Origin of the sequence: Pseudomonas sp. B2M1-30 (genome assembly GCF_025447575.1) — a bacterium.
In the GTDB taxonomy this organism is placed as follows: Bacteria; Pseudomonadota; Gammaproteobacteria; order Pseudomonadales; family Pseudomonadaceae; genus Aquipseudomonas; species Aquipseudomonas botevensis.
The window spans coordinates 1-56,412 of the sequence record NZ_JAOEJT010000020.1; the positions used below are offsets into that span (position 1 = coordinate 1).

Sequence of the window (56,412 nt, forward strand, 5' to 3'; positions counted from 1 at the left end):
CTCAGCCTGCCGAAGGGGCCGGCACGGCAAGATCAAAAGCGGTACTCGAGCTAACGCTCATTGTGTTGAGTGGTGGGGTGGTGGTTGGCTTGGGATTTGTGGTGGGTTTTCCCCTCACCCCAACCCTCTCCCGAAGGAGAGGGAGCTGATTTTGGGGCTTTTCAGCATCGGAGTTCGGCTCGGTATTTCACGTCGGCGCATCTCTCCCAGACACCTCGGTCTGTTCCCTCTCCCTCTGGGAGAGGGCTAGGGTGAGGGCAGCGGTCTTGAATCTGCCTGAAAACTACCTGAACCTACGAAGGTGCCCTGCAAGTCGATCAGCCTCTGCCGGTTGTACACTCACTCTCGTGGGCTTGCCCGCGAAGGCATCAGTGGATGCACCCTTGCCCCATCAGAATCAATCAGTTCAACACCCGAATCGGTTTCCCCTTCGACCAGCCTTGAATATCTTCGATCATCTGCGAAAAGAACTGCTCATAGTTCTGTCGGGTGACGTACCCGACATGCGGCGTGGCGAGTACGTTGTCCAGAGTCCGAAACGGATGCAGTGCCGGCAGCGGTTCAGGGTCGTATACGTCCAGCGCCGCGCCGGCGATCCGGTTCTTTTGCAAGGCCTTGATCAGCGCGGACTCGTCGACGATCGGCCCGCGTGCGGTGTTGACCAGCAGCGCGGTGGGTTTCATCCAGGCCAGTGCCTGGGCGTCGACCAGTCCGCGACTGCGTTCGCTGAGGACCAGATGCACTGACAGCACATCGGCCTGTTCGAACAGTTCCTGTTTGCTGACGTAAGTGACGCCCGCCTGGGCCGCGCGCTCGGCAGTGAGGTTTTCGCTCCAGGCGATCACGCGCATGCCGAACACCTGGCCGAACTGGGCCACCCGCTGGCCGATGCTGCCGAGCCCGAGAATGCCCAGGGTCTTGCCGTGCAAGTCGCCGCCGAGGCCTTGCTGCCACTGGCCAGCGCGCAGGGCGTTGGCTTCGTTCACCAGGTTGCGGGTGGCGGCCATGATGAGTGCCCAGGTCAGTTCGGGGGCTGCGTGTTTGTAGCTGTCGGTGCCGCAGACCTGAATCCCCAGCGTTGCCGCTGCCTGCATGTCCAGCGCCGCGTTGCGCATGCCACCGGTCACCAGCAGCTTCAGGTTCGGCAAGCGCTTGAGCAGGTCTGCGTCGAAACGCGTGCGCTCGCGCATCACGCAAATCACTTCGAACCGGCCCAGGCGCTCGGCCAGGGTGGCGTTGTCCGCCGGGTAGTCATGGACGAAGGTCACCTCGCCCAGGCTGTCGAGGACCGACCAGTCGACCACGTCGCGCGCCACGTCCTGCCAGTCATCGATCACTGCAATCTGCACCGCCATCAGCCTTACCTCATCAACGAACGGGATTGGTTTTGTTCAGCCAGCCGAGCAGTGCCTGATGGAACTGCGCCGGTTCTTCCATTTGCGGGGCGTGGCCCATGCCGGGGAATTCCACCAGGGTCGACTGCGGAATCAGCTTCGCCACCTGCTTGCCGAGGACGTCGTAGTGGCCGATCTTCGCCTTGACCTGCGGCGGCGCGATGTCCTTGCCGATGGCGGTGGTGTCGGCTGTGCCGATCAGCAGCAGGGTCGGCATTTTCAGGTCCTTGAACTCGTAGTACACCGGCTGGGTGAAAATCATGTCGTAGATCAGCGCCGAATTCCAGGCCACCTGGGGCTTGCCCGGTCCCTTGCTCAGGCCGGCGAGCATGTCGACCCAGCGATCGAACTCCGGCTTCCAGCGACCGCTGTAATAGGTGTTGCGTTCGTATTCGCGGATGCCCTCGGCGCTGACCTTGAGTTCGCGCTGATACCACTGGTCCACTGTGCGGTACGGTACGCCGAGGGCTTTCCAGTCTTCCAGGCCGATCGGGTTGACCAGCGCCAGTTGCTCGACCTGATCGGGGTATTGCAGGGCGTAGCGGGTGGCGAGCATGCCGCCGGTGGAGTGGCCGAGCAGGGTGGCTTTCTGGATGCCCAGGGCCTTGAGCAATTGCTGGGTGTTGGCTGCCAGTTGCTGGAAGCTGTACTGGTAATGGTCCGGTTTGCTGGACGTGCAGAAACCGATCTGATCCGGGGCGATCACCCGGTAACCGGCGTCACTCAGGGCCTTGATCGAACTGTCCCAGGTCGCGGCGCAGAAGTTCTTGCCGTGCATCAGCACCACGCTGCGGCCATTGGCCTTGCCGTGGGCAGCGACGTCCATGTAACCCATTTGCAGCGATTTGCCCTGGGACTCAAAGGCGAAGTGCTTGAGCGTGTAGGGGTATTCGAAACCTTGCAGCTCCGGCCCGTAGGACGGGCCTTCGGCGTGGGCGAACAGGGGCAGGGCGGCGGTCAGGGCCAGACCGGGCAGCCAGCGCGAAAGCGACATGAGGCGAACTCCGTGTGAAATCGGCCGATGCTGGAACGGCCGGATTAGGGCGACGTTAAAACACAGGCAATGTCCACGCTCGAACGTTCAACCGGACCAGCCCAGGGTAATCATCGCCAACACCCCGTAACGCGCGCCCTTGGCCAGGGTGACGATCAACAGGAAGCGGCCGAGCGGTTCACGCATGACACCGGCGATCAGGGTCAGCGGATCGCCGATGACCGGCAGCCAACTGAGCAGCAGCGACCAGTGGCCCCAGCGCTGATAGTGGCTGCGTGCCCTGGCCATATGGGCCGGGCTGACCGGAAACCAGCGTCGCTCCTGAAAACGTTCCAGCCCCCGGCCCAGCCACCAGTTGACCAGCGAGCCGAGCACATTGCCCAGCGTTGCGACCGCCAGCAGCCCCCAGAGCCAATAACGGTCGCTGAGCAGCAGTCCGACCAGCAGCGCCTCCGATTGCAACGGCAGCAGGGTCGCGGCGCCGAACGCGGCAACGAACAGCCCCGGGTATGCCGCCGAAATCAATGGGCCGGGTAGTCCGCGACCACCAGATCAGTGCCGTCTTTCTTCAAACCGATCACTTGATAGGCGTCGCTCATGCCGTCCATTTCCATGCCCGGCGAGCCCATCGGCATGCCGGGCGCCGCCACGCCGAGCAGGTCGTTGCGCTTGTTCAGGGCCAGCACCTGTTCCGCCGGCACATGGCCCTCGACGAACTTGCCGTTGATGATTGCGGTATGGCAGGAGGCCAGGCGCGGTGGCACGCCATGCTGTTGCTTGAAACGGCTCATGTCGCTTTCGACGTGATCCTCTACCTTGAAGCCGTTGGCCTCCAGGTGGCTGATCCATTTCTTGCAGCAGCCGCAATTGGCGTCGCGGTGCACTTCGATGGGAATGAGGTCGGCGGCTTGCGCCAGGGACGAGACGAACAGCACGCTCAGGGCGGCCAGACGCAGGTGGTTTCGCATGGGGATTCTCGGCTCGGGTGGCGGTCAAAAAGAACGCATTCTGACCGGTTTTTCCGCCCTGGCATCAACGGAGTGTTTCCAAGTGATACAAAGCGGGCTGCCAGCATGATCGTAGATCACGGCTGACAGCCCGCTGAGTGGAGCATGACAAATCTGTCAGGTTCGCCGCGCAATCACTGCACCTTGAAGCGTCCCATGATCGCGCTCACGCGGCTGTTGGCCTCCAGCAATTGACGGGTGTTCTGTTCGCTGGCGTGACCGCTCTGGACCAGTTCGTCGACCATGTGGCGGATCTGCACCATGCTGCGGTTGATCTCTTCGGTCACAGCGCTCTGTTGCTCGGCGGCGGTGGCAATCTGTGTGCTCAGGCTGTTGATGTGGCTGACGGAACCGGCCATTTCATCCAGTCCGGAGTTGACCCGCGCCGTGGCGTCGGCGGCGGACTGGCAACTGGCCTGGGTGTTTTCCATGGCGCTGACCGACGACGTCACGCCTTGGGTCAGGCGGGTCAACATCTCGTTGATTTCCGAGGTGCTGGCCTGGGTACGGGCGGCGAGGGCGCGCACTTCGTCAGCCACCACCGCGAAGCCGCGACCCTGTTCGCCGGCCCGGGCGGCTTCGATGGCGGCGTTCAGCGCCAGCAGGTTGGTCTGCCCGGCAATCGCGCCGATCACCCCGAGGATTTCGGTGATGCGCTGGGCATCCTGTTGCATGCCTTCGACTTTCTGCGTGGCGCTGGCCACCTCGTCGATCAACGCCACCACGCTGTTCGAGGCTTCGCCGACCACCACCCGCGAACGGTCGGCGTCCTGGTTGGCACGCTGGGTGAACGCAGCGGTTTCGGCGGCGTTTTGCGCGACGCTTTCGGCGGTCGAGCTCATTTCGTTGATGGCGGTGACGGTCTGGTCGGTTTCCGAAGCGTGACGCTCAAGAATCTGGCTGGTGTGCGCCGAGGTGCGTTGCAGGTTGTCGAGGCTGGACGCCATGGCGCCGGTGGCGTGGGTCACTTCGCCGATCATGTTCTGCAAATAGGCGATGAAGGCATTGATCGAATGGCCGATGGCACCGAGTTCGTCTTCGGCGCGGATGGTGATGCGGCGGGTCAGGTCGGCGTCGCCGCTGGACAGCGAATCAATGTTGGCTTTCAGGGCCTTCATGCGCTGGATCAACTGACGGATCGCGTAGACCTGCAACAGCACCAGCAGGATTACCAGCGGAATCTGCAACAGGCTCAGGGTGCTGAGCACGTCATCGCGCTGGGCGGTGATCAGTTTGGTCGGCAGGGCGGTGGCGAGGAACCATGGCGTGCCTTCGATCGGACGCATGAAGAAGGTGCTGGCTTCGCCGTTGTTGTCGAACTCGACGCGTTGCGCCTGATCGCGATTCTGCAGCCCGGCCTTGACCTGGCTGGCGAACGGCGAGCTGGCGGCCAGGTCGCTGATGTTTTTCAACACGATCGGGCCGCTGATGCGCGAGCTGTTGCTGATGATCTTGCCGTCGGCCTCGACGATCAGCATTTCGGCGTTCAGGTCTTTTTCCTTGCGCGCCACCAGGTCATTGAAGAAACCGAGGGTGACGTCGATGGTCGATACGCCCCAGGCGCTGCCGTTCTTCTGGATGGCCATGGCGCAGTTGGTGCGAGGTTCGGCGCTGGCGTCGTCCTTGTAGGCGGCGGCCCAGGCGCATTGGCCACGCGGCGTCTGCATGCCGCCCTTGTACCAGCTCTGGTCGTAATAATTGGGCGCTGCGTCGCTGTTCCAGAAGGTGTTCACCGCCAGTTTTCCCGAGGCATCGCGGTGCCAGAAGGTGCTGAACTTGTTGCGTCCGGCTTCACGCTGTCCCGGCAGCGGCCAGATCCCGCCACCAAACACCTTCAGCTCCCCGTACTGATCCACCAGCCCCGGCAGCACCGTGTCGATGGCTGCGCTGTCGAGCAACGGAATGGTCTGGGTGATGCTGCGCTGCTGGGACTGAACCTTGCTCAGTTCGCCCTGGATCTGCTCGGCGACTTCGGCGATGCGGTTGAGCACCACCTGTTCTTCGGTATGGCGCAGTTTGGGCGCGACCAGTTGGCTGATGCCGACCACGGTCAGCACCGACAGCAACAGAATGAACAGAACCAGAAACAGCGTGTAGCGAGCCTGAATGGTGCGGAATGCGGGCATGGAAACCGGTCCTTGAGCAGGGGATTCTTGTTAGGGGCAGGGAGCAAGGCAGTAGGGGTATCCCTTAGCTATCGTCGTGGCACGGAGAAGCTTTAGGTACTTACGTACTAAAAAAGCGCGAAGACGATGACCGGTGGGTATCAAGACGGATACAGAGGAACTAACCAGCTCGTTCGTTAGAGTAAAAAGTCGATATTTCGCTGATCGGCACAATCGCTCTGGCTCAACAGTTACGCGGCTTTGCTGGATTTGTATCTGAAATGTACAAGAATTGTTAAAAAGCGCAGAAAACAGTTGGTGCCATTAGTTTGCCCGTCGATACTCGCGGCAATTTCACGTCGTTCAACAAGGAATTTTCATGTTTCTCGCGCAAGGAGCCTGTTCATGACTGTCGGCTATACCGGTGCATGGCAAAGCAAGGCGGGTCTGTTGGTTCGGGATCCCGGAACCTCGGGCAAGCCGGTCTCCCAGAGCGTCAAGGTCAAGCAGATGCTGGCCCTGGTGGGTAACGATCCCACCGCGCTGAACACGGTGGAAATGGACAAGCAGCGCCTGCACAAGAACATCAAGGGTTTCGATCCGGAAAACGTGTCGGCCAAGCAATTGGGCAACCTCAGCGAATTCCTGCGCGGTCGGGGCCTTATTTCCGACATCACCGCGATCACCTTGCTCAACGCAGGCGACAAGTTCGATCGCTTCGGCATCCAGAAAGACCCGGACGCCAAGTTCAACGCGCTGGAGTATTTCGCCACGCAACTGGACACGATCAACAACAACAGCCTCAAGGGCAACAAGTACGCCAACACGTTGATCCCGCAGTACAAGAAAGCCATTTATGTGCTGCAGAACCTGAAGGTCTACGGTCAGGGCGGGGAACGCGCCCCGCCGACCGATAAAGGCGTCAACGCCAAGGCATGACCCACACAAGCCCGCTCGGTAACCGAGCGGGCTTGTTGGTTTATGGCGGGTCGAGAAGTGCCGACTCGGCAGGTTGCCGTCGCTGGTCATGCAGGCGCTGCATGTGCGGACACTGCAATTGCAAGCGTCGGCGCGGGTGGCCCCGGTGGAGCAGGGCCATCCAGCCGCTGCCGCGTTCATCGAGCGCCAGTCCGGTGAACAGAAAGCCGATGGCCGACAGTCGTGCCAGTGCTGTTGTGAACCCGCTTGTCAGCCGCAGCCGGAGCGAGATCCGCCAATGCCCCGGCAATTGCCGTAACTGAGCCAGCAGATTGCCGTCAAGCGACCCGATCACCACGTCATAGCGGCCTCGGCAGTGCTCGAAGCGCACCGCCGGGTGCGGCCACTTCGATGGTTTTTCCGTGATGCCAAATATCTGGCTCAAATGGCTCGGCAGTTCGCTGCAACCGGATGGCCAGGCCAGCGCCGGCAGTGGCCGATGGTAGCCGTCGATGGCCTTGTAGCCGATGACAAGCGTCTCTGGGACAGGATCGCCATAGGGCGACGGAACGTAATCCGGCAGCAGTCCGGTGCTTTGAAAACCGAGCGTGGCGGCCATGCGTTGAGTGTACGGATGCCGGGTCACTTGCTTGATCGTCACGCCCCGGCAACCCAGGGCCTGCGCATGCACCAGCAGTTGCTCGCCCAGCTGGGTCGCGATGTGTTGGCCACGGGTCTGTGGATCGACCACCGTCAGCGCCAGTTCGGCGATATGCGAACCTGCGTCGCGGCACAGGCTGGCGTGGCCCAGGACTTTTTTACCTTCCACTGCCACCAGCGAGTGCCAGCGGCGTTCGGCATGGTTCTGGTTGATCATCCACGGCAGGTACACCTGATGGTGCGCATAGTGGTCGCCGTAAATCTTGCGGAACAGCCGGCTGATCGCCGTGGCATCGCCGGGGCGATAGTTGCGCAGGATCACGGCGTCCACCTCTCGGGTTTTAACGGCGAGTCGTCGTAGACGCGCAGATCGACCACCCGCTGGTGCTTGCCCGAGCGCGGGTGGCGCGACAGGTCTTCAGCCAGGCAATGCGTCACCCGCAGCGCCAGCAAGCAATCGCTTTCGAGCTGTTCGATCAGCGGGTAGTGATTGAGCAGCGCGGTTCGCAATTGGCGGTTCTTCGCGGCGAGGTCGCAGGTCTGGGTGTCGGCTTGCCATTTCAGGCTCAGCAAGTCTTTTTCCCCGGTCTGTTCGATCAGCAACTGCCAGTCTTCGCTGTGGGCGATCCGCTGGACGATATCGCCAATCTCGGCAATCAGCAGGGTCAGGATGCCGACCCTGACGCGCTGACTGCCGGCGCTTCGGCCCAGCAGGGCGAACTTGCGATTCGGCGTCTCGGGCGGTTCGCGCCAGCAGGCACGGTCGCCGACCGGATAGCGGATCAGAGGCATCAGGCGTCGGGTCAGATTGGTCACCACCAGCACGCCGGGGCGATCGCTTTGCCGGATGACTTCGCCGGTCTGCTCGTCGATGATTTCCACCACGCTATGGCGCTCCAGCACCCGATGTTCGCCCAGCGCGCAGCCCCGGTCACTGACGCCGATGAAGCCGGCGTCGACGCTGGCATAGCCCATGGAGGCCAGTCGCACGTTGGGAAACACCCGACGCAGCAGGCGCTGTTGTGCGGCGAACAGGCTTTCGCCGCCGTAGAGCAGGGTGTCGACCCCCTCCAGCGTGCGGCCTTCGCGTTCGAGCCAGGCTGCGAACGTCAGCAATTGCGCCGGCACGCCGGCCAGGACATTGATCCGGTGTCGTTGCACCGAATCAGCAAGGTTCATCGAGTCGACCTGGCCGGTGAACGGGAATTCGACCACGCCGCTTGCAACGTGCGCGAGGGCGTCGTGGACGAAAATGAAACTGGCATACAGATCCCCGGCAAAAAACAGATTGGCAACCCGATCCCCCGGCTCGAGATGCGCCGTCAGGCTGTTGCCGAAATCCTTTACCAGCGCCTGCCATTCGTGGCGTTCGAAGACCGACAGTTTGCCGCCGCTGGTGGTGCCGCCGGTCTTGAAGACCAGTGCGTTTTCAATGGAGCGGGTCAACACCGGCCATCGGCTCAAGTGTTGGCAGTCTTGCCAATAAGTCACGCCATCGATAATCGGAAGTTCATCGAGGGAACTGACGGACTCGGCAACTTGTGCGAAATGCTTGCGGTAATACGGAGAGTGTTGGCGAGCATAAGTAACCAACTCGCCGAACTGTGAAGTTGCAATCATGGTGTTCTCTTTATCGGTATTTAATGGGAGCTTGATAATTAACGGCGCGAATCAATCAGCAACGGCGTTTTGCCGCTGTGCTTGTTTCGAGTGAATTGCTGCGGCGCGCAAACTTCAACTTCCACGCGCAACAGACCGGTCTGTACCAGTGTGGTCAGCGTCGGGTAGTTCAGCAGGCGTTGCCGGATCTCCCGGGGTTCGCAGGCGCTGCGAAAACGCAGGCGTTCGAGGCCGTCCGGGGCGTGTTCGAGGATCACTTGAAACGGCGTTTGCAGGTGCTGCGCCAGTTCCGACAGGCAGATGAAATCGGTGCCGATGCGCACCAGTCGACCGTGGCGCTGCAACAACTCGAAGCGTGGCGACTCAAGGCCGCAGGGGCACGGGCCTGCCAGCCAGCGGCCGCTGTCGCCGATGTCATAGCGCAACACGTCCTGACCCTGGCGCGCGGTGGAGGTGAACAACAGGCGCCCGACTTCATTGCCCTGAACCGGCTCGTCACGATCGAAGGCGACAATCTCGAGTTGCTGGATATCGCTCATCAAATGAAACACGCCATCCCTGGTGGCCTTGCAGGCGTGACCCAGGGGCCCGGCATCGACGCTGCCGTAAATAGCCGAACGGATACTGCTCACGCCACAACTCTGCATCAGCTCACGGCTCTGTTCATTCAGATGCTCGCCGCCGAGGAAGACTTTTTCGATGCCGCCATAGTCGCGCAGGGTCTGCTGCTGATCGAGAAACAGGCGGTGCAGGGTGCTCGGCATGCCGATCAGCACAGACACCCGTTGCTCGACGATCAGTTGAGCGATTTCGGCGTAATCGTCGTCGGCGGGAGCGCCCATCGGCAGGTGGGTGACATCCAGCAATTCCAGCACTTTGGAGAAACTGAAAAAGCCGCCATACAACCCGCCGCTGAAGAACAGGTTCATCACCCGATCCCGTTGCGGCTCCAGGCCGGCGGCGAACAAGGCATCGGCCGTCGCGCGCATCTGGCTGCGGAAGTCGTGGTAGCTGAAGCCCGACAGCGCCGGCGTGCCGCTGCTACCGCCGGAGCGGAAGTACAACTGTGCCGCCGGATGGATCGGCCGGGCGGTGAAAGTGTCCTTGCTCATGATCGGCAGATCGCGCGGGACCGGGTTCGACGGTTGCGCATCGAGCGTGGCGTGGGTCGCCAGCACGGTGGCGGGCAGGCTGACCGAAACGCGTCGGCTCAGACGTTGCAAGGCATACACGCCGTCATGGGGTTCGCCGTCGTAGCCATCGTGGATCGCCTCGATCGGCGCAATACGGGTGACCCCGGCGGCGACCAGCGTGCGCGAAAGCCCGGTGATCTCGCGCTCGGCGCAAATCAGCGCGCAGCTTTGCAGGACGTTGCGCCATGGCAGCAACGCGGTGCTGAGTGAGGTGCGGGGCATTGGCTTGAGCAGCAGGCTGCGGAACAGCGGCGAGGGCCCGAGTTGTGGATCATGGCTCCAGATCACCCGCCAGCCCGGCGCGCTCCAGATCTGCCCGTTCTGCGCGCTGAAACTCTGCGCAAGGTGCGCCATCCGGGTGTGGGTGGTGACTTCACAGGCTTCCTGGATCGACGGCGCCAGTGCCGGCCATTGTCCGGCGCGACGGGTAAACGCCTCGGCGAGATTGGCGCCGATCTCACGCAGGACGCCGGGGTCGTCACTGTCCACCAACAACCATTGCGGGCTCGAACAGGCTTGCTGATCCAGCCGGCAAACTTCATCGACCACGGCATCCAGCGACGCTGGCGTGGCGCTGTCCGGCGTCAGGTAAATGAAACTGATGCGATGCCCCCAGTCGATCCAGCGGCAACCGGCCGGGAGCTGCTGGCGGATCGCTCGTAGCGCCGATTCGCCGCCCCAGGCGCTGACCCCGTTGGCCCATTGGCAGAGCTGGCCGATCTGCGCAGTGGTGGTCGGGAGTACCGCGACATGCCCGCGCAGCCGGCCGCCGGGATCGCATTGCACCAGCGCGTGCAGCAGCCGTGCGGTCAGACCCAGGTCGCTGGCACTGGGGCGCAACCAGTTGATGTTGCCGGCCAGCAGACTTTCGATCACCGCGCAGAAGGCCAGCAGCGGTGAGTTGCCGGGGGTGATATGCACCACCAGGCCCAACGGGCTCCAGCGTTCGAAGCGTGCTTGCCGGTAGTCGATACGTCGCAGCGAATCGGCTTGCTGGCCGAGTTCGCGTTCAAGTTTGCGGCGCAGGGCTTCGGGTTCGCAGAAGTCGATCAGCGCTTGCCGTTGCTCGTCATTCAGCGCCGGTTCGCCGCTGCGTAATCGTCTGGCGAAGGCGCTCACGGCGTCGATGACCGTGGCGCTGTCGAGCGCCGTGTTCAGTTGTTCCGGCAATTGCCGGTGCAGCTGTTGCAGGGCGTCGTCGAGGTGGTAATCGGCGTGTAGTTGGCCATTGATGAGGTACATGTCAGTGCCTCCCCAGCAATTCGGCGGCAGCCATGGCGCAGCTTCTGCCCGCGCCGGTGCCGGCGCGGCCGTGCAGTTCGAACCAGTCGCTCGCCAGGCCGCAGCCGCAACTCGAGCCGGGGTGCAGGGTGGCGAGGTCGCTCATGACCACCGCGTGGGCCGGACTGGATGAAATGTACGGCGAGACGAAACCCAGCAAACCGGGTTGCCCGTAAGGCTGGACAGTGAAATCCGCCGGATGGCGCACGAAGACCCTGGCGTACACCGGCACATGAAAATGATGCCGGGCGCATTCGACGTAGGGCACCGCATGTTCGACGGCACCGTAACCATCCCGGCATCTGGAAAGCTCGATGCCCAGTTGCCGGTGGATCTGTGCGTACAGGTGTTGTTTGGGAATTTCATCGGCGGTCCGGGTTTTCCAGCCGCCGCCGAAAAATGCCAGGGATTGCTCGGGCAGGCGCAGATCGGCGACGCCGGTGGCCTGCATGTGTTGCAGCACCTGCCAGAGGAACGCCGGGAAACCGAAGATCCGCACGGGCAGGCCTTCCTCGGCAAACGCCTGCAAGGCCTCGATCACGCCGAACGGGTCGAACTGATGCCCGTCGCCGGTACTGCGCAAGGCGTAGACCACGCGATTGGCCGGCGCGAACCGGCACAGGAACTGGTCGGTGTAGGACGTGCCGAGGCTGATCCGGCCCTGCGGCTCGTAGCTCAGCAGCAGGTAATTGCACGGCGTGTCCGGCGTGTTCCAGCGGTAATGATTGAAGATTTGCCCGACCATGAATTGCGCGGCGCCGAGGCTGCGCTCGTCGTAGCGCATGCGGCTTTTCTGGCCGCTGGTGCCGGAGGAGGTCAGCTCCATGGCGCCTTCGCCGCTGGAGCTGAGCAACAGGTGCTGTTTGAAGAAATTGGCGAATATGGGCGGCAGTTGCGACCAGTCGTCGAGATGTGGCAGCTCCTTGGGGTCGAGGCCGTTGGCGCGCAGCCAGTCAGCGTAGCCAGGCGTCTGGTCGCAGTGAAAGCGGCTGATTTCGGCCATGGCCCGGTCGAACAGACCTGGCGGAACGGCCTCCGGGCAATAAGGGTGCGGCAAGGCGCAGAGCGCGTCGCTGTGGGGTAAAGGGGTCATCCGAAATTCCTTTTCGGTGTGGGTGGAGGGAGGAGCGCTGTTGTGGCGCCGCGCAGGAAACGGTAGAGCGAGGGCAGGGCCAGCAGGCCGGCGAGGGCCGCCCACAGGGCGAAGGATTCAAGCTGCGAGCCACCGCCGATGGCGGCGATTAAAGAGCCACCGGCGCCCATCACCGTGATCGAAATCATGCCGATGGCCGCCGACACCAGGCCCTTGCTGTCATCGCTGGAAAACAGCGCCAGGCGATACAGCGCGGCGTTGCTGATGCCCAGTCCCAGCGCGTACAGCGACAGAGCGCCGATCAGCACGCCGAGGGAGGCGCCCAGCACGGCGGCGCCCATCAGGGTCAGAAGGCCCAGGCAGTAAGGCCAGAGCGCCAGATGGATCAGGCGCGGCAGATCGTGGCTCAGCAAGAGCCGGTCGAGGATCAGGTTGCCGCCGATCACTGCCGAGAACACCGGGATCTGCCACAAGCCGTATTCCAGCGTGGACAGGCCCAGCAGTTGAATCAGCAACAGCGGGGCGACACCGATCCAGGCAATCAGCGGCAGGCTCATCAACCCCAGAGCGAGGCTGGCGCCGAGGAACCTGCGATTGCCCAGAAGCGCCCGATAACGGCGCAGGATATGCCGCCAGGAGAACGCAATCGGCGCCTGCACCTGACCGTCGCGGCGCAGGACACCGACGGTTTCCGGCATGCAGGCGTACAGCGCCAGCCAGACGAGCGCCGCGCTCACGGCCAGGGCCACGAACAGTTGCCGCCAGCTCAGCCATTCCAGCAGCAGGCTGCCCAGTAACGGGCCGAGCAGGGGCGACAGCAGGGCCACGTTGCCGAGCAGCGCCATCAGCCGCACCGCATCGGCCTCGCAGAACACTTCCTGCACGGCCGGATAACTCACCGCCACCACGTAGCCCAGGCCCATGCCCTGCACCAGTCGCAGCAGGTTGAACGCTTCGATACTGGTGCTGGCGGAGGCTGCGGCGCAGGCGATGCCAAACAGCGCACAACCGCTCAACAGCAACGGTCGCCGGCCGAACCGATCCGCCAGCGGGCCGATCAGCCATTGCAGGCAGACGCCGCCGACCAGATACAGACTCAAGGCGTTGGGCACGTGATGCGGATCGGCGTTGAATTCGCCGGTCACCGCGAGCATGGCCGGCATCAATATATCGCTGGCCATGTAAGTCAGAAGTTCGAAACCGGCAATTGCCAGGCAGAAACCGATAACTTGAACGGGTTGTATCGCTATCAATGTTCTGTGCATACACATCCTTGTTTCGTATGGATAAAAGATGCACAGAGACTAATTAAACTCGCCAGACCGCACCAAACGGTTTGCCGCGACATTAAGTGTCAAAGACTTACAGCATATTTAAAGTCTGGTGATATCGCCGATAAGTGAACTTTGCATGAGCTTCGCGAGTTTCGCGTGAGCCAACAAAAATGCCCGCGAGAGGCGGGCATTGTTTCAGTGGGATCGAATCCGTTGTGGCGACTGTTTATTCCATGGGTGAACGGGTGACGTAAAAAGTCATGCTATCGATGATAGTAACCGGGGCCTTCCTGATAGTAGCGATGGTGATCGCCATGCCAGCCGCCGTGGGGGAAGATAATGCAGCCGCTCAGGGTCAGCAGCGCCAGAACAGGAATCAGCCAGGTGATTCGACGTAACATTTCAAAATCCTCAAGGTTAACGCCGCATGGAGCCAAAGCTCTCCAGCGGCTGTAACATGAGACTCCGTTTGCCGCACCGTATCCCCGAGAAAAGGTATGCGCATGGCATGAAAGTCGATACAAACCGGATACATTTCCAACGTTCCAGGAATCTGCAATGACTCAGTCGCAACGCTTGAAATACTCGATTCTGATCGCCCTCGTGGTGCTGGCAATCATGCTCGGTCTGTCCTGGCTGCAAAACCAGGGCATGCTCAGCGAGAAGATGTTCCAGTACATCGCCATCGGTGTGGCGGTGGTCGTGGTGGTGATCAACGGAGTGATGCGCCGCAAGGTCAAGCCCTGACGGCGATCATCGGGGCTTCAGTCGCTGTTGAGGACCGCCGCAGCCTGTGGATGCAGGCTGTAGCTCTTGTCGGCGTTGAAGGTGATCACACCTTCGGCGCACAGACGTTTCAGTACCTCGCGCACACTGAGAAATGACAGCGGGATATCCAGGTCGAGCAACTGGCTGTGGACGCCGCGCACACCGAGGCGGCGGTCGTTTTCAGCGGCGACCAGCAGGGCGTCGATGACTTTCAGGCGGATCAGGCTGGTCCGCAGGCCGAAACTCTTGAGCAGCAGTCGAATGCGTTCGTTGCCGTGACGCTCGACACGTTGTCCGAAATCGCTCACGCGCGAACCCATAGGTGCTCCATTTGGCGTCTGGCTACCGTCCGTTGGTAGTTGCGAGTTGTACATGTGGGGTCTCCTTTCAGAGCCTGCTCGGGAAAAATTTTGGGTGCTCTCTCTGTAAAAGACGAATCAGCCCGACAAATCATGAAGGGCGAAATGTAGAAAATTTGTCGCCAATTCGTCGTTTCTCCGTAATCACGGGGCCAGACCGGTGTCCGGCCGGTTAAATTTTTTTCCTCCGCTTCGTTTCCTGAACAGGCTCATTGCGCGTGGACGCGTGTGTGGGTGTTTCCCCGGAGCGGATTTGTCGCGCCTTTACCGTCCAGGCACGGCGCGACCTCCGCTCTTCGGCATTTCGATCAGGAGCGAGCGTGATTATTTCCAGGCAATTAACCGGACTGGCCCTTGCCGGTATGTTTCTCGGACTGAGTCTGTCCGCCCATGCGTTGAGTCCCGCCGCACAGACCGGCGCCGATATCCGCCGGACCGGTTTTGGCGTGCCGCACATTCGCGCGCAGGACGAACGTGGTCTGGGCTTCGGCATCGGTTACGCCTACGCGCAGGACAATCTGTGCCTGCTGGCCAACGAGATCGTCACGGTCAACGGCGAACGTTCACGCTACTTCGGGCCTGAGCAGTTCACCGTCGAAGAACGCGAGAACCGCGTCAGCGATCTGTTCTTCACCTGGCTCAACACCCCGCAAGCGGTGAGCGAGTTCTGGCAGGCTCAGTCAGTTGAGGTGCGTGAACTGGTGCAGGGTTATGCCGCCGGTTACAACCAGTACCTCGCCGAGCGTCGGCAGCAGGGGCTGCCGCAGCAATGCCAGGGCGAATGGGTGCGCGATATCGCTGCCGAAGACCTGGTGAAGCTGACGCGTCGTCTGCTGGTCGAGGGCGGCGTCGGTCAGTTTGCCGAAGCCTTGGCGGGCGCTACACCGCCGCAGGCGACCGCCCGCATCGACGCCGATGACCGTGCCTATCAACTGGCCTCCACGCGCCTGCAACGCTTCGCCCTGGACCGGGGCAGCAACGCCGTGGCCGTGGGCAGTGAGCGCTCGTTCAACGGGCGCGGCATGCTGCTCGCCAACCCGCATTTTCCGTGGGTCGGCGGCATGCGTTTCTATCAGATGCACCTGACCATCCCCGGCAAACTCGATGTGATGGGCGCCGCATTGCCCGGCCTGCCGATGATCAATATCGGCTTCAACCAGCACCTGGCCTGGACCCACACGGTCGACTCGTCCAAGCACTTCACCCTGTATCGCCTGCAACTCGATCCGAAGGACCCGACGCGCTATCTGCTCGACGGCAAGTCGCTGCCGATGAGCAAGCAAACCGTGACCGTGCAAGTGAAGCAGGCCGACGGGCAAGTGGTGCCGGTGTCCCGTGACATCTACAGCTCGCAGTTCGGCCCGATCGTGCAGTGGCCGGGCAAGCTCGACTGGGATCACCAGTACGCCTTCAGCCTGCGCGACGCCAACCTGGACAACGACCGCGTACTCAAGCAGTGGTACGCGATGAACCGCGCGGCGAATCTTCAAGAGTTGCAGGATTCCGTCCACAAGATCCAGGGCATCCCGTGGGTCAATACCCTGGCGGTGGATGACAAGGGCCAGACGCTGTACATGAACCTGTCGGTGGTGCCGAACGTCAGCGCTGAAAAGCTGGGCCAGTGCAGCGATCCGCGTGCCGGCCTGCAAATGATCGTGCTCGACGGTGCCAACAGCGCCTGCGCCTGGGACATCGACCCGCAAGCGGCGCAGAAGGGCATCTACGCCTCCAGCCAGTTGCCGCAACTGTTGCGCAAGGATTTCGTCCAGCACTCCAACGATTCGGCGTGGCTGGCCAATCCGGCGCAACCGCTGACCGGTTTCTCGCCGCTGATCAGCCAGGACGGCCAACCGCTGGGGCTGCGTGCGCGGTTCGCCCTGAGCCGACTGGCAACGCCGGGCAAGGCCGGCACGCTGGCGGTGAAAGATCTGCAACAGATGGTGATGGACGATCAGGTGTATCTGGCGGGCCAGGTCATGCCGGACCTGTTGAAGTTCTGCGCTGCTGACCTGGGCACCGACGCGACCGCACTCAAACCGGTCTGCGCCAGCCTGAAGGGCTGGGACGGCCGGGCGAATCTGGATTCCGGTGTCGGGCTGGTGCATTTCCAGAACATCATGCAGGCCTTGCAGGAGTCGCCGGACGTGTGGCGCGTGGCGTTCGATCCCAAGGATGCGCAACACACCCCGCGCGGCCTCGCCATCGAACAGGCGGCTGTGGCGAAGGCTGTGCGTGAAGCGATGCTGGCATCGGCGCAGATGACCGCGAAGATGGGCCTGCAACCGGACATGCGCTGGGGCGATGTCCAGGTGGTCAGCAGCGGCGGGCAGCAGACGCCGATTCACGGCGGGCCGGGTACGCTGGGGATCTACAACGCGATCCAGAGCGTGCCGCGTGAAGACGGCAGGCTTGAAGTGGTCAGCGGCACCAGCTATCTGCAAGTGGTGACCTTCGACGACAAGGGACCGCATGCCCAAGGGCTGCTGGCGTTCTCGCTGTCCAGCGATCCGGCGTCGAAGTACTCGCGGGACCAGACCGAAGCGTTCTCGAAGAAGCAGTGGAGCGTGCTGCCGTTCACCGAGCAACAGATCAAGGCGGATCCGCAGTATCAGTTGCAGAGTGTTCGTGAGTCGGCGGAGAAGGTGGGGAAAGTGGCGGCCAAATAAAGTGTTTAGCCTCTGTGCCGCAAAGGCCGGGGGCTGATTTCCGGGAGAGGGGTGACGATTGGACCGTAGCCCCTCTCCCTGGCCGTTTCCCTCCGGGAGCGGGCTGGGCGGGCGGCGTTCCGATGAGTGGGGACGTCTGCGCGGTTTTCAGATCCGCGCAGATTCAATGCCACAGGCTGGCGACTCTCAGTTTTTTGGCGAATGCTGCGGCAGCGGGTTGATGACCGGGTTGCCGTCGCTGTTGCGCGTCAGGTAGATCGGCAAGACCTTGGGCAGTGAGCCGATCAGGCCATTGAGCTGCTTGATGTTGTAGACGCCGCCGATCCGGATCGAGCCGCTGCTGTTGTCGGCGAGCATCAAGGGCTTGTCGAGGTAGCGGTTGATCAGTGGCAGCGCCTCGCTCAGTGGCAGGTCGTTGAGCACCAGTTTGCCGTTGAGCCACGCCAAGGAGGTGTCGTTGGCATAGGTCTGGCTGATCTGCGGCATGTAATCGCCGTGCTTGTAGCGCGCCTGCATCGAGGGGCCAAGGCGCAGGCCGTCGCCGTTCAATGCGGTGTTGCTGGTGACCAGCACCGAGCCTTCGACCAGGTTGACCCGTACCTGATCTTCATACATCCACACGTTGAACCGGGTGCCGGTCACGCGGATCCGGCCTTCGCCTGCGCGCACGATGAACGGATGATTGCTGTCATGGCTGACTTCGAAGAACGCCTCGCCCTTGTTCAGGGTGACCCGGCGCTCGTTCTTGTAGTTGGTGAAGGTCAGGTCGGTGTTCAGGTTCAGTTCGACCTGACTGCCATCGGCCAGGTTGATCTGGCGGACATTGTCCGACGCCGCGAAGTGCTGATAGCTGTTGGGCAGCCAGCCGAGGCTCCAGCCGGTATACGCCGCCAAGGGCAGCGCCAGCGCGCAGACGCCGGCTGCCACGGCGTACTGGCGCCAGGTGCGGGCAGGCTTGAGCGGCACCGGCGTGGCTACCGGTTCGGGGCGCGGCAGATGCTCGGCGACTTCCCAGATTTCCAGCATGGCTTCGTATTCGAATGCGTGCAGCGGATGCGCCGCGTGCCATTGCTCGAACTCACGGCGCTCCTCGGCTGTGCAATCGACGGCATGCAGACGCATGCACCAATGCGCCGCGGCATCGGTGATTGCATCGTATTCGGCTTCCGAAAGGGTTTCTTGGGTCATTGACTCGTCCTGATTTCGCGCATTCTACCCTTGACGGCAAGGTGCCGAGAACATCCGTCATGGCAATTACCCATCAAAGTTGGAACTTATTTTTCACGCAAGCGCCCAAAAACCAGGACGTCCTTTGCACACTATCCACAAATGGAGTGAAAAAATGATCAAAACAACCTTTGCCGCGCTGATTGCTGCTGTCGGTCTGCTGAGTGCCGGTGCCGCGCTGGCCGATCGCCCGGGAGCCGGATGGATCACGATCGAGAAAGCGATCGAAACCGTCAAGACCAAGGCCGGTTACGTCGAGGTCTATGAAATCGAAGCCGACAACAACGGTTACTGGAAGGGCGAAGGGCGCAAGGCCGATGGCGTCGTCTATGAATTCCGCATCGATGGCGCCTCGGGCAATGTGTTGCGGGACCAGAAGGACTGATCCCGCTGTCCGCTCAACGAATAAACAGCGCAGGTCATTGACCTGCGTTTTTTTTTGCGGCGGATTCAGGGAGACGGCACCGGGTCCAGTTGCCTGCCCATGCCGCAGATCAGAAAGGCCAGCGAATCGGCGTTGCGCAAAATCACGTTGATTCGCGCATCGGGACTGTTCTGATCGTAAAACGCCTGACGCGCTTCCTTGAGGGTCGGTTTGCCGGTGAGTTCGAGAATGGTCTTGGCCACACTGGATAACGCGCTGATGTTGTCGACGCTGAGCCAGGTCTTGAGCGGCTCGTTCCAGATGCAGAACAAGGCTTCACGGGGCGTGGCAAGCGACAGGGCCTGGCGTTGATATCGTTGCTGACTCTCCTTCTGGGCCAAACCGTAGCCGGTGACCGTCGAGATGAGATCGGTAAACGGTCGCCGCGCCTCCATCGAGGCAATGTCCAGGGCCTTGCTGAACTGGTGGGCAAACTCATGAATCAGCGTGGCGGCCTGGGCATGGCTGTCGACGTCCAGCGGATCGGTCAGGCCTGACTTGTACCAGTCCAGTTGCTGATCGAAGAACTTCTCGGTGAAGTGCACCTTTTTCTTCGCATCGCCGTCGAGCACGAACGCGATCACGTCGGAGTAGAACTTGTTCGAGCCGACGACGAAACGATCGCTGTTCAGCCAATCCTCCGTCGGGTCGACCAAGGCTTTGCAGATCGGAATGATCGACTTCTTGAGCTTGTCCAGCAGACCGATACCGATCTGCGGAACATCGAAGACGCCCTTGATCAGCGTGTGCAGCCGGGTGCCGGACAGCTCGTGATTGAACACCGCCAGATTGTGCAGGCAGTTGAACGCGTAAAAGCGTGCCAGATCCAGGGCGCGCATCAGCATCCGGGCCTTGTGCGGGTGCTTGTTGCGGATCTCGTCCATGCCCTCGGCTTCGATGTTGAAGATTTCCCGACGCTCGCGTTCGGTGGTGTAGCGGTCGTACATTTTCGAGATGGCCTTGCCGTACTGGACAATGTGTCGAGCCGGATTCAGCACCTGGTTGCCGGCGCTGTTGACCAATATCGGGCCGCGCAGGTCATCGTGCGCCATTTGCCAGTCGGAACCGTTCTTGATCACCTGATAAACCTTGCCGGCGACGGCGGCATAGGTGCGGTTGCTGAACGAGTGGCTGTAAGTGCCGTCCTTGCGCGCCAGCGTCAGATTCTTCAGCGCCACGGCGCTGGTTTCGAACGGCTGCAAGCGGGTGCGCAGCGAGGAGGTCGGGCGAATGCGCGACCAGCCGGGCACCTCGATCTTTTGCGCCGCGCCTTCGAGGATCGGCTCGATGGCCGACACTTCCGGTTCCAGCGGCAGAAACGCGACCTGAACCATCTGCGCGGCGCCGTCGACAAAGCTTTTCAGAGCGCGCATCCAGTGATGGTCTTGCAGGGCTTGGGCCGAGCCCTTGAACTTTTCATAGGCTTGCCAGAGCAGAGGGATATAGGACAGTTTGCCCGGCAATGGTCCGGGCACCTGCCTGATGGCCTTGGCCACCAGGGTTTTCGCCGTTTCCCAGTCGGATTGAGCATTGTGTTGCGCCTGGCAGCCGAGCATGTGCTTGAGCAGGCGGGTGTTGTCCTCGAACAGTTGCTCCAGTGCGTTGCCGTCGATGGGCTGCCCGGACAGGCTGATTTCGCTGACCTGCCCGCGGCTGGACTGGAACAGGTTGCGAAATCCGGCCTGTTCCGTGTCCGGCAGACGCCGCAGCAGCAGATCCTGCAATTCACCCGGGGTGTTGAAGGCGGCGATCAGCGCCGCTTCATTTTCAAATTCCCGAAACAGCGGCCCGCCGTACAGCGTGAGCAGCGTCTGCGCTGCGTTGTGCCCGGCGCATTCGATCAGGTACAGACCCTGAGCGGTGACCGCGCTGGCGCCGGTTGTCTTGACCAGAGAGAGCGGCGAGATCGTCCCGTGGGCACCTTGCACCGTCGCCCGGGCGATGCCGTCCGGCATGTCGAATATTTGCAGGAGGCAGTCGAAAGCGCTGACGGACAGTTGCTGTTGCAAGTGCATGGCGTGGGCGTGTTGCAGCAGTTGCCAGGGTAGCTGGCGGATAAAGCGCTGTTTGCGCGCACGACCCTCGGCATCGTTGGCCGTCAGCGCGTCCGTCACTTTTGCGCTGTAGGTGCTGGCGATCGCCAGGGACGACAGCAATTGGCGAACGGCCGTCTGATCCAGGTTTTCCGGCAAGGCTTTGCCGGTATTGGAGGTCACCTTGAACCCGGTGCCCTGGGCGACGTTGACGTGATCCTGAGCAAATTCGACCAGATTGCGGGCCGGGCCGGCCAGTGCCAGGTTCGGCGTGATTTCTATTTGTCTCGGATCAAGATCGCTCCCCGGGAATCGGCTGTCGAGCAGGGCTTTCAGGGTCTCGGCGACGTAGCTGTCGAGCGGGGTGACGCCGTCCAGATAGTCCTTGCTGTCTGGAATGCTGTGACGCCACTGCTCCAGCAACTCGACATGCAACCGCTGTGCTTCCGGCGACGCCATGCTCAGCCACGCGGGCAGGGTCTGCTGTTGGCTGATGGCCTGGGCATGCGCCTTCGCTCGTTGCAGGTTGCTGATGATTGGCGTTTTGAGCTGCGTGAGCAGGGCCGGACCTTGTCGGGCCGGCTCGGTGATCCGCGTGCGCAGTTGATCGCAGCGATCCATGAAGTAGTCGATCCCCGACTGCGCGCAGTGATACAGCACGTTGTCCAGAATCAGGTTCAACGGCCCGAGCGTATAGCGCTGGTGGAAGTGTTGCCGGGTGGGCGCAAGGTTCTCCACCAGCGTCAGGCGCTGAACGCTGTCGAGCAGCCGCCGGTCCAGCACTTTGCGCAGCGTTGCCACATTGCCGAACAGCTCCAGCCCAAGGGCCGATGTCCACAGGACGGCGCGTCCCGAGTGAGCGGCATCGAGTCCGCCACGCTCGGTGATCAGCACGCAACCGGCCAGCGGCAACAAACGTCTGTCGCCAGGCGCGGTCACGGTGAGCGAGTAGGCATCGGGGCGGAAGCCGTTGAGTGCCAGGCGTTCCTCGCGCGACGGCCGGTCGGCGTCGAACACCGTTTCGACCATGGCCTTCGCCGCTTCCGGCAGGCTGCCATTGAGCGCCCTGAGCCGGGCTTCGCCCCTGATGCCGACAAACAGCGCGTGGGCCAGTTGGCTCTTCATGGCGTCCAGGTGGCGACGCTGTTCGACGGAGGAGGCGAGGGGCTGGACGCTGAAGTCCTGGCTGATCGGCCATTCGATGCTGTTGAACGTCTTCACCGCCGCCATGGCCGTATCCGCGAGGACAATGGATGGTTGCTGGCTCCCGGACAGGGCCGGGCTGGTGCTCCAGCGCCCGCCGACATTCAGGGGCATGAGCCGTTGATGAATCATCGACCGGATGTCCAGCGCCTTGTCGAACAACGCATGCAGTTCGACGGCGCCATCGCTGTGCCGGAACACCTGCAAGGCGTATTCGACGTTCTGCCGCTGCTTGGCGAGAATCGCCTCGAACAGGGTGTTGAACACATTGCCCGTGAGCCTCGCGCCGGATACCTGGGGCTGGTCGAAGCCGAGAAACCGGTTGCGCTCGTCCAGGCCCAGCAGCGCATACAATTCGTCCTCGTGACCGGGGGCGAGGAACTTGGCTTGCAGGGTGGTCTTGAGATCGGCGTAATCCTTGAGCATTTGCAGCCCCTGGGACGGCGTGTACAGGCAGGCAAACGTGCCGCTGACCATCAGTGAACCGGCCAGCTCGATGAAATTGGGCCGGTATTCCCACAAGCGCACGGTTTCGAGCACCAGAGCGGGGTTTGCCTCGCTGTCCGGCCGAAGGCGTTTGATCAGGGTTTGGAACTGTTGCGCGTCGAGCACCCGGGCATCGCGCTTGAGCATCAGTTCGGTGCGGGCCTGGTCTTCGAGCACCTGGCGAAACAGCGTGCAACGCGGCGATCCGTCGACAGAGGGCGCATGCCAATACTCATCGAGTTGCCGGAACAGCAGAATCGGCAGCTTGCTCGATGCCGTGACGACAGCCTCTTCCCAGCGCAGGCGATCCGCAGGTGTCGAGGTGTGGCCGGGGTTGGAGAATTCGCGGGGGCGGTGATCCGGCCAGGACTGGTGGCGGTAATGGATCAGCACCGCTTCGGTCAGGTTCGTGGCGTCGCTTGTGGTCGTCGGTCGGCCCTTGTCGGCCGCGTGGAATGTCACTCGCGTTCCACTCTGTCGCACGTTGCCGAACGCCGGTTCGAGCAGTTCATCCAGGGCGCTCTCGAGCATGTTGCCCAGCGATGGCAATTGCCTGAGTTCGTCGCACAGGGTCTGGGCATTGAGCTGCAACGCGGTCAGCAGCGAGGTGTTGCGTTCCTCGAAGATATCGCCGGCAATGGTTTCGAAACTCAGTGAAATGCCGCCGGCATCCAGCAGCCGCTTGCGCTGCACCAGGGAAAAAAACGCCAACAGATCATCCGCTTCCTCAGCCTTGTTCAGACGCTCTTCGAGTGTTTCCTGCAGGGCGGCGCGATCGCTGAATTTCTCCAGGCCGGCAAACGGGGTGTAGAGGATTTCGCCGTTGTCGTCGGGGGCGGTGCCGAGCACGAAGCTGCCGGGCAGTTGCACCGGAATTTCCTTGTCGGCGGTCAGCAGGATACGTTCGGCCCGCATCGGTGGTGTCTGCTGACTACGCAGGGTATCGCTGGCGAGCCTGGCATGGGCCAGCCAGCGGAAGTCCTTTTCCGTCAGGTCATGGAGTGTGCCCAGCGCTTTCCACAGACCGGGTGCGTCGAAGGCTTCGGGAAACAGCAGCGGTTTTTCAGGGGCGGACATCGTCGAGCCTCGCAGGGCGATGAGTTGATCGAGGCTTGAGAGTAGGAATCGCGCGGGCAACGCAGGTGGTACATAGATATTGCACGCCGGGCGCTATTGCGGGGTTGACACGCGAAGGGGCGCACGGGATTAATCGACTCGCACCTTGTTCGTACGCTGTTGTTCCCTCCAATAATTATTCTGGAGCTTCAGATGTCTGCGCCACACGATCATGCTTCTGCGTCCACTCTGTCAGTCGAAGCGCTGACCCGATTGCTGGAAACCATATTCCTGCGTCACGGCACCTCCGCCGAGGTCGCACGCTCTCTCGCCACCAACTGTGCGAGCGCCGAACGTGATGGCGCTCACAGCCATGGCGTGTTCCGGATTCCCGGTTATGTCTCGACCCTGAACAGCGGCTGGGTCAACGGCAAGTCCGTGCCCAAGGTCGAGGACGTTGCCTCGGGGTTCGTGCGGGTCGATGCCGACAACGGTTACGCCCAGCCTGCGCTGGCGGCGGCACGCCCGCTGCTGGTTGAAAAGGCCCGCAGCGCCGGGATTGCCGTGTTGGCGATCCGCAACTCCCATCACTTCGCCGCGCTCTGGCCGGATGTCGAACCTTTCGCCGAAGAAGGTCTGGTGGCGCTCAGCGTGGTCAACAGCATGACCTGCGTGGTGCCCCACGGTGCCGACCGGCCGTTGTTCGGCACCAACCCGATTGCCTTTGCCGCCCCCAGGGCCGACGGCGCGCCCATTGTGTTCGACCTGGCGACCAGCGCCATTGCCCACGGCGACGTGCAGATCGCTACGCGCAAAGGCGAAAAACTGCCGGTGGGGACGGGCGTGGACAGTCTCGGTCAGCCGACCTGCGATCCGAAAGCGATTCTCGAAGGTGGCGCATTGCTGCCCTTCGGCGGACACAAAGGGTCGGCGTTGTCGATGATGGTGGAACTGTTGGCCGCCGCCCTGACCGGTGGCAACTTCTCGTTCGAATTCGACTGGAAGAACCATCCCGGCGCGAAATCGCCGTGGACCGGGCAACTGCTGATCGTCATCGACCCGAGCAAATCCGCCGGCCAGAGCTTTGCCGAGCGCAGCCAGGAACTGGTGCGGCAGATGCACGGGGTAGGGCTCAAGCGCTTGCCGGGGGATCGACGGCACTTGCAGCGGGCCAAGTCGCTGGCCAACGGGGTCGTGCTGGACGAGCAGACCCTGGCGCAATTGCGCGAACTGGCCGGGGAGTGAAACGCAGCGGACATGAAAAGGGCGAGCCCTATGGCCCGCCCTTTTTTTGCGCCGGATTCAGCGACGTCCCAGCAACAACCCGACCACCAGGCCGAAGCCGGCCGAAATCGCCACGGTCTGCCACGGGTGCCCGCCGATGTAGGTTTCGGTGGCGTCCACCGCAGGCTTGGTGCGCTCGCGCACACTGGAAACCGAATCCAGTGCCTGCTGCAATTTCTGGGCGATCTGCCCGCGCAGGGTCTCCGCTTCCTCGCCAACCAGCGAGGCACTGCTGTTGAGCAGCTTCTCCGACTCCTGGATCAGCGCCTGGAGTTCACTGAAGACTTGATCCTTGATTTGGTCTTCAGCGGCTTGCACGGTGGTTTTTCGGGCCATTGGGTGACTCCTTGCAGGTGAATGGACAGTGATCAATGGAGTGTGGCGGCTTTGTAAAAGTTGCACCGGATTTGTTCGAGAAGAAATCCTTCGCGGGAGATTTCCTTCCAGCGTGTAAGATGTCGCCAATTTTACGCAACAGGTAATTCCCCATGAGTTTCAATCTGGCCGACAAATCCCTCGCAGAGCGCGCCGCGCTGGAAGACGAGAAATCCCGTCTGTTCGAACTCTGGCAAAACAACCTGGGCAAAGCCAAGGGCGAAGCCGCACGGTTGTTCGGCGAGCGCGCCAAGCGCAAGGGCAAATGGGCCGAGTGGGTGCGCGCGGAACTGGACGGCATGTCGCCGCCGGAATTCGCCAACATGGTGCGCAGCGAGGTCAACCGACTGATGGCTGCCAACAAGTAACAACCTCTCAGCCCGCCGCGAAACTGGCGGCGACCGCTTCACGCACCTTGAGCACCACCGGATCGATCTGCGTGCTGGTGCGCCAACCGAGTTCCACCGGATAGCGCGGCAGGTTCAGCGGGCAGGGCAGCAGCGCCAGTCCGCTGAGCGCGGCGATGGCCTCGGCGGCATGGCTCGGGATCGTCGCCACCGCCTCGCTGCCCTTGAGCAGGTGCGGCAGGGCGGCAAAGTGCGTGGTCGAGGCGCACACCCGGCGACTCAGGCCCACGGCCGCCAACCCTTCATCGGTGATGCCGATGAACCCGCCGGACGACACCAGAATGTGCTCGCGGGCGACAAACTCTTCCAGTTCGATCTGCAACTGGCCCGGTGCAAGGCTCACCGGATCCACCAGGCACGCATAACCCCCTTCACCCAACACCTGACGGCTGAGCAGACGCTCGGCAAAACCGCCAGCGGTAATCGCCAGGTCGATGCTGCGTTCCATCAGGGCGCGGGCGACGATCTGGCTGTGGGTCTGGCGGAAAATCAGGCGCAGCTTCGGTGCGCTGACGGCGATTTCCTCGATCAGGCGCCGGCCGTAAGCGATCTCGAAATCGTCCGAAAGTCCGACGGTGACCGAACGACCGTCGTAATGGTGGGCCGAGGGATCGACCATCGCCAGGCTCTGCCGGCATTTGTTCAGCGCATCGCTGACCACCGGTTTCAACTGATTGGCCTTGAGCGTCGGCGCCAGCCCGCGCCCAGTGCGCACGAACAACTGATCGCCATAGACCTCGCGCAGCCGGCGTAATGCCGCGCTGACCGCCGATTGGGTCACGCCCAGGCGCAGGGCGGCGCGACTGGCGCTGGACTCTTCGTGCAGGGCTTCGAAGACTTTCAACAGGTTGAGATCGACGGTTGCGATATTCATTTGGTTCATATCATTCAGCAGTGGATCGGGCTTTATTCATGATCCCGTGGCGCCGGAGAATGAGCAACACTTGAACCCGCTGGAGTGAATGTCATGCCCAAATCAATCGTTGCCGCCCTGCAAATCGGCGCCTTGCCCGGTGGCAAGGGTGAAACCCTGGAGCAGATTCTGAGCTGGGAAGCGGCAATCGCCGAGTCCGGCGCCGCGCTGGTGGTGATGCCTGAAGCCTTGCTGGGCGGCTACCCGAAGGGCGAGGGCTTTGGCACGCAATTGGGCTATCGCTTGCCCGAAGGTCGGGACGCTTACGCGCGGTATTTCGCCAATGCCATTGACGTGCCGGGCGCTGAAACCGATGCGCTGGCCGACCTCTCGGCGCGCACCGGGGCCAACCTGGTGATTGGCGTGATCGAGCGCGCGGGCAGCACCTTGTATTGCACCGTGCTGTATTTCGATCCGCAGGCCGGTCTGGTCGCCAAACACCGCAAACTGATGCCGACCGGCACCGAACGGCTGATCTGGGGCAAGGGCGACGGCTCGACGCTGCCGGTGCTCGACACCCAGGTCGGCAAACTCGGCGCCGTGGTGTGCTGGGAAAACATGATGCCGCTGCTGCGCACGGCGATGTACGCCAAGGGCATTGAGGTGTGGTGCGCGCCGACCGTGGATGAGCGCGAGATGTGGCAGGTCAGCATGCGCCACATCGCTCATGAGGGACGCTGCTTTGTGGTCAGCGCCTGCCAGGTGCAGGATTCGCCGAACGCGTTGGGCCTGGAAATCGCCAACTGGCCGGCGGATCGGCCGTTGATTGCTGGCGGCAGCGTGATCGTCGGGCCGATGGGCGATGTGCTGGCCGGGCCGCTGAAGGGCGGGGCGGGGTTGCTGACGGCTGAGATTGATACGGATGAACTGGTCCGTGCGCGTTACGACTACGATGTCGTGGGTCATTATGCGCGGCCGGACATCTTTGAGCTCAACGTCGACGAGCGTGCCAAGCCTGGCGTGCGTTTTAACGGTTGAGGTGGGGGCATGTCACTTCCCCCGTAACCCCCGCCATTTCTCCCGGGTCATCTCCCAGATCTGTCGAGGAAAGCGGCCGCCGACGAAGTCGTCTTCATCGCTGCGGATCAGGCGCATGCCGGTCCGTTCGGAGAGGTTGATCGAAGCGATGTTCGGCGCCGCTTTCGGCACGCGCATCACACGACGGTCGAGGGTTTCGAACCAGTATTCGGTCACCGCCGCGCTGGCCTCGGTCATCAACCCCTGGCCTTGCCACGCCGGCCCCAGCCAGAAGCCACGGTGATTGTCCGGTTGATCCATCAGGCTGACATTGCCGATCAACTGCTCCGGCGCGGACTTGAGGCGAATCGACCAGTGCCATTCCTTGCCGGCGGCCATGGCCGGCAGTGCGATGTCGCGCAGGTAGGTGAGGGCGCCGTCCTCCGGGTAGGGCCAGGGCACCTGGGCGTTGAGGTAACGCACCACTTCCCAGTGCGGGAACTGCGCCTGGACGGCGTCGGCATCGGCCAGTTCCAGCGGTCGCAGGATCAGCCGCTCGGTGTACAACGTAGGTATCGCTTCCATAAACCACTTGCCTCCCTGTGTGTCCATACTGAACGCTGGAGGCTACCGCATCTTTACCAGGTTGCGGCACTGGCGCGTGGCAGGCTGAGCTTGCCGGTGTCGGTGAAGCGCATGGTGCCGAACACGCCGCCGGCCAGTTTGCCGCGCAGCACGTAGGGCAGGTTGTCGAGGGTTTGGGTCTGGCTCAGGCCGAGGGTCTGGCGCAGAACCGAGAACGCCGAAATGCTCACCGGCACGCTGACGATGGTTTCCGAGAAACGCGGGATCGAGCCGCTCTGATCACTCACGCCCGACGCCAGCGGGCGGCCGTTGACCTCCAGGTCCAGGGCTATGCCGTTGTAGTCGATCGGCGTTTCATTGGGGTTCTGTACGCGCAGCTTGATGGCGAAGCGTACTTCCAGATCCTGGCTCGGCAGTGGTTCGAGGCCGACCACGTTGATGTTCACCGGGTCGCGGTTGGGGAACAGCGCGCAAGCACTGAGGGACAACAGAAGCAGGGACAGGATGACGGCTTGGATGCGGCGCATGAAGCTCTCCACCAATGGACTCCAACAAAAAAGGGCTGAACCGCCACCGGTTCAGCCCTTTGTCGTTGAGCGGGCAGGATCAGCGGTTCAACTGTGCGACCGCAGGTGCCGGCGCGGGTTCAGCCTTGGCCGGGATTTCCGGGTTTTCCATGACTTGCAGGATAGAGGCTTCCGGGTCGAAGTCATCCTCTTCCAGCTCGATGAACTCTTCCGGCAGGAAGATGTTCAGCACGATCGCGCACAGGGCACCGACGGTGATCGGCGATTCGAAGATGTTGCGCAGTGCCTGCGGCAGTTCGCGCAGCACTTCCGGCACGGCGGCGATGCCCAGGCCCATGCCGATGGAAATCGCCACGATCAGCATGTTGCGCCGATGCAGGCCGGCTTCGGCGAGGATCTTGATCCCGGCCACGGCCACGGTGCCGAACATCACCAGTTCGGCGCCGCCGAGTACCGGTTTCGGCATCAGTTGCAGCACCGCGCCGATCATCGGGAACAGCCCCAGCAACACCAGCAGGCCGGCAATGAAGAACGCCACATAACGACTGGCGACGCCGGTGAGCTGAATCACCCCGTTGTTCTGGGCGAAGGTCACCATCGGCATGCTGTTGAACACTGCCGCCATCGCCGAATTGAGGCCGTCGGCCAGCAGCCCGGACTTGATCCTTCGGATGTACAGCGGACCTTTGACCGGTTGCCGGGAAATCATCGAGTTGGCGGTCAGGTCGCCGGCCGCTTCCAGGGGCGACACCAGGAAAATCACCGCCACCGGCACGAACGCCACCCAGTCGAAGTTGAAACCGTACTTGAACGGCACCGGTATGCTGACCAGCGGCACTTCAGGCAGGCTGGCGAAGTCCACGCTGCCCATCATCCACGCCACTCCGTAACCCAGGGTCAGGCCGATGACAATCGCGCCCAGGCGCAGAAACGGCACATCGACCCGGTTCAACACCACGATGGTGCCCAGCACCAGCGCCGCGAGGAACACATGGCTGGCCGCACCCAGATCCGCCGCACCGAAGCCGCCGGCGATGTCGGTCATGGCGACCTTGATCAGCGACAGCCCCATCAGGGTGATGATGGTGCCGGTCACCACCGGGGTGATCAGCATGCGCAGTTTGCCGATGAACTGACTCAGCACCACTTCAATGAACGCGGCGAAAAAGCACACGCCGAAGATCGTCGAAAGGATCTCATCGGTGCCGCCGCCCCGGGCCTTGACCATGAACCCGGCACTGAGAATCACGCTGATAAAGGAAAAACTGGTGCCTTGCAGACACAACAGACCGGAGCCGATGGGGCCGAAGCGTCGGGCTTGAACAAAGGTGCCGAGGCCGGAAACGAACAGCGCCATGCTGATCAGGTACGGGATTTCACTCTGCAGGCCAAGGGCACCGCCCATGATCAGGGTCGGGGTGATGATGCCGACGAAGCTCGCCAATACGTGTTGCAGGGCTGCAAATACGGTGGCGGTGAAGTGCGGGCGGTCGTTGAGGCCGTAGAGCAGATCGTTGTTGCGCGAGACTTTTTCAGAGACGGTCATGGTGGTGTGCGTGCCGCAAAGCGGGGCCGGGTCAGAAAATGGAGGCGCAGGATGCCGGAAGAGGGCGGCAAGGGCAACGCAATAAAATTGCCTGAAAGGTCAGCTTTTATGGGCGATGATCGCTCCCGCACGCCAGCGTGGGAACGCAGCCGCCGTTCAATGCGATCCGCTTCGACCAAAGGATGACAACAGATCCTCTTCGAACGCCATCTGCGCGTCCCCCGGCACCTGTGCCCGATGCCGCGCCAGATGGAATGCCACCTCGAAACTCAATTCACCTTCGCGCACCGGCCGCAGCAACCCTCTGTCCTGCCATCGGCGCGCGTAATGGCTGGGCAAATAGCCGACGTGTTTGCCCGATAGAATGAACGCCAGTGTCCCCTCGACCTGCTCCGAGCGCGCCGAGCAGACCTTGCCCTGAAACGGCTCGTCAGTGCGCAGGAACCGGTACGGATGGTCGACCCGGTCGCAGGTCTGCAAAGCGGCGTCATCCGGGGCCTCGTCGGTAAACAGCGGATGACCGGCGGCGCAGTACAGGTGCTGGGTTTCGCGGAACAGTTCGCGGTAATCGAAGGCACTTTGCGCCAGGGAAAAATACCCGATCGCCAGGTCCAGCCGTTGTTGCAACAGCAGCCGCTCCATCTCGCCGGGCATGGCGCTGATCAATTCGATGCGTACCGACTCGTCGCGTTCGCGAAAGCGCCCGATGGCTTCGGCGACCCGTTGCAGCACCGATTGGTCGACCGCTTCCGACAACCCCAGCCGCACTTCGCCGATCAGACGCCCGGCGACGCCGTTGGACTGATGGCGGAAGGTCTCGATGGATTGGAACAGGCTGCGAATGGCAATCAGCAGTTGCTCGCCCTTGGGCGTCACGCTGAACCCGCCCTTGCCGCGACTGCACAGGCGATAGCCGAGGCGGGTTTCCAGCCTGGCCATCTGCTGACTGATGCTCGACTGGCTCAGGCCCAGCTCGCCCTGGGCGGCGCTGAAGCCGCCAGCCTCGACCAAGCTGACGAACAGGCGCAGCAGTTGCAGATCGACATCGTGGAGTTGGCCGAGCATCACATTACCTTCGGATAAAGTCAGGTTAACAAACTTGATATTTTTGCAATGTAAACCACGGCGCATCCTGCAACCACTTCCCCCGGTCAGGTGTACGTCATGGCTCCCGCTTTCAAGCTGTGTTTCCCCGCGCTGTTGCTCACTGCCTCCCTGGCCGCCCAGGCCGAGGAGCAAACCCTCAATCTCTATAGCTGGGCCGATTACGTGGCGCCGCAAACCCTGCAACGCTTCGAGCAGGAAACCGGCATTCATGTGCGCTACGACACCTTCGACACCTCCGAGGTGCTGGAAACCAAATTGCTCACCGGCGGTAGCGGTTATGACGTGGTGGTGCCGTCCTCCAGCGTGCTGGCCCGGGGATTGGCGGCGGGTGCCCTGAAGGAAATTCCCCACGAGGGTTTAAAGGGCTATGCCAATCTCGATCCTGACCTGCTGGAAAAACTCGCCGCCGTCGACCCCGGCAACCGCTACGGCGTGCCTTACACCTGGGGCACGCTCGGCCTGGGAATGAATGTCGAGGCGGTGCAGCAGCGCTTGCCCGATGTACCACTCAACAGCCTGGATCTGCTGTTCAAGCCGGAATACGCCAGCCAGCTCAAGGATTGCGGGATCGCGATCCTCGACTCTCCCCAGGAAGTGATCGGCCTGGCGTTGCATTACCTGGGCAAGGATCCCTACAGCACCGACAAGCAGGATCTGGCCGCCGCCGAAGCCTTGTTGCAGAAACTTCAGCCTTCGGTGCTCTACGTCGCCACGGGCCGCCAGATCAATGACCTGGCCAACGGCAGCGTATGCCTGGCCCTGACCTACAACGGCGACGCGAGCATGGCCGCCGATCAGGCGCGCAAGGCCAACAAGCCGTTCGAGGTTGCCTACCGCATTCCGAAAGAGGGCACGCTGGTCTGGCAGGACAACCTGGCGATTCCCAAGGACGCGCCGCATCCCGAGGCCGCGCGGGCATTCGTCGAGTTCATGTTGCGGCCGGAGTCCGTGGCGGCGCTGACCAACACACTGTTTTTTGCCACCGCCAACCAGGCGGCCACGCCGCTGGTGGATGAAGCGGTGCGCAACGATCCGGACATCTACCCGAAGCCCGAGGTGCGCGAGCGGCTGTACGCCGACCGCAGCATGAGCCTCAAGGACATGCGTCAACGCACGCGCTTGTGGACGACTTTCCGCAGCCGCCAATAAACCGTGACAACAACCTCTGATAACGACCGGGAGCACATCAATGGACGTGCCAATGCAAAACGATCAGGCCATGACCCGCGACAGCCTTTACGGCACCGCCGCCGAAAGCACCTATGCCGGGATCACCAGTTTCATGCGCCGCCGCTACAGTCGCGACCTGCGCGGCGTCGATGTGGCAGTCAGCGGTGTGCCGTTCGACACCGCCACCAGCAACCGTCCGGGCGCACGTTTCGGGCCTCGGGGGATTCGTGCGGCGTCCACCGGGATTGCCTGGGAACGCCACTGGCCTTGGGCGTTCGACCCGTTCGATCACCTGGCGGTGGTTGATTTTGGCGATTGCGACTTCGATTACGGCGCGCCGCACAGCATCCCGGAAAGCATCGAGGCCCACGCCGAACACATCCTCAATGCCGGCAGCGCCATGCTCACGTTCGGCGGCGACCACTTCATCAGTTACCCGCTGCTCAAGGCCCATGCGCGCAAGCACGGCACGCTGTCGCTGATCCACTTCGATGCGCACAGCGACACCTGGCCGGACGAGGCGGGCAAGCGGGTCGATCACGGCACGATGTTCTGGCACGCAGCGCGGGAGGGACTGGTGGACCCGGCCCGCTCGGTACAGATCGGTTTGCGCACCACCAATGACGATCATCAGGGCTTTCAGGTGCTGGACGCGCGGCAGGTGCATCGGCGTGGCTGCGAGGCGATTGTCGAGGCGATCCGCGCGCGGGTCGGCGATAACCCGGTGTACCTGACGTTCGATATCGATTGTCTTGACCCGGCGTTCGCACCGGGCACCGGAACCCCGGTGTGCGGCGGGTTGAGCACCGTGCAGGCACTGGAAATCCTTGGCGGATTGCGCGGGATCAATCTGGTAGGCATGGACGTGGTGGAAGTCGCGCCAGCCTATGACCACGCCGACGTGACCTCCCTGGCAGCGGCGACGCTGGCGATGGAGATGCTTTGCCTCTATGCGGCGCGGCACAAGGTCGATGTTTGAGGGATTGTGTGCTTGCTTCCCCTCATCGGAACGGCCCTCTCCCTCGGAAGAGGGCCAGGCGGGCGATGATGAAGGTGGCCCTCCTGACAGTTTCTGACAGCAGCCTCTGCTAAGCTCCGGCGACTTTTCAGCACAGGGCCTGCCTATCGTGTCGCGTACCACTCGTCTACTGACTTTGCTCCAGGTACTGCGCGGCAAGAAGCGGCCGGTCACGGCGGCGACCCTGGCCGCCGAGCTGGAAATCTCCGAGCGCACGCTCTACCGCGATATCGCAGAATTGACCGCCCTCGGTGCGCCGATCCATGGCGAGGCGGGGATTGGTTATGTGTTGCGCAGTGGCTTGTTTCTGCCGCCGTTGATGCTCAATGCCGACGAAACCGAGGCGATCGTCCTGGGCCTGCGTTATGTCGATCAGCGTGGCGATGAGGTGTTGAGCAAAGCGGCGGCGGATGCGTTGGCGAAGATTGCCGCCGTGCTTGACCCGCAGGCTCAGGAGGCGATGCGCAATCCGACCCTGATGCCCGGCCCGCCCGGTTACGGCTTCCCGCAGAACGCCGTGCCACTGAATGTATTCCGCCACGCGATCCGCGATCAGGCCAAATTGCACATCGATTACGCCGACGCCCAACAGGTGCCGAGTCAACGCCTGATCTGGCCGTTGGCACTGGGGTTTCTCAACGAGGTGCGGATCATTGTCGCCTGGTGCGAATTGCGTGAGGCCTACCGAACCTTTCGCACTGACCGGATCGCCGCCGCGAGCCTGGCGGGCGAGCGCTATCCGGGGCGTCGTAGCGACCTGTTGCGGGCCTGGCACAAGCACATGCAACTGGACGAAAACGGACGCTTCACTCCTGACAAAAACTGACGCAGGGCTGTTTTACGATGGCGACAGAACCAGACAAAAAGGAGCTGCAATCATGTCCCATCCCGCCTCAACACTGGCCCCGGCCATCGTGGCCTACATCGACGCGGCCAACGCTCGCGACACGACCCAGGTCGCCAGTTTTTTTGCCGAGGATGCCAACGTGTTCGACGAAGGCCGTCATCAGATCGGTCCGCAGGCCATCGCGCACTGGATGCAAGACACCGCCCGACGCTACCAGCCACGGGTCGAAGTCCTCGGCGTGCAGCAGCGTACCGGTAAGGTGCTGGTGCAAGGGCTGATTTCCGGGACGTTCCCCGGCAGTCCGCTGGAGCTGCGCTACACGTTCCGGCTCAACGAACAGGGCAAAATCGCGCGGCTGGATATTTCCCTGTAGCGGTCGTGGCATACTGCCGCGCATGACTTTCGACTCCCCCCTAAGTGCCTGGCAATACGCCGTCGATCACAAGGGCTTCATCCAGGATGAAGCCCAGGAACACGCGGTGTGGGCCTTGCAAAAATGCCACGAGGCCTTGCACGCCGGTGCCCGTTCGGTGCCCGGCGTGTATTTGTGGGGGCCGGTCGGGCGCGGCAAGACCTGGCTGATGGACCAGTTCCATCAGAGCCTGCGCGTGCCGGCCCGGCGTCAGCACTTTCATCACTTCATGGGCTGGGTTCACCAGCGCTCCTTTCAACTGACCGGGATCGCCGATCCGCTGCGGGCGCTGGCCCGGGAGCTGGCGGCCGAAGTGCGGGTGCTGTGTTTCGACGAGTTGTTCGTCAACGACATCGGCGATGCGATCATCCTCGGGCGCCTGTTTCAGGTGATGTTCGAGGAGGGCGTGGTGGTGGTCTGCACCTCCAACCTGCCGCCGGAGCAGTTGTACGCCGACGGCTTCAACCGTGACCGCTTCCTGCCCGCCATCGCCGCGATACAGGCGCACATGCAGGTGGTGGCGGTGAACGGCGCCGAAGACCATCGGCTGCATCCCGGGGCCATCGAGCAACGCTATTTCGTGGCGAACCCGGCGCAGAGCAGTGCGCTGGAGCAGGTGTTCGCGGCATTGACGGCGGGGCAAGCCGCCAGCGCCGAACCGGTGCCGGTCGGCCATCGCACCCTGAACGTGCAGCGGGCCGGTGCATCGGTGCTCTGGTGCCGTTATGCCGACCTCTGCGAGCAACCGTTTGCCGCCATGGATTTCATCGCTCTGTGCGACACCTACCGGGCTATTCTGATGAGCGAGGTGCCGAACCTCAGCGCCCGCAAGCGTGAAGGGCGTATCGCCCGAGGCACCGAAGACGGCGCCGAGCGGGTGGTGGCGGGTGATCGTGAACTGCCGCAACTGTCGGTTCACGATGATGGCGTGCGGCGCTTCATTGCGTTGGTCGACGAGTGCTACGACCGCAAGGTGCCGCTGTTCATCGAGGCGCAAGTGCCAATGGACGCGTTGTACACCGAGGGCTACCTGGAATTTCCGTTCCGTCGCACCCTCAGCCGCCTGCGGGAGATGCAGCTGCAACGCTTTGCCGAAACCTGAAGCAAGGAGGGCGCACCATGACTCAGCCGCTGTCCCATCATCTGCTGACCATGGCCTATCAGAATGCGTGGGCCAACCATCGTCTGGCCAAGGCCTGGACTCAGCTCGACGCCACGGACCTGGCGGCGTCCCGGATGAGTTTCTTCCCGAGCATTCGCCTGACCCTCAATCACATCCTGACCTGCGACTGGTTCTACGTCGACGCGCTGGAGCGCGAGCTGCGCGGTGATGAGCCGCACCCCGACTGCTACGTGTTTTTCAACGCCGATGAGCCGTTCACCGCGGCCCGGCCACTGCGCGAGGAACAGGCTCAGGTTGACCGCCGCCTGATCGCTTACTGCGAGCAATTGCGCGATGCCGATCTCGGGCGCCTCGTCACCATCGCCCGCGATACCCCGCAGCACGACAGTCGTCTGCGCATGTTGTCGCATCTGTTCGAGCACCAGATTCACCATCGCGGACAAGTCCACGCCATGCTCAGCGGCACTTCGGTGCAGCCGCCGCAACTGGACGAGTTTTTCTGCGCCGGAGAGGCCGGGTTGCGGGCCGAGGACTTCGCGCAACTGGGCTGGACCGAAGAGTTGGTCTGGGGGCACTGAGCCGTCATCCACAATGTTGAGATTTGTTGAGATTTGTTGAGTGACTGGTGCAGACCATTGGCGTTAAGGTCACAGGGTCTTTCAGTTCGTACTTTGCGCGCCGGGGCGTTGTCATCGGGGATGGAAATGGATTCCGCAGAAATTCTTGTGCTTCAAGCCAGTTACACCAATCCGTTGCACGCCGAGGCCATTGGCGTGGTGCTCAATCATTATGCCGAAGACCCGATGGGCGGCGGCCAGTCGATTGCTCCCGAGCTGTTGCAGCGCTTGCCTGAAGAGTTGGCCAAACGGCCTTATGCATTCAGTGTTCTGGCGTTTGTCGGCGGCGAGCCGGCCGGGCTGGTGAACTGTTTCGAAGGTTTCTCGACGTTCGCCTGCAAGCCGCTGGTCAACGTCCACGACGTGTCGGTGGTGACGAAGTTTCGTGGGCTGGGGCTGAGCCAGAAGATGTTGCGCAAGGTCGAGGACATCGCCCGTCAGCGCGGTTGCTGCAAGATCACCCTGGAAGTGCTCGAAGGCAACACCGTGGCGCAGGCGTCCTACGCAAAGTTCGGCTTTGCGGCGGGCATGTTCAACCCGGATCACGGGCGCATGTTGTTCTGGATCAAGGAACTCAAGGCATAAAAAAAGGCGCCCGGCGGGGGCGCCCAACTGTCATCTGCAACGCCGGAGCGGGTCGTCGCAGGTCCATCGGTATGGGGGGATCAGGGCCGGTAGGACTCGGTCACCTGGGCGGTCTGGTCGTCTGGAACGCGCAGTTCCTGAGTCTTCGCCTGAGCCTGTTGCTGGCTTTGGGCGTGGTGTACCGGGAAGTTCTCCCAGTAATGGTGCATGCGCTCGGCGCCGCCTTCGGCAAAGGCGCTGGCGGATGCCAGTGTGAACAGACCTGCAAGCAATGCAGTTGCGGTTTTCATGGTGCCTCCCACTAGGAATGTCGGAGCCTTTCGTCCATGAATCAGGGCCTCGGGGCGCAGTGTCCGCCGAGGGCATTAACCAGGGGTTAACGCGCTATCGATGATTGGCCGCAGAGCTGTGACGAGAGCATTGCTCTCCCGTCACAGAAGGTGGCTGCGCGGGTGTCAGAGCTTCCAGTCGAGGCTCAGGGTGACGGTGCGCGGATCGCCCCAGAACACACCGTTGTAGAAGCCGACGTTGTCGTAATACTTTTTGTCGAACAGGTTATCGACGTTCAGCGACGCCGACAGATGCTGGTCGAACTCATAGCGCGACATCAGCTTGACCACCGAGTAGGCCTCCTGGTTGATGCGCGTGCGCTGGGTGCCGCCGGCAACCGGGCGGTTGGCGCTGCGGTAGATGTCGCTCTGCCAGTTCAGTGCGCCACCCACCGTCAGGGCATGCCAGTTGCCCGGCAGGCGATAGGCCGTGGAGAGACGGAACATGTTCAGCGGCTGATTGGTGTTGTTGCGTTGTTTCTCGCCGTTGGCCGAATGGGTGTAGGTGTAGCCGGCGGTCATGTTCCAGCCGTCAAGGATCTCGCCGGACACTTCGGCTTCAAAGCCGTTGACCTTGTTGCCCTTGCCACCGGACTTGTAGAACTCCTCGCCCGTCACCGGATCTGGCGGCACCGAGTCATCGACTTCGGCAACGTTGTCCTGCTTGCTCCAGAACAGCGCCGTGGACAGGTTCAGGCGTTCGTCGAGCAAGCTGCCCTTGAGCCCCAGCTCGTAGTTGCTGCCTACCACCGGATCGAGGTAGTTGCGGCTGGCGTCACGATTGCTCTGTGGTTTGAAGATGTCGGTGTAGCTGACATAGGCGGTGTATTCCGGCGTCAGGTCGTAGAGCAGACCGGCGTACGGCGTCCACATGTCGTTGTGTTGCTGGCTGCTGGCGTCTACTGCGCTCAATTGCAGGTTGCTGTTGTAGGTATTGGAGGTGCTGGAGGCCTTCCAGCTGCCGTAACGGCTGCCCAGCACGGCATGCAGGTCGTCGGTCAGGCTCAGGCGGGTGGCGATGTACCCGGCCTTTTGCCGGGTGCTGTCCTTACTGCCGGTGAGGCTGGTCACGGTGTCCGGGAATTTGCCGATGTCGCCCATGTACTTCCAGTCGCGGATGTTGGCGTAGTCGGCGGGGACCTGACCGTCGACGGTGTAGGGCGAGTCCGAACGGCGTTCGGCTTCGCCGTAGCCGACCATCATTTCGTGTTCGCGGCCAAACAGCGAGTAGGGGCCGGAGAGGTTGAAGTCATAAGCCTTCATGGTCTGCTCGCCGATCATGTGGCTGGTGTAGGCGATCATGCCGCTGCGGTCGGCCTCGGGGAAACCGGCGCCGCCGTAGTAGACGTTGCCGTCGGTATCGCTCTTGCGATGGGTGTATGCGGCCTTCAAATGCCAGCCGCCGGCCAGTTGCTGATCGAGGGTGGCGAACGCGGTTTTATCCCGCAGCGGCCAGGAACTCCAGGACGTCGCCATGTTGGTCGAGCGTCCGAGGCCGGCCTTGCTGCCATCGGCGTTCCAGTACGGCACGGTGCCCCAGGACGAGCCCTGGACCTGTTTGTCCTGATAGTCGTAGCCGACCGCCAGCACGGTGGATTCGGTCAGGTCCGCCTCGAGAATCCCGTAACCGACTTCCCGTTGAAGCGCATATTTGTCGCGGAATGACTGACTGTCGCGATACGCCAGCACACTGCGCCCGCGCAGCCGCCCGTCGAACGCCAGCGGGCCGCCCACGTCCACGTAGCTGTAGTAATCGTCATAGCTGCCACCGCTGACCCCGGCCTGCGCCTGCCACTGGGCCGTGGGTCGCTTGCGCACCATGTTGATGGTGGCTGACGGATCGCCCGCGCCAGTGGTCAGGCCGGTGGCGCCGCGCACCACTTCGATACGGTCGTAGATGATGGTGTCCGAGTCGGACTTCATGCGGTCGAAGGTGTTCAACATGCCATCGATCTGGAAGTTGTCGATGGTGTAGCCGCGAGACGAATAACTCACCCGGTCCGAGTCGTTGTGCTGGACCACCACGCCAGTGGTCTGGCTCATCGCCTCGGTCAATGTACCGAGTTTGAAATCATCCATTTGCTGACGGGTGACTACCGACACCGATTGCGGGGTTTCCTTGATCGACAGGTTCAGACGTGTCGCGGTGCTCATGGCGCCGGTGGTGTAGGACTGGGTGTTTTCGGTGGTGCTGCCCAGGCCCTGGGCGGTGACGCTGGTCGAGGCCAGTTCCAGCGCCGGAGCGGCGGGTTCCGGCTGATTTTCGGCGTCGGTTTCAGCCAGCAGATCCGGGCTCAAGGCAACACTGCACAGGCCCAGCGTGAGGGTCATGGAACGGGTAAAGGGCGCGAACATCGCAGCCGACTCCTTGTCTTCGAGGGGAAAAAATCCGTTGGTTCAAAGACGAAACAGGGGAGTGCGATTTAGTAACAAACGAGAAATATTGTTATTTGTAAATGTGACGGACACAAAAAAGGGGCCGTTGCAGGCCCCTTGTGTGGATCAGTGCTGGACCACTTCGGCCGTGGCACCGGCGGGTTTTTTCGGCTTCATCAGGCTGAAGTCGATCAACGGCCGCTGCTCGCGTTCGTAGGGGTTGCCGATCATCAGTGGACGGGCGACGAAGTCTTTGCTGACCAGGCTTTTGCTGCGGTCAAGCTCGTCGAAGCTCAAGCCGGCCAGGTCGGCCCAGGTGTGGATCAGGTGCGAGCTGCTGTAGGGGCGGCTCAGATCGCCGACAAAATTCCAGTCGTGGGTTTCACGCCATTTCGGCGACGCCCAGGCCATGAACGGAATGGTGTACATCGGCGCCGTCGGCTTGTTCTCGTTGCGGCCGAGGGTGCCATGGCCCGCCGAGTCGAACACGTCTTCGCCGTGGTCGGAGAGGTACAGCAGGAAGCCGTTCGGATCGGACTTGGCGTAGTCCTTGATCAGGCTGGACACCACGAAGTCGTTGTACAGCACCGCGTTGTCGTAGCTGTTGTAGGTCGGCACCTGGTCGTCACGCACGCCGGGCGGTACGCCGTTGCGATCCTGGAACTTGTCGAAGCTCGGCGGATAGCGGTACTGGTAGCTCATGTGTGTACCGAGCAGATGCACGACGATCAGCTTGCGCGGCGCCGCGTCGGCCAGGGCCTTGTTGAACGGCTCGATCACGTCGCCGTCGTACTGGGCGGCGTTCTGGTTGCGGTTGTTGTTCAGGTACACCTGCTCGTCCGCCTGTTCGGAAAACGTGGTGAGCATGGTGTTGCGCTTGGTCATGGTCTGCTGGTTGGTGATCCAGAAGGTCTTGTAGCCGGCCTGTTTCATCATGCTGACCAGCGATGGCGTGGACAGGTACAGATCCGGGTTCTCTTCGTCGGCGAAAGTCAGCACCTGCTGCAGCGCCTCGATGGTGTAAGGGCGCGGGGTGATGACATTGTCGAAGACCGCCAGTTGATCCTTGAGCTTGTCCAGTTCCGGGGTGGTCTTGCGCGGGTAGCCGTAGAGGCTCATGCGCTGACGGTTGGTCGATTCGCCGATCACGAGTACCAGGGTCTGGGGCTGATTGGCGCCGGCATCCTTGAGGTTGTGCAACGGCGGGATCTTGCTGGCGCTGTCGAGCATGCCTTGCATTTCGCCCAGGGTTTCGAGGTAGCGGCGATAGGCCACAACCATCTGCCATGGCACAGCGGGTTCGATGCGGGTTTCGAATTTCTCCAGGCCGCCGGCGAAGCTGCCGGTGCGCTGGGTCTGCTTGATCAGCGGGTAACCGACCACCGCCACCAGAATCGCCATCGCCGCGACCAGAGCGCGGCCACGGGGCATGTACACCGGGCGCAGGCGGGTCCACAGGAAGTAGGCAAAAGCGGTGTGCGCGAGGAATGCCGGGATCATCCACCAGGCAAAGTATTGAGTCATGTACTCGCCGGCTTCAGAGATGTTCGACTCGAACATGATGAAGATGACGCTCTGGGAAAACTCCTGCTGATAAATGAAGAAATAGCCCAGGCTGGCCATCGAGCAGACCCACAGCACCACGCCGATCAATGCGGCGAGCAGGCGGGTACGCTGGGGAAACAGCAGCATCGGCGCCAGCCACACCGCGCTCATCACGAACGCCTGGCGGAAACCGGTGAAGCCTGAAGTGCCGGTCAGTTGAATCAGCAGTTGGGTAATGCCGGAGAAGTACCAGAAAAACACGAACAGCCAGATGAAACCGGCCCAATCAAAACCTGCCGCAGACGTTTTGCTGCGCTTGAACATTGCCATTCAGCACTCCAGCCAATCATTGCAACCACCGCCGGACGCTTCGTGAAAAGAGAGCATGAAAACCGACGAACGGGGGCCGCGCGGACACGCACGGCCAGAATCGGCGGAGTATCAACAAGGGAGTGTGAAAACTTTGTTAGTTGCGCGAACGCGCACAGGGTGAATCATGTCGGGAACGACAGAGGCCGCTCCCGAAACGGGCGGGGATCAGGCGTGGGGAGAACGCTGTACGACCGGCAAGGGCTGCGGCTGGGCGCCCTGAAGCATCAGGCGCAGTTGCGCCAGTTCCTGCTTCAGTTGATCGCGTTCGTCTTTCAACTGACGCAGTTCATCGCGACGGATCGTGACATACAGGGTTTGTGGCGGCATTGCTGTGTGTACTGTGCCCATTGCTCACCTCGCAAATGGCGTGTCTCAACTGTAGGTCAGCCCCGGTTCGGGACGCTGACTTACTATCGGCGCGGATTTTGATTTCTTTTGTCCGCGAATGGAACTTTTTTATTTTTCATGGTCGTTGTGTCTTCGGCACGTTTCCCGACGTTATCAGTCTGGATCGGGCACAATGCCCGGAAACTTCAACCCGACGCTCTGGACTAACCTCCATTAGTCGCGTTGGGCTATAACCTTTGACACACTTTTATTTGTAGTAAGGAGCATCAGCACATGCAACTCGGGATTATTGGACTGGGCCGCATGGGCGGCAATATTGCGCGGCGCCTGATGCTCAACGGTCACACCACCGTTGTTTACGACCGCAATACCGCTTTTGTCGACGCCCTGGCAGCCGAAGGCTCCACCGGCGTCGCCGACCTTCCAGCCCTGGTCGCCGGCCTCGCCAAGCCGCGCGCGGTCTGGGTCATGCTGCCAGCCGGCGCACCGACCGAAGACACCATCGAAACCCTGAGCAACCTGCTCGAAGCCGGCGACACCATCATCGACGGCGGCAACACCAACTATAAGGACGACATCCGTCGGGCCAAGACCCTGGCCGAGAAGGGCCTGCATTACATCGACGTCGGCACCTCCGGCGGCGTCTGGGGCCTGGAGCGCGGCTACTGCATGATGATCGGCGGCGATGCCGAGACCGTCAGCCGTCTCGACCCGCTGTTCAAGACGCTGGCGCCAGGCATGGGCGACATCCCGCGTACCAAGGATCGCAAGTCCGATGACCCGCGCGCCGAGCACGGCTACATTCACGCCGGCCCCGCCGGTGCCGGGCATTTCGTGAAGATGATTCACAACGGCATCGAGTACGGCATGATGCAGGCCTTCGCCGAGGGCTTCGACATCCTCAAGACCAAAAACAGCGAGCGTCTGCCGGAAGATCAGCGTTTCGACCTGAACGTCGCCGATATCGCCGAAGTCTGGCGTCGCGGCAGCGTGGTGTCGTCCTGGCTGCTCGACCTGACCGCCGACGCGCTGGCCAGCGACCCGAAACTCGACGGCTTCTCCGGTTCGGTTGCCGACAGCGGCGAAGGTCAATGGACCATCGAAGCGGCCATGGAACAAGCGGTGCCGGTGCCGGTGCTGTCCAACTCGCTGTTCTCGCGCTACCGCTCCCGTGGTCAGGGCACCTTCGGCGACAAGATTCTCTCGGCCCAGCGCTTCGGCTTCGGCGGCCACGTGGAGACTGCGAAGAAATGACCCATACGATCCGCAGGAAATCCAAGGCAGAACCCGCGCCGCCGACCACGCTGTTTCTGTTCGGCGCCCACGGTGATCTGGTCAAGCGCCTGCTCATGCCGGCGCTGTACAACCTGAGTCGCGACGGCCTGCTGGATGATGGCCTGCGGATCGTCGGCGTTGACCACAACGCCATCACGGATGAAGCCTTCGCCCAAAAACTCGAAGACTTCATCCGTACCGAAGTGGCGGCGAAGGTCGGCAAGGGCGATCAGATTCTTGATCCGGCCTTGTGGGCCAAGCTCGCCAAAGGCATCAGCTACGTTCAGGGCGATTTCCTGGACGACAGCACTTATTCAGCGCTGGCGGCGAAAATCGCCGGCAGTGGTACGGGCAATGCGGTGTTCTATCTCGCCACCGCGCCGCGTTTCTTCAGCGAAGTGGTGCGTCGCCTCGGCGCCGCCGGCCTGCTCGAAGAATCCCCCGATGCGTTCAGAAGGGTGGTGATCGAAAAGCCGTTCGGCTCCGATCTGGAAACCGCCGAGGCGTTGAACGCCTGCCTGCTCAAGGTGATGACGGAAAAGCAGATCTACCGGATCGATCACTACCTGGGCAAGGAAACCGTGCAGAACATCCTGGTCAGCCGGTTCTCCAACAGCCTGTTCGAAGCCTTCTGGAACAACCATTACATCGACCACGTACAGATCACCGCCGCCGAAACCGTCGGCGTGGAAACCCGTGGCAGTTTCTACGAACGTACCGGCGCATTGCGCGACATGGTGCCCAATCACCTGTTCCAGTTGCTGGCAATGGTCGCGATGGAGCCGCCGGCCGCTTTTGGCGCCGACGCGGTACGTGGCGAGAAGGCCAAGGTCGTCGGGGCGATTCGTCCCTGGACCACCGAAGAGGCGCGGCAGAATTCGGTGCGCGGCCAGTATCGCGCCGGCGAGCTTGATGGCAAGCCGCTGGCCGGCTATCGCGAAGAAGCCAACGTCTCGCCCGACAGCACCACGGAAACCTACGTGGCGCTCAAGGTGATGATCGACAACTGGCGCTGGGTCGGCGTGCCGTTCTACCTGCGCACCGGCAAGCGCATGAGCGTGCGCGACACCGAAATCGTCATCTGCTTCAAACCGGCGCCTTACGCGCAGTTCCGCGACACCGAAGTCGACGAATTGCAACCGACCTATCTGCGTATCCAGATCCAGCCCAATGAAGGCATGTGGTTCGACCTGCTGGCCAAACGGCCGGGGCCGGCGCTGAACATGGCCAACATCGAGCTGGGTTTTGCCTACAAGGACTTCTTCGAAATGCAGCCGTCGACCGGCTACGAAACCCTGATCTACGACTGCCTGACCGGCGATCAGACACTGTTCCAGCGCGCCGACAACATCGAGAACGGCTGGCGCGCGGTGCAACCGTTCCTCGACGCATGGCAGCAGGATGCCAGTGTGCAGACCTATGCCGCTGGTGAAAACGGCCCGCAAGCGGCCGACGATCTGCTGACTCGCGATGGTCGCGTCTGGCATGGCCTGGGATGAGTGAGCCGACGCAACAGCCCATCCGTTTTTTGCTGAGTGACATGGACGGCACTTTGTTGCTGCCCGATCACAGCCTGAGCCAGCGCACCATTGAGGCCGCTCGCTCCCTGCGTGAGGCGGGTGTGCTGTTCAGTCTCGCTACCGGCAGGCCGCCCAAGGCCATGCTGCAACAGATCGAAGCCCTGGGCGTCGATCTGCCGACAGCGGCGTTCAATGGCGGCACCCTCGTCAAACCGGACGGCAGTTTGCTGGTCGCCCATTACCTGCCGGCCACGGCGGCGTTGACCGCGCTGGCGCTGTTCGCCGATCAGGCGGAAGTCGAAATCTGGGTGTTCAGCGGTGGTGACTGGTTGCTCAAGGATCCCCACGGGCCGATGGTTCCGCGCGAGCAGCAGGGCCTCGGTTATCCGCCGGTGGTGGTGGAGAGCTTCGAGCCGTATCTGGAGCGGATCGACAAGATTGTCGCGACCAGTAACAACACGCAGTTGCTGATCGAACTGGAGGCGCAGTTGTTGCCGAAGGTCGAGGGATTGGCGCAGGTGTCGCGCTCGCAACCGGTCTATCTCGACGTGACGGCGGTGGAGGCCAACAAGGGCACGGCACTGGCGACCCTCGCCGAATACCTCGGCGTGCCCCTGGAGCAGACCGCCGCGATGGGCGACGGTGGCAACGATCCGGCGATGTTCCATTGCGCCGGGTTGTCGATTGCCATGGGCCAGGCCGAAGACGCAGTGAAGCGTCAGGCTGACGTGGTGACCGGGGCGAATACCGAGGACGGCGCGGCGCAGGCCATCGAAAAATACATCCTTGCGCGCTGACACCCGAAAGCCAGTGTGGGAGTAGGGTTGCCCACTCCCACCGTGTTCAGGCGGCAGGCTCAGAGCCAGTAACTCACCGCATACCAGCCCAGCACACCCATCACCACGGTGTACGGCAACGCCATCCACACCATCCGCCCATAGGACAGACGCACCAGCGGTGCGATCGCCGAGGTCAGCAGAAACAGGAACGCGGCCTGCCCATTCGGCGTTGCCACACTCGGCAGGTTGGTGCCGGTGTTGATCGCGATCGCCAGCGTCTCGAAATGCTCGCGGCTCATGTGGCCGGCGAGGAACGCCTGCTTCACTTCGGTGATGTAAATGGTCGCGACAAACACGTTGTCGCTGATCGCCGACAGCAGGCCGTTGGCGATGTACAGCATCCCCGGTTGCTGATCGGCCGGCAGGGTCAGCACCCAATGGATCAGCGGTGCGAACAACTGTTGATCGTGGATCACCGCCACCACGGCGAAGAACACCACCAGCAGCGAAGTGAACGGCATGGCGTCCTTGAACGCGTTGCCCAGGCGATGCTCGTCGGTGATGCCGGTGAAGGCGGTGATCAGCACGATGACCATCAGGCCGATCAGGCCGACTTCGGCAATGTGAAACGCCAGTCCGGCAATCAGGATCAGCGCCGCCAGGCCTTGCACCAACAGCGCGGCGCGTTGGCGTGGGGTGCGTTCGGCGTTGTCTTCGGCGGCGTAATTGGCCAGCACCGCGCGGACATTGTCCGGCAGCAAGGTGCCATAGCCGAACCAGCGCAGTTTCTCCAGCAGCACGCAGGTCACCAGGCCGGCCACCAGCACCGGCAGGGAAACCGGCGCGACTTTCTGGAAGAACTCAGCGAAGTGCCAGCCCATCTCATGGCCGATCAACAGATTCTGCGGCTCGCCCACTAGCGTGCAGACGCCACCCAGCGCGGTGCCGACGGCGCCATGCATCAACAGGCTGCGCAGAAACGCACGGAATTGCTCCAGGTCTTCGTGGTGCAGCGCGGGCATGTGTTGATCGTCGCTGAACTCGCTGTCCTGGCGCGGATCGTTGCCGGACGCCACGCGGTGGTAAACCGCATAGAAGCCGACGGCAGCGCTGATGATGACGGCGGTAACGGTCAAGGCATCGAGAAACGCCGAAAGAAAGGCTGAGAGAAAGCAGAACATCAACGCCAGCGCGGCTTTCGAGCGCACACCCAGCAACAGCCGCGAGAACAGAAACAGCAGCAGATCCTTCATGAAGTAAATGCCGGCGACCATGAACATCAGCAGCAGAATTACCGGGAAGTTGTGCTGCAACTCCTCATACAGCGCCTGCGGCGTGGTCATTTTCAGCAACAGCGCTTCGATCAACAGCAAGCCGCCGGGCATCAGCGGATAGCACTTGAGCGCCATGGCCAGGGTGAAAATGAATTCGATCACCAACAGCCAGCCGGCGGCGACCGGGCCGACCGTGAAGAACACCAGGGCATTGAGGATCAGAAACCCGACGATGCACGCCTTGTACCAGCGGGGCGAGTGCCCGAGAAAGTTGTGCGCGAACGCCTGGGCCATTGAGCCGGACATCGGCTGCTCCTTGTTTTTAAGAAGCGCGCAAGTTGCCGTAAGCGTTCGTGAAGATCAAGTGTGGGAAGTTTCCGTTTATTGATTCAGATAACGCGCCACAACCGCACGGTAATTGCCGTCGAGAGAATAGCCGCCTACCAGGATGTCACCTTGCGCCTGTACCGCCAGGGTCGTGGCGGTATCGAGGCTGCGGCCCAGTCGGGTGCGCAGCCAGCCACCCTCGGCGAAGGACGGATCCAGGCTGCCGTCGGCCCGATAGCGGGCGACGATGAAATCGGCCTCGAACCCGCCAATGGTGGCGCCCACCGCTATGATTCGTCCGTCTTCCATGCGTTGCGCGGCGGTCCATTGGCAACCGCTGTGGCCGATGTCCAGCAAATGCGCCTGGCCGGCATTGCAGTGCAAATCCGCGCGGCCATTGTTGTGGACGGTGTAGGCCACGCAGCGGATCGGGTCGCGACTGCTGCCAAAGCAATGGAGGTGGCCTGCCGATTCGATGACCTGGCTGACCTGGCTGCTCTGCCCATGGGCTTTGAACGCGAGGAAACCATATTCGGCAAAGCGTTCGTCGAGTCGGCCATCGGGCAGATAACGTGCGAGCAAGCCTTCCTGGGGAAAGTCGATCGAACCGGCCACCACGATGCGCCCGTCCTCTTGCAACAGCAGGCTGCTGAGCCAGGTGTTCAGCAGCAAGTGGCGGATCATCACGAAACCGCGTCCGTTGAACGTGTCATCCAGATGACCGTCAGGTGTGAGGCGGATCAGCATGCCGGCGTAGTCGGAGAATTCGAAGTGATGATTGGCGATCAACAGGATGTGACCGTCGTCCTGTACGGCGAAATCGCAGGCTTCGGCCCCCGGCACGCCGGGTGGCAGCCACGGATCGCGGGTGCCCATGGAGAGGTCGGCCGGCAGGCGCACGACTTGCCGGCCGTTGTCGCCGAAGCTCGGGTCCGGTCGCCCCTGGGCATCGAACAGCGCCAGGGCGGGAAGGGTGCGATGAGCGTTTTCGTAATGCAGGCCCGCCAACAGAATCCGCCCGTCGGGCAGCACCTGGACTTTGCCGGCCGTGGCTTCGAAACCGGCGGCAAACTGGCCGACCACACTGCCTTGATAACCGAAGCTCAAGTCGGCCGAACCATCGCTGAGCAAGCGCGCCAGGCCGAAACGACTGCCTTGCACCGTGCCGACCTTGGCGGCTACGAGGATCCGGCCCTGCGGATCGAGCGCCAGCCCTTGAGTCATGCTCGACAGGCTGTCGGCGAAATACACTTGCGCGACGCCGTGGGCGGCAAATTGTTTATCGAGATATCCGGCGGTATTCGCTAGCGTCGGTAGCGCAATAGCGTTCTGAGTGGGCATGCACGCTTCTCCTTGCGAGTCGACCAATGCCCGGGTGCCGGGTGGGTAACTGCACAGCGAAACATTCAATCCCTGAACGGGTGCAAGTACAACTGACAGAACTAACAGGTGGAGGGTCGCACTGTGCCAGAACAGTGTCTTTGGGAACCAGTCGCAAGCCTGCCAAGCAATAAGGCCGGAAACTGTCGAAAACTTATACAAGCGCCAAAGATAAAAGACTGTTTGGCAACTAATATAAAAGAGGCGATGGAGATGATTTGAATGTCATCTCCATCGCCTTTTTATCAATGTGGCATCGACCACGATTGCAGGGCATAACCTTCTTCGCTGAGTTCGGCGCGGGCCTGCTGCAGCAGGCATTCGAGCTGGGCCGGATCGGAATAGGCGCTGCTTGGAATCTGCGTGCGGCCGATGTGCGAATTGGTGCGGTCGATAACGGTCAGGCTGAGTTCGCCATTGCCGTCTTGTGGCGCCCAGGCCACGCATTGGAAGGGTTCAAATGCGCGGTTGGCAATCAAAAGAGCTTCGTTGATACGGAGCGGGGCGGTCATGGGATCTTCTCTCTGTAGTGCCCAATCAAGTGATGTGCCGTCGGTTGGGCTTACCGTTCGGCGAGTTACTTGTACTGATGCACGCAACCGGGTGGCGGGTCACAAACGATTTAAAGAAATTTCAACTTTCTTTCGTAAAAATTGCTTTGCGTCAGTTTTTGAAAGCCTGGTGAAAGAATCAATTCGATAGGCAACTAACCAAGCCTGTTCTTATAACTCGTTGTATTGCATGCCTATAAGCAATTGATACAAGGCGCCGTCAAATTCTTGCTAACGTTACAGTCAGGTCTGCCAAATGACTGTTTTTAAAACCAATTCCTATAATTTGGCGCCAAGGAACAGTCATGAGCGAAGCGCCTGCGTTACGACGTTTACTGGTGGTCGATCCTTGCGATGACTGCCACCGCCTGTTACCCGGTTTGCGTGCGGTAGGCTGGGATGTCGACAGCTGTAACCTGGAGAATGCCGCCGATCGCAGTTGCGATGTCGGGTTGCTGCGATTGCAGCCTGTTCACCTAGATCGGCCCGAGGCCGTCAAAGAGTTGATCAGCCGCAGCGGCACCGAATGGATCGCCGTACTGAACCAGGAAATGCTGCGTTTGCAGAACGTCGGCGATTTCGTCTGCGAATGGTTTTTCGACTTTCATACCTTGCCGTTCGACGTCTCCCGGGTGCAGGTCACCCTGGGCCGAGCGTTCGGCATGGCGCGCCTGCGCGGGCAGGGCAATATTCATGTCGACCAGCGTGAGCACGAGTTGCTCGGCGACAGCAAACCGATCCGCGAATTGCGCAAACTCCTGAGTAAACTGGCGCCGACCGAATCGCCGGTGCTGATTCGCGGTGAAAGCGGCACTGGTAAGGAACTGGTCGCGCGCACGCTGCACCTCCAGTCCCAGCGCCACAGCAAGCCGTTTGTCGCCATCAACTGCGGGGCGATTCCCGAACACCTGATCCAGTCCGAGCTGTTCGGCCATGAAAAGGGCGCCTTCACCGGCGCCCATCAACGCAAGGTCGGGCGCATCGAGGCGGCCAACGGCGGCACGCTGTTTCTCGACGAAATCGGCGACCTGCCGCTGGAGTTGCAAGCCAACCTGCTGCGTTTCCTCCAGGAGAAACATATCGAGCGAGTCGGCGGCAGCCAGCCGATCCCGGTGGATGTGCGGGTGCTGGCGGCGACCCACGTCGATCTGGAAGCGGCCATCGAGAAAAAACGCTTCCGCGAAGACTTGTATTACCGGCTCAACGTCCTGCAAGTGGTGACCGCGCCGTTGCGCGAGCGACATGGCGATCTGTCGATGCTGGCCAACCATTTTTCCCACTTCTACAGCCATGAAACCGGCCGCCGTCCACGCAGTTTCAGCGAGGACGCGTTGATTGCCATGGGCAAGCACGACTGGCCGGGCAACGTCCGTGAACTGGCCAACCGCGTGCGCCGTGGCCTGGTGCTGGCCGAAGGGCGGCAGATCGAAGCCCGCGACCTGGGGCTGATGAGCCAGCAATCGATCACCGCGCCGATCGGCACCCTCGACGACTACAAGAACCGCGCCGAACGCCAGGCGTTGTGCGATGTGCTGAACCGGCACAGCGACAACCTGAGTGTGGCGGCCAAAGTGCTCGGGGTATCCCGGCCGACGTTCTACCGCTTGCTGCACAAACATCAGATCCGCTAGAAACGAAAGATCGCCGCCTTCGCTCGTTCCATTCAGGATCCGGCGAAGGCGGCGATCGGTTGCAAAGAGAAGCCCCGCATCGGCGGGGCTTTTTGCATCAGAAGTAGTACGGGAATTTCAGGCTGAAGGAGAAGTCCGGGGCATCGTCGGTCATGCCGATGGACAGGTTGGGCACGATGGTCAGGTTGTCGGTGGCCGCAATGGTCATGCCGACGTTGAAGTAACCGGCGTTGGCGTCGCTGGACACCACCGACTCCCAATCCCCGCCATCCTGTTTCAGCTTGCTCTTGCGTTGCACAAGGTCAGACACCGAGAACGACATACTCATCTTCTCGTTCAGAGCGAACGCCACACCGGCACCGATCTGGAAGCTGTCGCCAATGCGTACCTTGCCCGGGTTTTTCTGGTTGACGGTCGAACTGATGTCGTCGAACGACTCCTCGAAGTTGTGGGTGTAGGACAAGCTGCCGAACAACACCGCAGGGTCGAACGTCTTGACCAGCGAGATGCCCGGGGTGATCGACCAGACGCCGTTGCCGGTCGGCAGGGTGTCAGGCACGAACAGGTTCGAGTTGGCGTCGGTCTGGCGCAGCTTGATACCGAACGGATCCTTGCCGGTTGGCGCCTTGACCCGCAAGGAAACCACCGCATCCGGGGTGTTGACCGACTCGTCCATGAACTTGTAGGCGACCCCGAAGTTGACGTCGCCGATGGTCGGGTCGCGAGAGACGTCCTGCTCGGTGGTGACGTTGGAGGCGCCACCGTTGCCGCCGCCGGACTGGTACGTCGATTCGCGATACACGACCGGCACGTTCAGGTCGAACTGCCAGCGGTTATCGAAGTTGTAGCGGCCGGTGAGGTCCAGGGTCCAGGTATCGGCCTTGATCCGGTCGAGGTTGATGTTGCCCAGGAAGATCGAGTCCAGTGCCAGGAAACCGTTGAGGATAAGTTGGCGGGTGTCGTAGCGCGAGTAGGTGATACCCGTCTCGAAGCTGAACTTGCCGCCGCCGAAGAAGCCGCTGGCCTCGTCGTACAGGTTGGACACGCTCTGTGCCGGTTGGGAATCGTCGGCCAGTGACTGGCCATAGGAAGCGCCACTGCCCCCGGCGGCGCCTCCTGATGCCGCAGCGGCCCCCGTGCCGTTGGCTACCCGGTTGCCTTTCATGTCCGAAGGCGATTTGGCCAGGCGTTTTGGGGGCGGTGAGGCGGGTTGATCCTCGACCTGGCGAACCCGTTGTTCGAGTACCGCCAGGGCCTTTTGTTGTACTTCGTATCGTTGCTTAAGCTCCAGAAGTTCCTGTTTCAGGGCTTCTACATCTGCGTCGGGGGCTGCTTGCAGCATCGCCGCAGGGAGAAGAGTACTCAAACAAACAGCGGCACGCAGTGAAACTGATCGATACATGAATAAGCCGTCCCTTTAAGCCCAATGATCGAGACTCAGCGTAGTTCAATATCCAATATTGCGTAGTGCCCTGAGTTGAGTCAGGTTGCAGTCCAGTGCGCCGGCGCTCATGCCGTTATTATTCAGGACCACGTTGAGTTGGGTCAGGTTGTTGACCACGTTGGCGTTGCCCAGCAGCCGGGTGTTCTGCAGCAGCCCGCTCTGGGCGACCTGTTGCAGCGCGGTGCCCTGATTGCCGCTGGCCTGGATCGCCATTTGCACGCCACCACCGGTGGCCGAAACGGCGACGTTGCCGGCGGCATTGCTGCCGGTGATGGTCTGGCCGGCCATCAGTGCCTGGCCTTGAACCGGTGCCAGTGCCGGAGCCTGGTTGGCCTCTTTGACGTTGATCGCAACGTTGTTGTAAGCGCTGTTGCCGTCGCCGGCGGCGCGCACGCTCTGCGTCACGCCCTGCGAGGTGTTGAGGCCTGCGCCACCCACGACACTGCCAGTCCCCGTGTCGGGGGTGCTGCCATTGCCGGTTTCCTTGATGGTCGAGACATAGAATTCGGGTTTGATCGTTGCTGCCTGAAGTTGCATCGAGGCCGATGCCCCGATCAGATCACCACTGGCGTTGCGCCAGGTACTGCTCATGACAATGCCGAAACTGATGATCCGTCCCGGCATCACGTAGCGACCGCGCAGCTCCGAGAGCTCCTGGTCCTTGATTTCGATGGGTTTGAATCCTGCATTGGCGTAGCCCGATGCACTCGCTGCCAGGCAGGCGGCGGCCAGCCAGTATGAGGTTTTCATCTGCTGCTCCCGGGACATCCAGCCCCACTCTTTATCATCGGCGATTAAAAGAAGTCGCTCTGTATGAACCCGAAGTCCATCAATTCAGCATCTTTGACGGGGTTGAAAGCATCGAGCTTGTTCTTGGCGGTCAGCGGAACCGGAGGACTGCGAAGTGCATTGGTCTTGTCGTATCCGGGGCCGACGATGGCAAAAACGATGCCGTTCCAACCTTTGACAAAGTCATCATGGCTGTAGCGTTTGTGTCCCAGAACCGGGTCTCCGATGTAAACCCAATCCTTATCCGCCCGCTGCATCACCACGAAATGCTTGTATCCGCGAATTTCCATCAGTACCACCACCGGGATAGTGACCGCGTCGAGTTTTTCCCGTGGAATCTTGTAGCCCCTGGCGCGCATGCCGATGCTTTCTACGTAGCGCTTCATGTCCAGCATGGAGAAACCTTGAGTGCGAACAAGATCCTGGTCGGCATTGACCAGCATGCCTTTGATGACGTGCTCTTCATCGACGTTGAGCCAATAGGCCTGGCGTAAAATCGTGGCCAGTGCGGCGGCGCCGCAGCTGAAATCGGTTTTTTGCTCGACGATGTCGGCAAACTTGCGCTCACGAATGCTTTGCACGTTTTTATAAACCAGCACGCCACCTGGCAGGGCGGCTACTGGCATCTGGGCGGCCTGGGTCAGGCCGGACAGGCAAAGCAGAGCGATAAGGGCAGTTTTACGCATGATCGATACGCCTATGCGGACTGAGGAAAAGCCCCGTTTCCGGGGCTTTCGTTTCGATCGCGTTTACATGCAGGCTTTGCAACCTGCGGCGATGGACAGCGAGTTGCTTTGTTGGTTGCCTACACCGGCGGCGTTGTTGTAGCCAGCGTTGCCGGAGAAGTTGTTGCCTACGTTGCTGATGGTAGCGTTGTTGGTGACAGGGTTTTTCCAGCCGTCTGGGGTCATCACTTGTTGAGTGGTCACACCAGCCAGGCCAAAGACACCCAGGGCTTCGAAGGTAGCTTTCTGATCTTTGCCACCACCGTTGCCGCCATGGCCTCTGTCATTGTTGCCATAGCCGCCACCGCCGTGACCGTGATCGTCGTCCTGGATTTTCGCGGTGCCTTCGGCGTAGAACGCGCCAGCGGCGGCGAAAGTACCGGTGAGGGTATCTTTTTTGTAGGTTTGAACGCCGTTGTTGGCGACGGTCAGACCGCTGGAGCTTTGGTTGGCGGCTGCGGCAGCGTTAGCTACACGACCACCCGATACAGCGATTGCCAGGTTGTTTTTCTGTTGGTTGAAGTTGCCGGCACTGTTGTTCACGCCAATGTTGCCGGAACCGCCGTTACCCACGTTGTTGAGGCTCGCCGTGTTGGTGGTGGAGTAGTTGGCCACGGCGTTGTTGGTGTTGGTCTGGGTGGCGCTGGAAACAGCGACAGCAGAACCGAAGATGAAGCTTTCGTCGGCGGTAGCCAGTGCAGCGGCGTTGTCTTGTTGGTTACCATCGCCGGCGGTGTTGTTCATGCCGACGTTGCCGTTGGTGCCGTTGGCCGAGTTGCTGACGCTGGCATCATTTTTGGTGCCCTGGTTGCCGACCAGGTTGCCCGAGCTGCTTTGCACATCGATCACGGCAGCCCCAGCGCCAGCACCGATTTGCAGCAGTTCTTCAAGGGTAGGGCCTTTTGGATCATGGTTGCCATGACCGTGTCCATTGCCATGCCCGTTACCATGACCGTGATCATCATCACGACCGCCTGCCTGTGCTGCGATTGCCATCACTGCTGCGAGTGCGAAAACCAGTGGTTTGAGAGCCATTGTAGGTTTCATGGTGTTTCTCCGTCGTGCTTATTAGTTGGTTAAGTGTTGGTACTTTCTAATTGCACTGCTTTTTGTTTGGGTCAGTCTGCGACCCGGATGCTCAGGGTGTTAGCCATGCGGTTCCCCACCCCGGCACTCTGGTTCACCTGGATTACCCCTCGGCTGCCGGTGAAGGCCTGGTCACTTGTCGTGACCTGGCGACTGCCGGGTGAGGTGCCAGTTGCTCCTGAGCTCGGTAACAACGCCACGTTCTGTTGGGAAAGGGCGCTATCGTCAACGCTCTGCGGGGCAGCACTGATGCTGACGCGCGTCACGTTGGCCATCTGGTTGTTGGCCCCGGCGCCCTGGTTCACGCCCAGGATTCCGTTGCCATTGCTGAAAGAGGTGCCGCCGATGGTGGCGCTCGCGTTGGTCGAGCGGTCGGCCGGTGTATTGATGCGCTGGATGACGCTGGTGGTTGCGCTGGATTCGGTGCCGATGGCGATGGCCTTGGTGTTGGTCTGCTGCATCTGGTCGCCGGCCGCCTGGTTGACGTTGTAGTTGCCTTTGTATTGGATGCCGGTGTCCTGAATGTTCGCGTTGTTCACAGAGCTGGGATCGGCCATGACGTTGGTGCAGGCGATCAGGGCAAGCAGGAGCAGGGAACGATTCATGTCATTGGCCTCCAGCCATGCGAGTCAGCGGAGCCAGGCCAGCGCCCATGGAGCGGTTGATGGTGTTGGAGATCGTGCCGCCACCGCCGCCGCCATGACCGGCGCTCATGCCGGGCAGACCGTTCTGATTGGTCAGGACATTCATCCCGGGCATGGTCGAATCGGGCGTGACCATGTTGCCGCGAATCGACGATCCGCTGGCTACACTGGCAAAGTCGCCGTCATTGAGTTCGGTGCTGGTCATCGCCTGGTCGATCCGACCGGTCGGGTTGGCGTTCACAGTCGTGGGGTAGGGGTCTTTGCCGCCGCTGCGGCCAATCGGGATCGGTTGCACGTCACGATTGAGGACGATCACGCCATTGCCTTCGGCCTGAACGTTGAAACTGATGAGTGTGCTGGCCGCTGATCCGATCAGCAGAAGGCAGGTAAAGGCTTTATTGAAGTTTCCCACGGTGGCCATTCCTTCTTCAGTGGGCTGAGCCTGTTCAGCGTTGTGAAGGAGATAGCCAAAGCTGTGCCGCTTTTTAAAAAGACCGGATTTTCAATGGGTTAGATGGAAAGGATGCAGCCGTGATACAAAATCTGTTTCAACCTTGAAACAGGCACTGCCCCCTGCAACCGGCCAAAGTCGTTGCAAAGCTCTGGAACAAGGGTTTGCGCGGAACTGTTTCAAGCGCTTAACAACTGCCATGACAAAGCGATGAAGCCCGTTGAGACGGGCACTTTGCAGTAGGGGGAGTGTTTCAGAAGTGGACACTTTTGGCCCAAAACAGGGGAAAAGCCGGGGCCAATGACCCGCGAATCGGGGTCAGGTGCGCAGCA

The 56,412-nt window shown here is 61.6% G+C and carries 52 protein-coding genes (1 of these 52 only partly in view); 18 read left to right on the forward strand and 34 right to left on the reverse strand.

Translation table 11 applies throughout. The features are described 5' to 3' along the window. Positions 1–401: 401 nt before the first annotated feature. From N8H74_RS26770 to N8H74_RS26790, 5 genes are all read right to left on the reverse strand, one after another. Positions 402–1,355, reverse strand: a complete 954-nt coding sequence (locus N8H74_RS26770; protein WP_262151629.1) for a D-2-hydroxyacid dehydrogenase family protein — start codon at positions 1,353–1,355, stop codon at positions 402–404. Positions 1,356–1,368: 13 nt separating this feature from the next. Beyond that, positions 1,369–2,388: an alpha/beta hydrolase gene (locus tag N8H74_RS26775; protein WP_262151631.1), complete on the reverse strand. Its 1,020-nt coding sequence runs from the start codon at positions 2,386–2,388 to the stop codon at positions 1,369–1,371. An 87-nt stretch (positions 2,389–2,475) separates the two neighbouring features. Further along, positions 2,476–2,910, reverse strand: coding sequence for a YqaA family protein (locus N8H74_RS26780; RefSeq protein WP_217832533.1), 435 nt, complete (start codon positions 2,908–2,910; stop codon positions 2,476–2,478). Next, a complete protein-coding gene (locus tag N8H74_RS26785; RefSeq protein ID WP_262151633.1) occupies positions 2,910–3,356 on the reverse strand; it encodes a DUF411 domain-containing protein in 447 nt (148 codons plus the stop codon). Before N8H74_RS26785 ends, N8H74_RS26780 begins: the two co-directional genes overlap by 1 nt. Positions 3,357–3,529: 173 nt before the next feature. Further along, on the reverse strand, positions 3,530–5,521 hold the full coding sequence (locus tag N8H74_RS26790) for a methyl-accepting chemotaxis protein (RefSeq protein WP_262151635.1): 1,992 nt from the start codon (positions 5,519–5,521) through the stop codon (positions 3,530–3,532). A gap of 384 nt (positions 5,522–5,905) precedes the next feature. Here N8H74_RS26790 and N8H74_RS26795 point away from each other — a divergent pair, with 384 nt between their 5' ends. After that, complete coding sequence (locus N8H74_RS26795; RefSeq protein WP_217832484.1) at positions 5,906–6,439, forward strand: hypothetical protein; 534 nt, start codon at positions 5,906–5,908, stop codon at positions 6,437–6,439. Positions 6,440–6,479: 40 nt separating this feature from the next. Here the strand turns inward: N8H74_RS26795 and N8H74_RS26800 are convergent, their stop codons facing one another. The 6 genes from N8H74_RS26800 to N8H74_RS26825 form a co-directional block, all read right to left on the reverse strand. Next, on the reverse strand, positions 6,480–7,409 hold the full coding sequence (locus N8H74_RS26800) for a GNAT family N-acetyltransferase (RefSeq protein WP_262151637.1): 930 nt from the start codon (positions 7,407–7,409) through the stop codon (positions 6,480–6,482). Further along, the gene (locus tag N8H74_RS26805) at positions 7,397–8,698 is read right to left on the reverse strand and encodes an AMP-binding protein (protein ID WP_262151639.1); all 1,302 of its coding nucleotides are present in this window, start codon (positions 8,696–8,698) and stop codon (positions 7,397–7,399) included. Before N8H74_RS26805 ends, N8H74_RS26800 begins: the two co-directional genes overlap by 13 nt. 38 nt (positions 8,699–8,736) lie before the next feature. Next, positions 8,737–11,133, reverse strand: a complete 2,397-nt coding sequence (locus N8H74_RS26810; protein WP_262151641.1) for an acyl-CoA reductase — start codon at positions 11,131–11,133, stop codon at positions 8,737–8,739. A 1-nt stretch (position 11,134) separates the two neighbouring features. After that, complete coding sequence (locus tag N8H74_RS26815; protein ID WP_262151643.1) at positions 11,135–12,265, reverse strand: acyl-protein synthase; 1,131 nt, start codon at positions 12,263–12,265, stop codon at positions 11,135–11,137. Continuing rightward, positions 12,262–13,530, reverse strand: a complete 1,269-nt coding sequence (locus N8H74_RS26820) for an MFS transporter (RefSeq protein ID WP_262151645.1) — start codon at positions 13,528–13,530, stop codon at positions 12,262–12,264. The genes N8H74_RS26815 and N8H74_RS26820 overlap by 4 nt, the downstream gene beginning before the upstream one ends. A gap of 272 nt (positions 13,531–13,802) precedes the next feature. Beyond that, positions 13,803–13,940 (reverse strand): hypothetical protein, encoded by a 138-nt coding sequence (locus N8H74_RS26825; protein WP_217832478.1) that lies wholly within the window; start codon positions 13,938–13,940, stop codon positions 13,803–13,805. Positions 13,941–14,097: 157 nt separating this feature from the next. Between N8H74_RS26825 and N8H74_RS26830 the strand changes: the two genes are divergently transcribed. Continuing rightward, a complete protein-coding gene (locus N8H74_RS26830) occupies positions 14,098–14,286 on the forward strand; it encodes a hypothetical protein (RefSeq protein WP_217832477.1) in 189 nt (62 codons plus the stop codon). A 17-nt stretch (positions 14,287–14,303) separates the two neighbouring features. Here the strand turns inward: N8H74_RS26830 and N8H74_RS26835 are convergent, their stop codons facing one another. Beyond that, on the reverse strand, positions 14,304–14,681 hold the full coding sequence (locus N8H74_RS26835) for a fe2+ zn2+ uptake regulation protein (protein ID WP_217832476.1): 378 nt from the start codon (positions 14,679–14,681) through the stop codon (positions 14,304–14,306). Between the two features lie 305 nt (positions 14,682–14,986). Here N8H74_RS26835 and N8H74_RS26840 point away from each other — a divergent pair, with 305 nt between their 5' ends. Further along, entirely contained in the window at positions 14,987–17,332 is a 2,346-nt protein-coding gene (locus N8H74_RS26840; protein ID WP_262151648.1) for an acylase, read from the forward strand. Positions 17,333–17,518: 186 nt separating this feature from the next. Here N8H74_RS26840 and N8H74_RS26845 read toward each other — a convergent pair whose 3' ends face one another. Beyond that, positions 17,519–18,520 carry a FecR family protein gene (locus tag N8H74_RS26845; protein ID WP_217832474.1) on the reverse strand — a complete coding sequence of 334 codons (1,002 nt, stop codon included), beginning with the start codon at positions 18,518–18,520 and terminating at the stop codon, positions 17,519–17,521. A 154-nt stretch (positions 18,521–18,674) separates the two neighbouring features. Between N8H74_RS26845 and N8H74_RS26850 the strand changes: the two genes are divergently transcribed. Beyond that, positions 18,675–18,944: a PepSY domain-containing protein gene (locus N8H74_RS26850; protein WP_217832473.1), complete on the forward strand. Its 270-nt coding sequence runs from the start codon at positions 18,675–18,677 to the stop codon at positions 18,942–18,944. 65 nt (positions 18,945–19,009) lie between these two features. Here the strand turns inward: N8H74_RS26850 and N8H74_RS26855 are convergent, their stop codons facing one another. Beyond that, positions 19,010–23,782 carry a DUF6543 domain-containing protein gene (locus tag N8H74_RS26855; protein ID WP_262151651.1) on the reverse strand — a complete coding sequence of 1,591 codons (4,773 nt, stop codon included), beginning with the start codon at positions 23,780–23,782 and terminating at the stop codon, positions 19,010–19,012. 192 nt (positions 23,783–23,974) lie between these two features. Between N8H74_RS26855 and N8H74_RS26860 the strand changes: the two genes are divergently transcribed. Further along, complete coding sequence (locus N8H74_RS26860) at positions 23,975–25,006, forward strand: Ldh family oxidoreductase (protein ID WP_262151652.1); 1,032 nt, start codon at positions 23,975–23,977, stop codon at positions 25,004–25,006. A 57-nt stretch (positions 25,007–25,063) separates the two neighbouring features. On the opposite strand, the gene N8H74_RS26865 is transcribed toward N8H74_RS26860, so the two are convergent. Next, on the reverse strand, positions 25,064–25,381 hold the full coding sequence (locus N8H74_RS26865; protein WP_217832470.1) for a DUF883 family protein: 318 nt from the start codon (positions 25,379–25,381) through the stop codon (positions 25,064–25,066). A gap of 152 nt (positions 25,382–25,533) precedes the next feature. On the opposite strand from N8H74_RS26865, the gene N8H74_RS26870 reads away from it, so the two are divergent. Then, the gene (locus tag N8H74_RS26870) at positions 25,534–25,788 is read left to right on the forward strand and encodes a hypothetical protein (RefSeq protein ID WP_038363082.1); all 255 of its coding nucleotides are present in this window, start codon (positions 25,534–25,536) and stop codon (positions 25,786–25,788) included. Between the two features lie 7 nt (positions 25,789–25,795). Here the strand turns inward: N8H74_RS26870 and N8H74_RS26875 are convergent, their stop codons facing one another. Beyond that, positions 25,796–26,710 (reverse strand): LysR family transcriptional regulator, encoded by a 915-nt coding sequence (locus N8H74_RS26875; RefSeq protein ID WP_262151654.1) that lies wholly within the window; start codon positions 26,708–26,710, stop codon positions 25,796–25,798. 84 nt (positions 26,711–26,794) lie between these two features. Between N8H74_RS26875 and N8H74_RS26880 the strand changes: the two genes are divergently transcribed. Further along, positions 26,795–27,718, forward strand: a complete 924-nt coding sequence (locus N8H74_RS26880) for a carbon-nitrogen hydrolase family protein (protein WP_262151656.1) — start codon at positions 26,795–26,797, stop codon at positions 27,716–27,718. A gap of 12 nt (positions 27,719–27,730) precedes the next feature. On the opposite strand, the gene N8H74_RS26885 is transcribed toward N8H74_RS26880, so the two are convergent. The 4 genes from N8H74_RS26885 to N8H74_RS26900 form a co-directional block, all read right to left on the reverse strand. Next, complete coding sequence (locus N8H74_RS26885) at positions 27,731–28,282, reverse strand: GNAT family N-acetyltransferase (RefSeq protein ID WP_262151658.1); 552 nt, start codon at positions 28,280–28,282, stop codon at positions 27,731–27,733. A 53-nt stretch (positions 28,283–28,335) separates the two neighbouring features. Then, positions 28,336–28,809: an LEA type 2 family protein gene (locus N8H74_RS26890; protein WP_217832466.1), complete on the reverse strand. Its 474-nt coding sequence runs from the start codon at positions 28,807–28,809 to the stop codon at positions 28,336–28,338. Between the two features lie 79 nt (positions 28,810–28,888). Beyond that, entirely contained in the window at positions 28,889–30,355 is a 1,467-nt protein-coding gene (locus tag N8H74_RS26895; RefSeq protein ID WP_217832465.1) for a nucleobase:cation symporter-2 family protein, read from the reverse strand. Between the two features lie 156 nt (positions 30,356–30,511). After that, complete coding sequence (locus N8H74_RS26900) at positions 30,512–31,420, reverse strand: LysR family transcriptional regulator (RefSeq protein WP_262151660.1); 909 nt, start codon at positions 31,418–31,420, stop codon at positions 30,512–30,514. Positions 31,421–31,519: 99 nt separating this feature from the next. On the opposite strand from N8H74_RS26900, the gene N8H74_RS26905 reads away from it, so the two are divergent. The 7 genes from N8H74_RS26905 to N8H74_RS26935 all read left to right on the forward strand — a co-directional run bounded on the left by N8H74_RS26905 (position 31,520) and on the right by N8H74_RS26935 (position 37,234). Then, entirely contained in the window at positions 31,520–32,611 is a 1,092-nt protein-coding gene (locus N8H74_RS26905; RefSeq protein ID WP_262151663.1) for a polyamine ABC transporter substrate-binding protein, read from the forward strand. A 40-nt stretch (positions 32,612–32,651) separates the two neighbouring features. Further along, complete coding sequence (gene speB / locus N8H74_RS26910) at positions 32,652–33,611, forward strand: agmatinase (protein WP_217832462.1); 960 nt, start codon at positions 32,652–32,654, stop codon at positions 33,609–33,611. Positions 33,612–33,759: 148 nt separating this feature from the next. After that, positions 33,760–34,476 carry a YafY family protein gene (locus N8H74_RS26915; RefSeq protein WP_262151666.1) on the forward strand — a complete coding sequence of 239 codons (717 nt, stop codon included), beginning with the start codon at positions 33,760–33,762 and terminating at the stop codon, positions 34,474–34,476. A 52-nt stretch (positions 34,477–34,528) separates the two neighbouring features. Then, positions 34,529–34,870: a nuclear transport factor 2 family protein gene (locus tag N8H74_RS26920; protein ID WP_217832460.1), complete on the forward strand. Its 342-nt coding sequence runs from the start codon at positions 34,529–34,531 to the stop codon at positions 34,868–34,870. A gap of 22 nt (positions 34,871–34,892) precedes the next feature. Further along, on the forward strand, positions 34,893–36,011 hold the full coding sequence (gene zapE / locus N8H74_RS26925) for a cell division protein ZapE (protein ID WP_262151668.1): 1,119 nt from the start codon (positions 34,893–34,895) through the stop codon (positions 36,009–36,011). Between the two features lie 17 nt (positions 36,012–36,028). Then, positions 36,029–36,610, forward strand: a complete 582-nt coding sequence (locus N8H74_RS26930; RefSeq protein ID WP_262151669.1) for a DinB family protein — start codon at positions 36,029–36,031, stop codon at positions 36,608–36,610. A gap of 126 nt (positions 36,611–36,736) precedes the next feature. Beyond that, positions 36,737–37,234 carry a GNAT family N-acetyltransferase gene (locus N8H74_RS26935; RefSeq protein WP_262151670.1) on the forward strand — a complete coding sequence of 166 codons (498 nt, stop codon included), beginning with the start codon at positions 36,737–36,739 and terminating at the stop codon, positions 37,232–37,234. An 80-nt stretch (positions 37,235–37,314) separates the two neighbouring features. Here N8H74_RS26935 and N8H74_RS26940 read toward each other — a convergent pair whose 3' ends face one another. The 4 genes from N8H74_RS26940 to N8H74_RS26955 all read right to left on the reverse strand — a co-directional run bounded on the left by N8H74_RS26940 (position 37,315) and on the right by N8H74_RS26955 (position 42,204). Then, positions 37,315–37,524: a hypothetical protein gene (locus tag N8H74_RS26940; RefSeq protein WP_262151671.1), complete on the reverse strand. Its 210-nt coding sequence runs from the start codon at positions 37,522–37,524 to the stop codon at positions 37,315–37,317. 165 nt (positions 37,525–37,689) lie between these two features. Continuing rightward, entirely contained in the window at positions 37,690–39,918 is a 2,229-nt protein-coding gene (locus tag N8H74_RS26945; protein WP_262151673.1) for a TonB-dependent siderophore receptor, read from the reverse strand. Between the two features lie 147 nt (positions 39,919–40,065). Then, positions 40,066–41,814 carry a phosphoethanolamine transferase CptA gene (locus tag N8H74_RS26950; RefSeq protein WP_262151675.1) on the reverse strand — a complete coding sequence of 583 codons (1,749 nt, stop codon included), beginning with the start codon at positions 41,812–41,814 and terminating at the stop codon, positions 40,066–40,068. 207 nt (positions 41,815–42,021) lie between these two features. Beyond that, a complete protein-coding gene (locus N8H74_RS26955; protein ID WP_217832453.1) occupies positions 42,022–42,204 on the reverse strand; it encodes a DUF6026 family protein in 183 nt (60 codons plus the stop codon). Between the two features lie 273 nt (positions 42,205–42,477). Here N8H74_RS26955 and gnd point away from each other — a divergent pair, with 273 nt between their 5' ends. Genes gnd through N8H74_RS26970 form a run of 3 tightly spaced genes read left to right on the forward strand, consistent with a single transcriptional unit; the run spans position 42,478 to position 45,796 of the window. After that, positions 42,478–43,458 carry a phosphogluconate dehydrogenase (NAD(+)-dependent, decarboxylating) gene (gene gnd, locus N8H74_RS26960; protein ID WP_217832452.1) on the forward strand — a complete coding sequence of 327 codons (981 nt, stop codon included), beginning with the start codon at positions 42,478–42,480 and terminating at the stop codon, positions 43,456–43,458. After that, positions 43,455–44,978: a glucose-6-phosphate dehydrogenase gene (gene zwf, locus N8H74_RS26965; RefSeq protein WP_262151678.1), complete on the forward strand. Its 1,524-nt coding sequence runs from the start codon at positions 43,455–43,457 to the stop codon at positions 44,976–44,978. The genes gnd and zwf overlap by 4 nt, the downstream gene beginning before the upstream one ends. Continuing rightward, the gene (locus tag N8H74_RS26970; protein WP_262151679.1) at positions 44,975–45,796 is read left to right on the forward strand and encodes an HAD family hydrolase; all 822 of its coding nucleotides are present in this window, start codon (positions 44,975–44,977) and stop codon (positions 45,794–45,796) included. The genes zwf and N8H74_RS26970 overlap by 4 nt, the downstream gene beginning before the upstream one ends. 59 nt (positions 45,797–45,855) lie before the next feature. Here N8H74_RS26970 and nhaB read toward each other — a convergent pair whose 3' ends face one another. The 3 genes from nhaB to N8H74_RS26985 all read right to left on the reverse strand — a co-directional run bounded on the left by nhaB (position 45,856) and on the right by N8H74_RS26985 (position 49,271). Continuing rightward, a complete protein-coding gene (gene nhaB / locus N8H74_RS26975; protein ID WP_262151680.1) occupies positions 45,856–47,358 on the reverse strand; it encodes a sodium/proton antiporter NhaB in 1,503 nt (500 codons plus the stop codon). A gap of 75 nt (positions 47,359–47,433) precedes the next feature. Further along, positions 47,434–48,720 carry a hypothetical protein gene (locus tag N8H74_RS26980; protein WP_217832448.1) on the reverse strand — a complete coding sequence of 429 codons (1,287 nt, stop codon included), beginning with the start codon at positions 48,718–48,720 and terminating at the stop codon, positions 47,434–47,436. 284 nt (positions 48,721–49,004) lie between these two features. Next, a complete protein-coding gene (locus tag N8H74_RS26985) occupies positions 49,005–49,271 on the reverse strand; it encodes a hypothetical protein (protein ID WP_217832447.1) in 267 nt (88 codons plus the stop codon). Between the two features lie 344 nt (positions 49,272–49,615). On the opposite strand from N8H74_RS26985, the gene N8H74_RS26990 reads away from it, so the two are divergent. Beyond that, on the forward strand, positions 49,616–50,941 hold the full coding sequence (locus N8H74_RS26990) for a sigma-54 dependent transcriptional regulator (RefSeq protein WP_217832446.1): 1,326 nt from the start codon (positions 49,616–49,618) through the stop codon (positions 50,939–50,941). Between the two features lie 97 nt (positions 50,942–51,038). On the opposite strand, the gene N8H74_RS26995 is transcribed toward N8H74_RS26990, so the two are convergent. From N8H74_RS26995 to N8H74_RS27025, 7 genes are all read right to left on the reverse strand, one after another. Next, positions 51,039–52,343, reverse strand: a complete 1,305-nt coding sequence (locus tag N8H74_RS26995) for an autotransporter outer membrane beta-barrel domain-containing protein (protein WP_217832445.1) — start codon at positions 52,341–52,343, stop codon at positions 51,039–51,041. A 45-nt stretch (positions 52,344–52,388) separates the two neighbouring features. Then, positions 52,389–53,135 (reverse strand): hypothetical protein, encoded by a 747-nt coding sequence (locus N8H74_RS27000; RefSeq protein WP_217832444.1) that lies wholly within the window; start codon positions 53,133–53,135, stop codon positions 52,389–52,391. A 44-nt stretch (positions 53,136–53,179) separates the two neighbouring features. Beyond that, the gene (locus tag N8H74_RS27005) at positions 53,180–53,860 is read right to left on the reverse strand and encodes a C39 family peptidase (protein WP_217832443.1); all 681 of its coding nucleotides are present in this window, start codon (positions 53,858–53,860) and stop codon (positions 53,180–53,182) included. Positions 53,861–53,923: 63 nt separating this feature from the next. Then, entirely contained in the window at positions 53,924–54,946 is a 1,023-nt protein-coding gene (locus tag N8H74_RS27010) for a heme utilization protein (protein ID WP_217832442.1), read from the reverse strand. A gap of 71 nt (positions 54,947–55,017) precedes the next feature. After that, a complete protein-coding gene (locus tag N8H74_RS27015) occupies positions 55,018–55,590 on the reverse strand; it encodes an adhesin (protein WP_262151684.1) in 573 nt (190 codons plus the stop codon). A gap of 1 nt (position 55,591) precedes the next feature. Further along, complete coding sequence (locus N8H74_RS27020) at positions 55,592–56,041, reverse strand: hypothetical protein (protein ID WP_217832440.1); 450 nt, start codon at positions 56,039–56,041, stop codon at positions 55,592–55,594. A 357-nt stretch (positions 56,042–56,398) separates the two neighbouring features. Continuing rightward, on the reverse strand, positions 56,399–56,412 hold the end of the coding sequence (locus tag N8H74_RS27025) for an AAA family ATPase (protein ID WP_262151686.1). It continues 511 nt past the right edge of the window; the window shows 14 of its 525 coding nt (coding positions 512–525); the start codon falls outside the window, past its right edge — the gene reads right to left on this strand; its stop codon occupies positions 56,399–56,401.

Bases quoted from the DNA above. Each gene is read 5' to 3' on its own strand.
- N8H74_RS26795 (WP_217832484.1), top strand. From the start codon at position 5,906: ATGACTGTCGGCTATACCGGTGCATGGCAAAGCAAGGCGGGTCTGTTG.
- N8H74_RS26970 (WP_262151679.1), top strand. From the start codon at position 44,975: ATGAGTGAGCCGACGCAACAGCCCATCCGTTTTTTGCTGAGTGACATG.
- N8H74_RS26820 (WP_262151645.1), bottom strand. From the start codon at position 13,530: ATGCACAGAACATTGATAGCGATACAACCCGTTCAAGTTATCGGTTTC.
- gnd (WP_217832452.1), top strand. From the start codon at position 42,478: ATGCAACTCGGGATTATTGGACTGGGCCGCATGGGCGGCAATATTGCG.
- N8H74_RS26985 (WP_217832447.1), bottom strand. From the start codon at position 49,271: ATGACCGCCCCGCTCCGTATCAACGAAGCTCTTTTGATTGCCAACCGC.
- N8H74_RS26865 (WP_217832470.1), bottom strand. From the start codon at position 25,381: ATGGCCCGAAAAACCACCGTGCAAGCCGCTGAAGACCAAATCAAGGAT.
- N8H74_RS26945 (WP_262151673.1), bottom strand. From the start codon at position 39,918: ATGTTCGCGCCCTTTACCCGTTCCATGACCCTCACGCTGGGCCTGTGC.
- N8H74_RS26990 (WP_217832446.1), top strand. From the start codon at position 49,616: ATGAGCGAAGCGCCTGCGTTACGACGTTTACTGGTGGTCGATCCTTGC.
- N8H74_RS26995 (WP_217832445.1), bottom strand. From the start codon at position 52,343: ATGTATCGATCAGTTTCACTGCGTGCCGCTGTTTGTTTGAGTACTCTT.
- N8H74_RS26825 (WP_217832478.1), bottom strand. From the start codon at position 13,940: ATGTTACGTCGAATCACCTGGCTGATTCCTGTTCTGGCGCTGCTGACC.
- N8H74_RS26930 (WP_262151669.1), top strand. From the start codon at position 36,029: ATGACTCAGCCGCTGTCCCATCATCTGCTGACCATGGCCTATCAGAAT.
- N8H74_RS26845 (WP_217832474.1), bottom strand. From the start codon at position 18,520: ATGACCCAAGAAACCCTTTCGGAAGCCGAATACGATGCAATCACCGAT.
- N8H74_RS26805 (WP_262151639.1), bottom strand. From the start codon at position 8,698: ATGATTGCAACTTCACAGTTCGGCGAGTTGGTTACTTATGCTCGCCAA.
- N8H74_RS26855 (WP_262151651.1), bottom strand. From the start codon at position 23,782: ATGTCCGCCCCTGAAAAACCGCTGCTGTTTCCCGAAGCCTTCGACGCA.
- N8H74_RS26895 (WP_217832465.1), bottom strand. From the start codon at position 30,355: ATGACCGTCTCTGAAAAAGTCTCGCGCAACAACGATCTGCTCTACGGC.
- N8H74_RS26890 (WP_217832466.1), bottom strand. From the start codon at position 28,809: ATGCGCCGCATCCAAGCCGTCATCCTGTCCCTGCTTCTGTTGTCCCTC.
- N8H74_RS27015 (WP_262151684.1), bottom strand. From the start codon at position 55,590: ATGAATCGTTCCCTGCTCCTGCTTGCCCTGATCGCCTGCACCAACGTC.
- N8H74_RS26950 (WP_262151675.1), bottom strand. From the start codon at position 41,814: ATGGCAATGTTCAAGCGCAGCAAAACGTCTGCGGCAGGTTTTGATTGG.
- N8H74_RS26790 (WP_262151635.1), bottom strand. From the start codon at position 5,521: ATGCCCGCATTCCGCACCATTCAGGCTCGCTACACGCTGTTTCTGGTT.
- speB (WP_217832462.1), top strand. From the start codon at position 32,652: ATGGACGTGCCAATGCAAAACGATCAGGCCATGACCCGCGACAGCCTT.
- nhaB (WP_262151680.1), bottom strand. From the start codon at position 47,358: ATGTCCGGCTCAATGGCCCAGGCGTTCGCGCACAACTTTCTCGGGCAC.
- N8H74_RS26980 (WP_217832448.1), bottom strand. From the start codon at position 48,720: ATGCCCACTCAGAACGCTATTGCGCTACCGACGCTAGCGAATACCGCC.
- N8H74_RS26815 (WP_262151643.1), bottom strand. From the start codon at position 12,265: ATGACCCCTTTACCCCACAGCGACGCGCTCTGCGCCTTGCCGCACCCT.
- N8H74_RS26955 (WP_217832453.1), bottom strand. From the start codon at position 42,204: ATGGGCACAGTACACACAGCAATGCCGCCACAAACCCTGTATGTCACG.
- N8H74_RS27010 (WP_217832442.1), bottom strand. From the start codon at position 54,946: ATGAAACCTACAATGGCTCTCAAACCACTGGTTTTCGCACTCGCAGCA.
- N8H74_RS26940 (WP_262151671.1), bottom strand. From the start codon at position 37,524: ATGAAAACCGCAACTGCATTGCTTGCAGGTCTGTTCACACTGGCATCC.
- N8H74_RS26830 (WP_217832477.1), top strand. From the start codon at position 14,098: ATGACTCAGTCGCAACGCTTGAAATACTCGATTCTGATCGCCCTCGTG.
- N8H74_RS27000 (WP_217832444.1), bottom strand. From the start codon at position 53,135: ATGAAAACCTCATACTGGCTGGCCGCCGCCTGCCTGGCAGCGAGTGCA.
- N8H74_RS26885 (WP_262151658.1), bottom strand. From the start codon at position 28,282: ATGGAAGCGATACCTACGTTGTACACCGAGCGGCTGATCCTGCGACCG.
- N8H74_RS26835 (WP_217832476.1), bottom strand. From the start codon at position 14,681: ATGTACAACTCGCAACTACCAACGGACGGTAGCCAGACGCCAAATGGA.
- N8H74_RS26935 (WP_262151670.1), top strand. From the start codon at position 36,737: ATGGATTCCGCAGAAATTCTTGTGCTTCAAGCCAGTTACACCAATCCG.
- N8H74_RS26770 (WP_262151629.1), bottom strand. From the start codon at position 1,355: ATGGCGGTGCAGATTGCAGTGATCGATGACTGGCAGGACGTGGCGCGC.
- N8H74_RS26860 (WP_262151652.1), top strand. From the start codon at position 23,975: ATGTCTGCGCCACACGATCATGCTTCTGCGTCCACTCTGTCAGTCGAA.
- N8H74_RS26880 (WP_262151656.1), top strand. From the start codon at position 26,795: ATGCCCAAATCAATCGTTGCCGCCCTGCAAATCGGCGCCTTGCCCGGT.
- N8H74_RS26870 (WP_038363082.1), top strand. From the start codon at position 25,534: ATGAGTTTCAATCTGGCCGACAAATCCCTCGCAGAGCGCGCCGCGCTG.
- N8H74_RS26850 (WP_217832473.1), top strand. From the start codon at position 18,675: ATGATCAAAACAACCTTTGCCGCGCTGATTGCTGCTGTCGGTCTGCTG.
- N8H74_RS26900 (WP_262151660.1), bottom strand. From the start codon at position 31,420: ATGCTCGGCCAACTCCACGATGTCGATCTGCAACTGCTGCGCCTGTTC.
- N8H74_RS26775 (WP_262151631.1), bottom strand. From the start codon at position 2,388: ATGTCGCTTTCGCGCTGGCTGCCCGGTCTGGCCCTGACCGCCGCCCTG.
- N8H74_RS26920 (WP_217832460.1), top strand. From the start codon at position 34,529: ATGTCCCATCCCGCCTCAACACTGGCCCCGGCCATCGTGGCCTACATC.
- N8H74_RS26785 (WP_262151633.1), bottom strand. From the start codon at position 3,356: ATGCGAAACCACCTGCGTCTGGCCGCCCTGAGCGTGCTGTTCGTCTCG.
- N8H74_RS27005 (WP_217832443.1), bottom strand. From the start codon at position 53,860: ATGCGTAAAACTGCCCTTATCGCTCTGCTTTGCCTGTCCGGCCTGACC.
- N8H74_RS26810 (WP_262151641.1), bottom strand. From the start codon at position 11,133: ATGTACCTCATCAATGGCCAACTACACGCCGATTACCACCTCGACGAC.
- zwf (WP_262151678.1), top strand. From the start codon at position 43,455: ATGACCCATACGATCCGCAGGAAATCCAAGGCAGAACCCGCGCCGCCG.
- N8H74_RS26875 (WP_262151654.1), bottom strand. From the start codon at position 26,710: ATGAACCAAATGAATATCGCAACCGTCGATCTCAACCTGTTGAAAGTC.
- N8H74_RS26905 (WP_262151663.1), top strand. From the start codon at position 31,520: ATGGCTCCCGCTTTCAAGCTGTGTTTCCCCGCGCTGTTGCTCACTGCC.
- zapE (WP_262151668.1), top strand. From the start codon at position 34,893: ATGACTTTCGACTCCCCCCTAAGTGCCTGGCAATACGCCGTCGATCAC.